This is a genomic window from Glutamicibacter sp. BW77 (assembly GCF_002332285.1).
Lineage (GTDB): Bacteria > Actinomycetota > Actinomycetes > Actinomycetales > Micrococcaceae > Glutamicibacter > Glutamicibacter bergerei.
The window spans coordinates 1-40,951 of the sequence record NZ_NRGT01000071.1; the positions used below are offsets into that span (position 1 = coordinate 1).

Below are 40,951 nucleotides of genomic sequence, written 5' to 3' on the forward strand. Positions count from 1 at the left end.
GGTGTCTTGAGACATCACAGGATTAAATGGCTCTGCATCAATGACCTTTTTGACATCTTCGCCGGCCTTGACGAAGCACTGGTCATCAAATTCCAGGTTCTTGACCGAGGCGTTGAGTACCTCTTGGGAGCATTCACGAAGTACCGAGTAGTACCAGTAGTGGGCGGCCGGCCACTTATCTCCCGCACCGACCGATACCGGATCAATTCCCGCTGCTTTCAGCTTTTTGACCGCGTCCATCCATTCATCCATGGTCTGTGGTGGGTTAGAAATTCCCGCTTCTTTGAACAGTGCCTTGTTGTACCAGAATCCGGCCAGGCCCACCGAGTATGGCAGCGCGTAGGTTTTCCCGTCGACCTGCCAGCCGGCAATGTTTCCACCAATCATGGAAATCTCGTCCGTGGCCAGCTCGCTGAGGTCACGGGTTAGGCCTGCTTCAACGTGGCCCGCCAGCTCACCGCCGGCGCGTTCCATGTAGACGTCCGGAGCATCACCACTTTGGAATGCCGCATCGAGCTTGGTGAGCATGTCTTCGTGCTGCATCGCGCTGACCTCGACGGTTACTCCCTCATGGGCGGCTTCGAAATCGTCGGCTACCTTCTCGTAGTAGGCCTTGCCTTCACCATTATTGGAGTTGTGCCACCAGGTGATGGTCTTGTCTTCACCGGCAGCAGCGGCGTCGTTGGTTCCCCCTCCGCCCGAACAACCGCTGGCCAACAGTGCGGTGCTGGCGAGCAACGCAAGAATTCCTAATCCTCTTTTTCCAAGATCCATAGTGGACTCCTCAAGTGTGTTGGGCGACCCGCTCCATGCGGTGCCGGACGGTCTGGCTCACCCAAGAATGTCACCGTGACGCAAGTCATGTCAATCGTTTTCGATAACGTTTTCGAAAACGATGTCGAAATATAAGTTTTTATAACTCCAGACCGAGTTTCCTAGTGGGAATCGCGCCTTAGCGTGAGGTAGCGTAGGCCGAGTGATAACCCCATCGGCTGAAGTCTCCGGCATCCCTGAACAATCGCCTGGCTCTGCCCTGTCTCAAAGTACAACGAACCGCGTGACCATTAATGATGTTGCGCAGGCGGCCGGGGTCTCTGTCTCCACCGTGTCTAAAGTAGTCAACGCACGTTATGGCGTAGCACCGAGCACCATGGAGCGTGTTCTGCAGGTCATTTCCGAGCTGGGCTATGAAACTTCTCTTGTTGCTTCGTCTTTGCGCAGCAGTCGAACTAACATCATCGGGATCTTGGTCGCCGAATTTGAGCCATTCGCATTGGAATTACTCAACGGAATTTCGGCAACACTTCGCGGCACCCAGTACGACCTCATGGCCTACGCTGGCAACCTCGCTCCGGGCGGCCGAGCCGGCTGGGAACACCGCTCACTATCCCGACTCGGCGGGACGCTCATCGACGGCGCCATTATCGTCACGCCCACCGTCGAGATCCCACATAGTTCGGTTCCGGTGATCGCTATTGACCCACACGCCGGCACGAGTGGTCCGGCGGCCATCGATGTAGATAACTTCGGCGGAGCCAAAACTGCGACCGAGCATCTGATCTCCCTTGGACACCGGCGCATTGGTCATATCAAGGGACGTTCAGACCTTAAATCTGCACACTTGCGCGAGTCCGGATACCGCCAAGCACTACAGGATGCGGGAATATCCTATGACCCACAACTGGTCCATGACGGCGACTATCAACGAGATCTGGCGGCAATAGCCGCCACCGATTTATTGACGCTTCCGCAACCGCCCACCGCAATCTTTGCCGCCAATGACCTCTCGGCACTTTCGGCTATTGAAACGGCCAAAAGCCTGGGACTAAATGTTCCCAATGATTTATCGGTCATCGGTTTTGACGACATTCCCGAGGCAGCCCAATCAAAGCCCACACTGAGCACGGTACGTCAGCCTATGCATGAGATGGGAGCCACCGCGGTGACCCTACTGTTGAGCATGTTGGCCGGCGAAGAAGTCACGCAACCAGCGCAGATGCCCGCATCCCTGATCCCACGCGAGTCGACGGCCACTGCGCCACAACCCTAAACTCGATATTAAACGTCTGGCCTCGTCCTAAGCTGGTGAGCTTCGGACGAGGCCAGATGATTAGTAGGCTCTAGAGCCCCAACTCGGTCTTCCCATAGGCGAACAGGTAAGGCACGCCAGCTTCGGCTTCGATACGTTCTTTCGCGCCGGTGTCACGGTCAACGATTACCGCGACGGCAATGACGTTTCCGCCGGCTTTGCGTACACCCTCAACGGCGGTCAATGCGGATCCGCCGGTGGTTGAAGTATCTTCCAGCACGATCACGTCCTGACCATCAACGCTGGGACCTTCAACCTGACGGCCCATGCCGTAGGACTTCTGTGCCTTGCGCACCACGAACGCGTCGAGTTTACGTCCCTGATTGCGTGCGGTATGCATGATGGCGGTTCCTACCGGATCCGCTCCCATGGTCAAGCCACCGACGTTGGTGAATTCAAGCTTTGCCTCGTCGAGCAGGTCTAACATCACCTCGCCAATCAGCCCGGAAGCTTCCTGTTGCAAGGAGACCCGACGCAGATCGATGTAGTAGTCCGCTTCCTTCCCGGAAGACAGAGTCACCTTGCCACGTACGATGGCAAGTTCTTGGATCAGTTCTTTTAGTCGCTCACGGGCGCTGGTTTCGCTCATGGACATAATTCTAGTCGCCTGCGCATGCCGGGCGTCGCAATCGACATCCCATGTGACGCTTCCTCCAGCACACTATCCTCAGCCGTCCCCGCGTGATGGGTCGCCGCGGCATAGCTGAGTCATCTCGGCGCTTTTTCTAACGCCAGACCTAGACACAGGCTGATTTCGGTGAACCGTAATTGAGTTGGCGTAACTGAGTAAAAATAGCCCCTAGCCCCAGCGGGAACTCCCGGATAAGGTGGGATCATGAACGCGACTCGCCCCTTGGGTTTCTGGTTGAAATTGGTAGATTCGCTGATTGACGAGCAGTTTGCAGCGACCTTAGAAGAACACGGCGTCACCCGCCGACAGTGGCAGGTGCTAAACCTGTTGGAGCAAAACCCGGCGTCTGAAGCCAAACTTATTTCTGGCCTTTCTCCGTTTTTTGCCTCGCCGGATGAGCCTCAAAACGTCACCGAGCATTTGGCAGAATTGGTTGAATCCGGCTGGATTTCACACCTAGACGGTGAATACACAATTACCGAACGCGGTCACGTTTCACTGGTGAAGCTCAGCGAACTAGTGGACCGGATCCGCTCACAGTTCGGTGAAGGACTAACCGAAGAGGAATATGCCACGACCGTGAGCTCGCTGGAGCAGATGGCGCGGAACTTTGGCTGGAGCGACGCCGAAACCGATTAATGGTGAATCGCCAAATGTTGAATACAGATTAACTTTCTGTTCCGACTCCGATTAAAAGCCCAAGCTCCTTGTTCTCTTGCCTAGGATGGTAGGCATGCGTGAACTGCAAGCAGAGATCATTGAAGAACTAGGCGTCATGCCTGAAATCATTCCTACACAGGAGATCACCCGCCGTGTGGGATTCCTGAAGGACTATCTAGCCGCGACGCGGGCCAAGGGCTTCGTACTGGGTATTTCTGGGGGAATCGATTCCACCCTGGCTGGTCGCTTGGCGCAATTAGCCGTCCAGGAAATTCGTGAGGCCGGCGGAGAAGCACGCTTTATTGCGGTTCGGTTGCCTCATGGGGTGCAAAGCGATGCCGATGATGCGATGAAAGCTATGGCTTTTGTCGCCGCGGATGAAGAATTTGAAGTCAACATCGAAAAGCCGGTCAGTGCCTTGGATGTGGCATTAGACGATGCCGGGCACCCTCGCCTGACCGATTTCAATCGGGGTAACGCCAAGGCCCGGATGCGCATGATTGTCCAGTATGCCTTAGCCGGCGACCGCCGCTTCTTGGTGCTCGGAACCGACCATGCCGCCGAATCCGTGACCGGATTTTTCACTAAATTTGGTGATGGTGGAGCAGACTTGCTGCCGCTAGCCGGGCTAAACAAACGTCAAAATCAGGCATTGTTGCGTCAGTTGGACGCTCCCGAATTGCTCTGGGCTAAGGAGCCAACGGCTGACCTATTAGGTGGGCAACCTTTACGTAGTGATGAAGACGAGCTCGGGCTGACGTACGCCAATATTGACGACTATCTTGAAGGTCGGGAGGTAGATTCCGCGGTGGCCGAAGTCATCGAGTCCCGTTTCCTGGGTTCGCGCCACAAACGCGCCGTTCCAGCTACCTACCGCGATACCTGGTGGCAGTCTTAGCCGGTTACAGTCCGCTGGTAATAGCTCGCAACGCCTGAATATGCTCGGTGAGGCTGGAACGCCCGTGCGCAGAAAGTTTAACCCAAGTGCGCGGGCGTTTACCGACAAAACCTTTGCGGACTTTGAGGTAACTTTTTTCTTCAAGGCCCGTGATATGCCGGGAAAGGACCGAGTCGGAGACTCCGAGAGTCTCCCGCAGAGTCTTAAAATCGATTTCTTCTACTCCCTGCAGTGCAGCCATCAAGGACAGTCGCACAGGGTTAGTGAAGTCATCGTTCATCTGGGTGCGTGGGTGCTCGCTCATCGTTTCATCATCCAAACACCGCCGAGAAGCAACGGCAGCGCCACCGCCAGTCCGAGCAATACGACCAGAAATGCAGCCATCGGCGTGGTGATCAGGGTAAGCGTCACTGCGTAAATACCGAGGCTGGCAAAGAGGCTTAGCAAGTATGCCTTACTCATTCCGCGAGGAAGCACACTACGGACCTTGAGATAGCCAAAGCTCAAAGCGAAGATTGCCAGTATGGCCGCTCCGACAAGTATAAAAAATGCGGTCAGGCTACGTTCCGGGTGATACACGTGAAGCAACCCGTGCATCACGCCGAGCACTAGCCCGAGGGATACACAAAGCATTCCTAATTGCTTGGCACCTCGTTTGGCCACCGGGGTCATCTCACGTTGCGCATTTTCGAAAGCGGCTAGTTGTTCCGCCGCGCTGAGTTCTGGTTCGCGGTTCATGCCAGAGCCTTACGATTTTGCTTCTGCTGCTGAACGTAGGCGCTAATTGAAGCTCCAATGGCTGCGAACCCTGACATTCCCGCAATAACCAACGCCGGAGCTTCAGTGGCCATTCCGGACACTGCCATGAACAGGCATCCGAGGGTCATGACGGACCATAGTGCGACGAACCAAAATTTCTTTGAAACAAACATTGTCTTCTCCGTTGTTGGTGGGGCTTGTGCTCTAAGACTAACAAGTACTTTCCATATTGGAAAGTACTTTCACGAAAATCTTTCTGAAGCCCCACCAACTAGCCAAGCCAGCACCACATTTATGGGTTAGACGAAGGCGCTCACCCCGGTCAACGCTCGTCCGACAATCAATGAATTGATCTCGTAAGTTCCTTCGTAGGTATGGATAATTTCAACATCGCAGAAGACTTTAGCCATCTCATAGTCGGTCACAACGCCGTTGCCGCCCAGCAATGCCCGTCCCAGGGAAGCCGACCGTCGAGCCAGCCGCGTAGCAGTCGACTTCGCCAACGCGGCATCAACCATTTCTAGCTCACCGCGTTCTTGCTTGCGCGCAACATCCACCATCATCGACAGGCAAGCCGTAGCGTTGCCCGCTATCTCGGCCAAAGGTTCTTGCACCAGTTGAAAAGCAGCAATGGGTTGCCCGAATTGCTGACGTTCCTTCGCGTAGGCGGTACAAATATCCAAAGTTGCTAACATCGCTCCGACCGCTTGCCACCCGACCCATGCACGGGATTGCATTAGCAAGGCGTTAGCCGAGGCGAAGTCGACAGCACCAGGAAGCTTGTTTTCTAAAGGAACCCGTACGTTATCCATGACAATGTCGGCATTCTGCATAATGCGCAGGCCAATCTTGTTCTCAATTTTTGTAGCGCTATAACCGGGACGGTCACTCTCTACGAGAAATGCCCCAACCGCACCACTGTCAGGGCATTTTGCCCAGATTAACGCGAAATCGGCAAGAGTTCCCATGCCGATCCAACGCTTGGCGCCGTTGAGCACATACTCCTCACCTTCACGGGTCACCGTGGTGTGAATGCCACCGGCGATATCCGAGCCATGGTCAGGCTCGGTCAAGGCGAAGGCGCCAAAAGCTTGAAATTTGGTAAGTTTCGGGAGCCAGAGTTCACGTTGTTCGGCAGATCCGAGAGCGTCGATCATACCCACCACCAGCTCGTTGTGAATACCAACAATCGATGACAGTGAAACGTCTGCACGCGCGATTTCCGCATGAAGCAGCCCGCGCAAAAGATGCGAGGAGCCGTCTAGCTGGAGCCCGGCTAGCCCTTGACCAGCTAACCCTTGGACAAGTTCTGCAGGAAATTCCTCGCGATTCCAGAATTCAATCGACTGCCGGCGAATATGTTCCTGTAGGAATTCACGCACCTGATCTAGTCGTTTTTGATCGGCCTCGTGTAGTTGGTGTGCCACACCCAATAGGTCCATCAGTTTTCTCCTTCCAAACCCTTGGAAGTCCAAGTATATTGTTGGACTAAGACTTCTTCAGGGGGTAAATGTTGAATTCTCCGTTGCCACGCGACCCGATTGCCGAGGCCCGAGAACAGTGGGTTTCCCATGGCTGGGCTTCCGAAGCTGATGCCATGGCGGCGATCACCGCGGTAATGCGCACCGCGTCGATCTATTTGCAGCGAGCCGATGCGATCCTCAAACCGCATGGGCTCACCTTTGCGCGCTTTGAGGTTCTTGCCTTACTTGGGTTTTCCAAGCGTGGTTCGCTTCCCATGAGTCGCGCCAGCGAACTACTTCAGGTTCATGCAACTAGCCTGACCAATTCCGTAGATCGCCTTGAAGCCACCGGCTTAGTGCAACGCATTGCACATCCCACCGATGGGCGAACCCGGCTTTTAGAGCTAAACCCTCAAGGCTTAGAAGTGCTCAACGCAGCACGGGAGGACCTTAACAAGATGCTCTTCGCCCAAAGCAACTTGGCCCCTAAAGACGCGACGGAACTTTTCGAAATTCTCTCGCGCTTCCGTCGCGCCTCCTGTGATTTTTTATAATGACCCGTCGCGGATCGCATTGATAACACCCGAGAAATCCGTGCCAGCATTGCCCTCGTCACTGAATTTCCGGTAGAGGGCCGCCGCGAGGCTCCCGAGTTTGGCATCGGTCTGAGTATTATCTAAAGCGCTGGATGCTAACCCAAGATCCTTGGCCATCAAGGCTGCGGCAAACCCTGGCTGATAGTCACGATTAGCCGGCGATGTGGGGACTGGCCCCGGTACCGGGCAGTTGGTAGTTACTGCCCAGCATTGCCCCGAGGCCGAGGAGATCACGTCATACAAGGCTTGATGCTCCAGCCCCAAGCGCTCACCTAGGACAAAGGCCTCCGCGGCGCCGATCATGGAAATCCCTAAGAGCATGTTGTTGCAGACCTTGGCAGCTTGACCTGCTCCATGCCCGCCGCAGTGCACGATTTTTTTGCCCATTACTTCAAGCACCGGGTTAATCTGCGCCAAATCTGACTGATCCGCACCAAGCATGAAAGTCAGACTTCCCGCTTCGGCGCCAACAACTCCCCCGGATACCGGTGCATCCGCACTGCGGTGACCGGCGTCCACCGCGAGCTGCGCCGCTTCCCGGGCTTGGGCTACGTCGATGGTGGAGCATTCCAAGAACAGCGTATTGTCCTTGGCCGTTTCCAGCAGGTACCCCCGGTAAGCATCTAATACATGCTGACCGGTAGGGAACATGGTGAGCACTATATCTACGTCCTGCGCGGCATCGGCGCCAGCCGACACGGTTTCTATGCCAGCAGCTTGGGCTGCCTCAAGCGCGGCCGGGACAACATCAAAAGCTTTTAATCGATAGCCTGCGCGATGCAAATTGATCGCCATAGGTAGGCCCATATGGCCTAGTCCTAGAAATCCAATGACTGGCTTCTCGCTCATTTTCCGCTCTTCTCTCGTATCCCCTGCTCCAACAGTGCAAAATTCAGTTCTGCTCCCGGCAACGGAGCAAAGTGGCGAGCCGTGCGCTGCGCCGAAGTCAGATCTCCCACCTGCTCACGCCACTGTGGGTTGCGGTCCTTATCGATCACCGCCGCGCGGATTCCTTCAGCGAAGTCAGGATCATCTAGGCGGTTGACGGCTGCCCTAAATTCTCGGCGCAGGTCTTCGCGCAGGTCATCTCCGGCACTAGATAACAGCTGATCAACGAGCCGAACCGAGCTCGGACAGGCAGCACGAAGCGCCTTGGCCGCAATTTGGCTCTGCGACTGATCGCTCGCATTTAGCGCCGCGAGAATCCCGGGGATGCTCGGCTCGGCGAAGGCCTCTACCCACTGACCATCGAGCATGCCTGGTTCTGGCTCGGACTTATATCGAGCAATAACTTCCTCGACTTCTGCGGCCTCTAGCTCCGTCAAGAGCTGGGCCAAATTTTCTTGGGGTACATAGGTGTCGGCCAGACCTAGAGCTATCGTATCCGCAGCCTGAAATTTCAATCCCGTCAGCGCTGCAAGACGCCCTGCGGCCTTGTCACCCTGAGCAAGCAGGTGGGTGCCTCCGACATCGGGGAAAAATCCGATTTCCACCTCAGGCATACCGCAACGACTTGTTTCGGTCACGATGCGGTGACTACCGTGAGCCGACACTCCGATGCCCCCACCGAGCACAATCCCGTCCATCAGCGCCACGAATGGCTTGGGATACTCATCTATGAGCACGTTGAGCTGATATTCAATACGCCAGAACTCTTCGGTGGACCCGTCGCGGTTCAAAATATCGCGGTAAATGGCCACGATGTCTCCACCGGCACACAAGCCTCGTTCCCCTGCCCCGGTGATCGCTACATGGTGCACCTGCGGGTCTTCACGCCACGCAAGCAGGGCATGAAGCATCTCCCGGCACATCTGTGTGGTCAGTGCGTTAAGCGCGGCTGGCCGGTTCAGAGTAATGAGTCCCAAATGTCCCCGGCGTTCGGTCAGAATGTCGGTCAAAATACCCACCCCTCGGTGATCGCTGTCACAGTTCAATCTCGAATATACTCGGACTTCCAAGTAAATTGAAGTGGCGCATGACAGCAAACTTGATAGGTTGAACTAGTGAAGATTGCAACCTGGAATGTGAACTCCCTGCGGGCCCGGGCTGACCGCGTCGAAGACTGGCTGCGCCGATCCGACGTTGATGTCCTGGCAATTCAGGAAACGAAATGTAAAGACGATAACTTCCCCTGGGAACTTTTCGAGAATAACGATTACGAGGTGGCGCATTTTGGCGTCAACCAGTGGAATGGCGTAGCCATTGCCTCCCGCGTTGGACTTGACGACGTGCAACGCACCTTTCCCAACCAGCCCGAGTTTGGTAAAGGTGGGAAAGATCCTATCCAGGAGCCGCGAGCCATTGCGGCCACTTGCGGCGGGGTCCGCGTTTGGAGCTTGTACGTACCCAACGGACGCGCTTTAGATGACGAACATATGGGCTATAAGCTCAACTGGCTCGAAGGCCTGAAGGAAAATTCCGCTCAGTGGCTCGACGCCGACCCGAAAGCTCAAATCGCGTTGCTCGGTGACTGGAATATTGCACCTAAGGATGAAGATGTCTGGGACATCCAATTTTTCTTGGACAACCACCTAACCCACGTCTCTGCCCCCGAGCGAGCAGCTTTCACTACTTTTGAAAATGCTGGTTTTTCAGATGTGGTGCGACCGTATACCGAAGGTGAATACACCTACTGGGATTACACGCAGCTGCGCTTCCCGAAGGGTGAGGGCATGCGTATCGACTTCGCACTGACCTCTCCCGCGCTGACTGAGCGCGTAGTGGGCGCAACTATCGACCGCGAAGAACGCAAGGGTAAGGGCGCCAGTGACCACGCACCAGTCATTGTGGAGTTGAACGACTAACAATGACAAAAAAATTGATTGGGCCCCTCGAAGAACTTACAGCCGCCACCGCACATCTGCGCGTCTACGAGCCTTTGGATACCTTCGAAGATTGGGCCCAATCAATTATTCTTCGCAACGGACAACGCAGTGCGAGTCATTGGGATAATTACGAAAATCAGAACCTCTGGGAGCGCACGTTACGAGACGTCTCAGACCCGTTCCCGCATAACGAGATTGAGCATTTCCGTTCGCTAAAGGTTCTTGATTATGAGGGCAACGAGCACACTCGCTACTGCCCTGGACAGCTAAAGGCGCGTAGCCTTTTAGCAGCAAAACAAGCCGAGGAAGCGATCCGGTCCGAAGTCTTCGATCTTCTTGTACCGCCGGCGGCGCGCAGCGCCAATGCCGAGCGAGTGACTCCAGAGCAACTTGCAGCAGACCTGACGCATTTACATACCCGCACTTCAACGTGGGGAATCCCGCTGAGCTGGTTTGCGCTCTTCCGCGAAGATGATGAGTTCGAGCAGATCCATCAAGATGACCGCCTCATGACGGTGCGCCTCATCGTACCTTTTGAGCAGGCTGTAGAACGCCTTGCCTGGGCAGTCCAGACACTAGTGACCTATGCTCCGCAGGCTCCGCTATTTGAAGAGCTAGGGGCTCTAGGAAGCTGGCTAGAATCCTTCGATAGGCGTTCCGTCATCGAGCTAGATTATGGATTACTTGCTGAAATTGTGTGGCCAGACGAGTCGGCCAATGATTTGATGCACGGAATCCAGGCCATCGAGGATGGTGACTTCTCCACTGCGGCAGCCGCTTACCGCCGGCTGACTAATCGCTGGCTAGGCCCTCGTCACTTGGGACGGGCTAACTAAAAGCTCGATACCCAACACCGCAACACCAACCATGGCGGGTAGAGAAGATCTTTAAAGTAAAAAGCTCCGGAAAACCGGAGCTTTTTTTGTTGGCGACCCTGACGGGACTTGAACCCGCGACCTCCGCCGTGACAGGGCGGCGCGCTAACCAACTGCGCTACAGGGCCATGCATTTTGAAAAACTTTCAAATCACATAGTAAAGCCCTCGGTAAACCGAGGGCTACGTGGCTCCGACCGGCGTCGATCCGGTGACCTTTCGATTTTCAGTCGAACGCTCTACCAACTGAGCTACAGAGCCTGGTACCACTAAGTGGACACCAGATTTATTGCCTAAACAATAAACCGAGCGACCCTGACGGGACTTGAACCCGCGACCTCCGCCGTGACAGGGCGGCGCGCTAACCAACTGCGCTACAGGGCCTTGCTTTCGCAAGCCAATGAATTTCTTCATCTGACAACCAACAAGTTGGTTGTTTGTACCCCCAACGGGATTCGAACCCGTGCCGCTGCCGTGAAAGGGCAGTGTCCTAGGCCGCTAGACGATGGGGGCCTATATCTGCTTCGGTTTCTTGCGTCTCCGTAGCGGACTTCAACAACTATACGTGGCCTTTTTACCTTTTGCAAAATCGGCCTTTGCGGCAATTTTTTCAAGCTCAAAGCGACGCTGAACAGTAGGGTTGAAATATGAATTTGGAGATGAGTGACGACGAGTTTGACGACCTAGTCCAGTCGGCTGTCGACAGCATTCCGCAGAGCGCTATCGACATGATGGACAACGTCATTTTCTTTATCGAAGACGAATACGAGCCACTCCCTGGAGAACCAAAAAACACCGAGATTCTGGGCTTATACGAGGGTGTTGCACTCACTGAACGTGATCTCGGTTGGGCATCAGGCGCCCTGCCAGACCGGATTACAATTTTCAAAAACCCGACTCTAAGAGCCTGCGAAACACGAGAAGATGTCATCCGTGAAGTGCGCGTTACAGTCATGCATGAGGTGGCGCACCACTTCGGAATCGACGACGATAAATTGCACGATTTGGGCTGGGGATAGCAAAATTTCGTAAAAACTTATATTGAGATGTGCGTCACGAATTTTGCTCAAAATGGTGCAAAACTTGTCTTGCCAGCGCTTCTCATATTGTTGACCTCGGCGCCGCGGGTGGGAAAACCGACCTCTGTCGGTGTTTCAGGGCCGGCATGCCGATATTTTATTTATCTGCGACTGAAGCGAATCGCACCATGGATGCGCTGCATGCACATGCTTAGTCCGCGACGGGCAAAGCTTCGCCCTGACGAAGCCGACTTCCCGCTCAGTGATCATTACTTTCTGGTTCCATCACCTTTAGCCGTTGGGCGCGCTGAGCATCATGGCCAAACACGCTCAATTGGCACTTTCCTAAGCCAAGAACGTTTTAGCCTGCCTATACCTACATAAGGACGCAATAACAGCGCATTTCAGCCCTCATCTTGCTTAGTCGCGCGACAAAGTAACGAACGTGGACCCAGTTCCAACATTTTTGCGTTGCCGCACAGTCAAGATAACGAATCAAACGTGATCAAGCTTGGCACTTATAGGACTTTTACTTCCCGCCAAAAACCCTAAAACCATACCTTTTAAGCCACCTTCGTCCATATCACTCCGTAATTAGGGGCAGAAATCCCATCGATGTAATTCTTGTGACTGGTGTGACTAGTGTTGCCAAGCACCTCTTTTTTGGCCTAGTGTGCTATTTGGGACCTTGACCAAATTGCAACATTTCGATCTCGAAAAATTACGATTGGTCCTTTTCCCAACTGTCATCACCTGAATCTAGTGAGGAACGATATGGCGAACCGCCACTCGCTCGGCGTTGCCGCGTGCACCCTGGCCCTAGCAGTCTCATGTCTTGCTGGCGCCGTCCCGGCATCTGCCGCACCGTCGGCGAAGTTTCCCACGGCTATTTCGGTCGCCGCTGCACCGTCAAACACCTCTTTGCCCTCAGCGGCAGAGGTAGCGGCTGCCAAGTCGGACAAGAACGCCACTAACAACATGATTGCCCGCCTCGAAGCATCGCTTGCCTCAAGCCGTGCTGATCTACAGCGTGTTGAGACCGCCGCTCTAGAAGCACAGGAATCGTTGCTGACTGCCGGGCAGGAACGCGATTTGCGTTCAGCCGAGGCTGACAAAGCAGTTGAGCAGGTCAAATATGCGAAGCAGTACCTAGCCCAGAGTCGCAATGACCTTGGCGCTATCGCTTCGGATATGTACCGCAACGGTGCCAGCAACTCCAGCATTGGCATCCTGCTACAGGATGATGAATCAAACGACATCTTCTACAAGGCCGCCACCATGAGCGCCTTGAGCGAGAATCGCTCCCAGACGGTCAACACGGCCTCTGAAGCCGAAGCCCTCGTCACTGCTTGGGAAGAGTACGCAGACACCGCTCAGAAGGCCGCTAAGGCTGCTGCAGCGAACTATGACGAGGCTGCGACTACCGCTACCTCCACTCTGAACACCTACGAATCGTCGATCACTCCTCAGAAGGAACTTCGCGACGAACTTATTGGTCATCTTTCGGTCCTCAAGGAAAAAGAAGAAGCAGTAGTTCGTAAGCAGATCGCCGAGCAAGAAGAAAAAGCTCAGGAAGCGGCCCTGAAGGAAGTCATCGAGACTCCGCAGGCCGATGAGCCGGTCTCGAAAGATGACTTGGCCACTGCGCAACCACTTGCTGTAGAAACTCCCCAGGAATTCGAAGCTCTTGATTCCGAAGATGGCGACAACTCAAAGCTAAGAACTTTAACTCCAAAGGTGATCGAGCTCGAGAAGAACGAGCCGAAGGAAACTGAGAAGCCAAAGGAAACCGAGGCTCCAAAGGAAACTGAAAAGCCTAAGGAAACCCAGGCCCCAAAGGAAACCCAGAAGCCAAAGGAAACCGAGAAGCCGAAGGAAACTCAGGCTCCAAAGGAAACCGAAAAGCCAAAGGAAACTCAGAAGCCAAAGGCTAAACCCAAGCCTAAGGAAACCGAGAAGCCAAAGGTCATGCCACAGGCTCCTGAAAAGCCAAAGGTTATCGAAGCTCCGAAGCCAGAACCTAAGAAGGTTCAGCCAAAGGCCCCCGAAAAGCCCAAGGTGACTCCGAAGCCAAAGCCTGAACCTGAGGTGAAGAAAGAAGAGCCTAAGCAGGAGACCAATAACAGCAACTATTCTGCTGCGATCTCTTGGGCCTTGAAAACCGCTGCTGATCCGAGCAAGGGTTACGTCTACGGCGCCAACGGACCAAATGTTTTTGACTGCTCCAGCTTCTCCAAGAAGGCGTTCGCCCAATCTGGCATCAACCTTCCACGTAGTTCCAGCCAGCAGTACGCGAGTGCTCCTCAGTATGTCTCGCTGAACGAGCTACGCCCGGGTGACTTGGTGTTCTCGTCCTCTAATGGTGGCGCTTCGTTCTACCACGTGGCTATCTACATCGGTAACGGCCAAGTAGTTCACGCTCGTAACCCAGGTGCCGGTATCTCGACGACCCCACTGAGCTGGGTCAACAACCTACATTCGAAGGCAGCACGCTACTAAGCCCGCTCACCTCCGAAAAAAATGCTTCCGTAGTCTGCTGACTGCGGAAGCATTTTTCTTGTCCGTTGCTAGTTAACTAGCCAACGAGCTATTGATCCATGGCAAGAAGTTGGCCCGGAAAGATTTCTCTTTCCGGGCCAACAAGGTTTTTATTCGGCGTTAGTGTCGAAATTCTTTCGGTCAGCCAAACGAGGGTCATCACTGTCTGGTACCACCATGACCGGCCCCTTCGAATGGTGCAATACTCCCTGGCTGGTAGAGCCAAGCAACATACCGGCGAAGCCACCTCGACCACGCGAGCCCGTTACGGTAAGTACCGCATGCTCAGATTCGCGGATCAATACCTCCACCGGAGGTCCTGAAATCACATCAGTTTCCACTTCAACATTCGGATAGTGCGACTTAATCCAACGCTCGCCCACGTCCATTTGGTAGCGGACATCTTCAAGTACCGCTTCTTGATCAACGGTGGCTGGCATCCAGGCCAACGCCGCGGAGACCGGAGAAACAGCGCAAACCACACGAAGTTTGAGGTTTCGTGCTTGCGCCGCATCGGCTGCGGCTAGTACGGCAGACCTGGCTCGTTCCGATCCGTCAACACCAACAACAATGGTCTGGCGTTCCGGAGCGTCTTCCTGAGCCTGTTCCTGCTCTTTAGCCATAGACAACGGCACAACAACCGTTGGGCATTTGGCGTGCGCTGGCAATGCGGACGAAACCGACCCCAATAGCCGGCCCACGAAACCGCCACGGCCACGCGTTCCAACTACTACCAGTTCGGCATCTGCACTGAGGTCCAGCAGAACACCGGACGGGTCTCCAGACTCAATGTAGGTGCGGATCGTAGCTTCGCTACCTTCAAGTTCTGCGCGTGCCTGACGCACGATGTCCTCGGCGCCTCCACGGATTAAATCATCATCCAAAGTTGAATAACCTGCGTCCATGGACGAGGCAGCAAAAACTGGAATTGTGTAGGCGGATACGATATTTAACACGCTGCCCCGGCGAACCGCTTCGCGTTCGGCCCACCGCAAAGCGCACTTGCTTTGCTGGGACCCGTCGGCACCGACGACAATACCTTCGATTTTTTCAGTTCCGACTGGTGCTTCGTCACTCATCAGACTCGCTCCTCATTGACCTGTGATGGCATTGGGTATGACCCCTCTTACAACCAATGTACTTCAAATCTTGTCTCACAGTGTGAGTTGGGTCTAATGATTTCACGCTAAGCCTACTCAGCTGTGAGATCAGTATGATTCCATGCCCAAAACGTCATAGAATTTTTACCATGCCCTCCCCCACCAAAACTGTGACCGAGACATCCTTCCCGGCGCGCGTTGATCGATATTTCAAAATTTCGGAACGCCGCTCAACTTTTGCTACCGAAGTTCGAGGCGGCATCGCCACCTTCTTCGCGATGAGCTACATTGTTGTACTCAACCCGCTGGTGCTCTCCGGCGTCGACTCTTCCGGTGGTGAACTCGGGATCCAACGCGTAGCCGCGGTGACCGCCTTCGTTGCTGGCATCCTGACCATCCTGATGGGCATCTGGGCCAGGCACCCATTCGCCATGGCTACCGGACTGGGCGTCAACGCCTTCGTAGCGATCACGGTGACAACAAATCCGGAACTTACCTGGGCAGATGTCATGGGCCTGGTGGTAGTTGCCGGTATCGTCATGTTCTTGCTGGTCCTCACCGGCTTTAGAACGGCAGTATTCCGCGCCGTTCCTGCGGGACTAAAGACCGCCATCGTGGTCGGCATCGGTATGTTTATCGCACTCATCGGTCTGGTCAATGCGGGCTTCGTTCAGCGCATCCCAGATGCCGCAAACACCACCGTACCGGTGGGTCTAGGCTTTGATGGCAAGCTCATGGGCTGGCCAATCGTAGTCTTCGTCGTTGGTTTGCTGTTGACCATGGCGCTGGTAGTTCGCAAGGTTAAAGGTGCCATCCTCATCGGGATTGTTGCCGCCGCAGCACTAGCGAATATTTTCGAAGCGGTCTTCAACGTTGGCGACCAGGAGACGAACAGCTGGTCACTGGTTGTTCCTTCGCTTCCAAGCTGGACCCTGCCAGATCTGAGTCTCATCGGTCAGGTCCATCTCTTTGGTGCCTTCGACAAGTTGGGCGTCACCGCGGCGTCACTACTTGCCTTCGTGATCCTACTATCGATTTTCTTCGACGCCATGGGCACCATGGTGGGTCTAGCTTCCGAGGCCGGCGTAATGGACAAGGACGGCAACATCCCGAACGTCGACAAGGTTCTGCTTGTTGACGCCGCAGGCGCCATCGTCGGTGGTGGTACCTCGAGTTCTTCGGCGCAGATCTTCGTGGAGTCCGGCGCCGGTATCGGCGAAGGCGCACGTACCGGTCTAGCCTCCGTGGTGACCGGTCTGCTACTTATCGTGGCGATGTTCCTGACCCCGTTGATCCACCTTGTTCCTTTTGAAGCGGTCGCACCGGCGCTGGTAGTCGTAGGCTTCATGATGGTTTCGCAGGTCTCCAAGATTGACTGGAGCGACTGGGGTATTGCACTTCCAGCGTTTCTCACCTTCATCCTGATGCCATTCACCTTCTCTATTGCCAACGGCATTGGAGCGGGCTTCATCTCGTACGTCTTCATCCGCACAGCGCAGGGACGTGCGAAGGAGATCCACCCATTGATGTGGGCTGTCGCGGCAGCCTTCGTGCTCTTCTTTGGTATCGGACTGATCGAGAATGCCATCGGCATGTAAGTAAAAGTACGACTCATCGGCTCGGCTCGTTTCCACGAGCCGAGCCGATTTTTCTTTGCCCAAAGCATGTTCTTCGCTTACCGACCGAACCGCAAAGACTCAGCCTTCTCCCCATATTTCGAAGCCATTACCGTGAGTTGAAATTCAGCCATTTCTACGCCCGGTGAATCACACTGGGTAGCATGAGAAATATCCAGATGATCTGAACGTTGAAGGAAGAACATGTCTCAACACAACAAGTGGGTCGAAATCGCTGCGGGATTAAAGAACCAGAATATGCGCAAGGCACTGGGTTTGGTCCTAGCCGGAGAGGGAGCCAGACTCGGCAGCTCTACCCAGAGCCTCAAAGACCTACGTCGTTGGGCCAAGATTGGCTTGTTAGTTGATACAGACCAGGGTTGGACGCTCAATGAAGAGCTTTTGAATGACACCCTGGCGACTGCCTCAGCAACCAATACCCAGCGCACCGGAATACTGCGCTTTTTTACTGGCACCCGGCTAAACGCTTTACCTGCACGTCCTACAGCCCGCCATGAAGTAATGGTCCATATTCGAGACCAGGTTCTGACCGCCCAAGAATCCTTACGGGAAAATCAGCTCAATGAGCGCTTAGCGGTCATCCATGAGGATGTGGCCTTACTGCGTCGTTACATGGTGGACCATAATTTGGTTCAGCGCGACACGGACGGCACCGCTTACCGAATGCCAGTTAGTTAATTGGCGTGGCTCCCGCAGCAAATTTGGTAACCCCAGAACCGGCAACCAGTTGCGCTGGCAGCGGGGCAATTCGCAGGTTTCGTTCAAAGCTCGCGCCGAGTGTTAACGGCTCGTCGCTAGCTAGGAATACAATATTTCCGTAACGGCGGCCCTTGAGCATTGGCGCATCAGCAATCATGGCCACGTGGGAAAATACGGAAAGTAGCGTAGCAGCTTCTGCTCGCGCGCCGGCAAGGTCCGCAGAGTCACCGCAGTTCAATAAGTAAACTCCGCCTTGATCCAGTACCCGCTGAGCTTCCTGGGCGTACCCCACGGTAGTGAGCTCGCGCGGAGTAATGCTGCCTGCGAATACATCTCGGATAATGATGTCCCGACTGTCGTCACTGAGCGTGGGGAGCACCTGCCCGGCGTCACCCACACGTAGCCGGACCAAGGGTGCACGCGGGACGTCGAAACGAGTACGCACTAATTCGGCGAGTTTTGCATCTAGTTCAACAACAACCTGGCGCGCGTTCTCATAGGTCGCTGCAACCCAACGAGCCATTGAGCAGCCGCCGCCACCTAGGTGTAACACGCGAAGTTTACGCGTGCGGCCATCAAATTCTTCGGTGGGAAAACCAATGGTGAATACAGGTTCCATCCAACGCATGTATTCAAAATCCAGGTAGCCGGGGTCATCAAGATCAATATGCGAAGAAGGCACACCATTGACCTTCAGAATGTAACGGTTAGCGCCGTAAGGGTCAGGTTCAATTTCAGCAAGCCCGGTGGCGATCTCGTAGCTTCCGACCATAACATTACTTTCGGTCTTAGCCATGTTTACGTACCATCCGTTGCTCACGAAGACCTGCCCAAGATCCGACCAGCTCTTCGCTAGTGCCATCCGGAACAAAACCATGTTTGGTATAGAAGTTTATTGCTCGCGCATTTCCTTCCAGCACCCAGAGCAACGCGTCACGCCGTGACAGCACGGTGTCCATCAAATGGGCTGCCAGCCCGGTGCCGTAATACTCTTTGAGCACATAAAGTACGCCGAGTTCGATATCGACGCCGGTATCTTGGTCTTCTTCAATGGTGGGGGTTCCGCCGGCTAAGCCGACAATTTTTCCGTCCCCGGTTTCGGCAATCCAGAACTGCGCTCCCCCAGCCAAGCCACGTTCCCACCATGCAAGCTGCTGGTCCAGTTGACTTTCATGGTGAGCAAAAAATCCTTCGTCACGGAAGGACGAGTAGGCTTCACGCCAAGCTTGCAACTTCATTTCAAGAGCTGCCCGGAGATCTTGTTCCTGGGCCAGACGGATTCGATATTCGTTCAAAAGTGACACACTCCTACATTACGTCAGCATCAGGTTCTGCGTCGCGAGGCACCACTGCCCTCCTACTTAAGGACTATTGCTACGGCGGATGGAATTTGGAAAACTAAGTAGATAGTTATTTAAACGTCCGAACCGAAGGGAAGGTCACGGGTGGATCGTAACGAGAAGTTCGCGACCTTCAGCGGCAGCGTCGTGACAGGTCTAACGCTGGTCTTCTGTTTATCCCCGACTTTCTGGATCATCTGTTTCGGTTCATTGCTACTAATCGTTAGTTTTAGCCTCTTAGCAAAATTTGAAGGGCTCTGGGGGCCAACCACTGCCAAACATTGGTTCTATATTCTGCCCATGGTGCTCGCCCCAACTCTGGGAGGGCTACTTCGCGAAACGAATTATGCACTGTGGCTCGGAGCTCTCGTGGCATTAGCCGGTGGTTTTGCAACGAATTTCCTCGTGCGCCGTTACCCTCCGTTTATGTCTCCACCTCAGGAGACGGAGACAGCAGAGACCGCAAACTCTATTTCGCGTTAGAACACTTAGCCGAGCTCAAATCCATCCCAATCACTTGGAACCATTGGTTTGTGACCCCGCGAAGAATCACGATATCCAAGATAATCACCGTTTGCTGCGCGCTCCCGACCGGCAGAATGATGAATCATGCCGTTTAGTCTTCAGAATCTTCAATTGCGCGCTCTAGACGCTGAATTTTTCCGTCAAGTTCACCGGTATATCCCGGGCGAATATCGGCCTTGAGCACCAGTGAAACCCGTGAACCATAGTTACTCACAGCCATTGTGGCAGCCTTAACGACAGCCATGACTTCATCCCATTCGCCTTCAAGCTCGGTAAACATTGAACTTGTACGGTTCGGCAACCCGGAGGCTCGAACGATTCGTACCGCTTCTGCTACGGCCTCATGAACCGAGGCATCGGGGTTGTCGGTGCTTGGGGCAACTGAAAAAGCTACAATCATGATTCCACTGTGCCACCGACGCCCACGCTTGTCAGCCTTTATGTTCTGTATGCGCAATATATTGTGGCTTAACTACAATGAGTTGCATGACCTATAGCGCACTGACTAGATACTTATCGTTGGGTGCGACTGCTAACCCAACACCGCCCGCAATCCGGGCAGAGGAACAAAACAGCGACTACGAATCAGCCATAGTTCAGGTAGAGAACCAATATTGGAGAATTCGTACCGCACGCATCACCCCGACCAAACCCGGAGCGTTCCTCGCCTGTTGGACACGCGACGTTGACGGTCGAACCGTACCGTTTAGTGCGGGCGAGAAAATTGCAGGACTGTTGGTTTTTGTACAAGATGGGGAACGTTTCGGAGTCTTCAGGTTCACCCAAGAACATTTACGAGAGCTTGGAATCACTACCAGTGATTCCAGTCCCGGAAAACGTGGATTCCGGGTTTACCCAAGTTGGTGCACACAACTCAATCCGCAAGCACAACGCACTCAACGCGCCCAAAGTTCGGCCTTCAGCTCTTTAATTTAAGCGCCTCGGCGCGCCCAGCGGCGTCTACGCCGCTAATCCAGTGGCGCGTAGCGCTACCGCAGCCAGCGCTCCGACCAGCACCACGACTAAGTAGGGAGCTTTGAAGATCAAAGCAATCGTTGCTGCCGCCAACGCTCCGATCCGCGCGTCGATGATAAGTTCTTGTCCACTAGTTACCGCATTCATGGTGACCAGTGAAGCCAGCAACGCGACGGTGAGGGTTGCTGCCACATGGCTCATCAACGGGGAATCGAGTACCCGACGAGGCACAAAGTAGCCACTAATTTTCAGTGCAAAGGCCGCCGCGCAAGCGCCCAGAAGCCACCAGCTCAATTCGCTCATGTCTTCTCCTGATCTACCTGTTGCAGCTGCCCGTGTTCGGTAGCCGGCTTGGTGTGACGCCCGGTGAGCACCGCAAAAAGCACTGCGCAGCCAGCGGTGATCAGAATAGGTACGCCAGGAACCGTCAAGGGCACAGCGAACGCGGTGACAGTCGCCGCAGCACAAGCGACGACGATCGGTTGCGCGGATTTTAATCGTGGCCACAACAGTCCAAGGAACGCAGCTACCGCAGCCCCATCCAACCCCCAGGCCGCAGGATCTCCCATCCGTTCGCCAAGTAGCGCGCCCATGAGGGTAAAGAGGTTCCAGAGAACATAAACGCCAAGGCCCGCGGTCCAAAATCCACGATGGCGCTCACTGAGACTGGCTTGGCCTAAGCTCGTTGCGGTGGACTCGTCGATGGTCACCTGTGCCATGAAGGGAACCACCCGAGGGCTAGGGCGAAGCGACTGCTTAATCTGCATTCCATAGACGGCGTTGCGCACCCCAAGCAGGGTTGCCGCGGAAAAGGCAGCCGAGGCTGCGCCGCCTCCGGAGAGCACCCCGATAAAAGCGAACTGCGAACCACCAGTGAACATTAACGCGCTCAAGGCCACCGTTTGCCACAAGTTAAGACCCGCGGCTATAGACAAAGCACCGAAGGAGATCCCGTAGAGTCCAGTCGCAAGCGCGATGGACAGACCCATTTTGGTAGCCGGCGTCAACCAATTACTCTTTGTGCTGGGCATCGTACCGCACCTTGTAAACACCACGTTTGACTCGTGCCTGGCCGATTTTTACTGCGTCTAACTGGTTCACGTGATTCACATGAGTGCCACCGCAGGCCTCGGAATTGATCCCCTCGATGGTGACCGTGCGGTGGCCATGCTCATCTATTTGAGTGCTGATTGACCCGCCGTGTGAGATCAGCTCGTCAACGCGTTGCTGTAACCAAGCTTCAGCTGCTGCCTTTTCGGTTTCATCATTAAGCGGCAAGTCGATACTGGCTGGATCAAAATCTAGGCGTGCTTGCCCGGGGAAGTGTGAGTGGCCACGGTGTTCCCATCCGCGATTTTCGCCGGCAAAGCCGATGATATGCCCGGCGGTATGTAAGGCGGCGTTGCTACGTCGCTGCGCTTCGTCGATAGCTGCGGTGACGACCTGCCCGTCGGTGAAGGTGGAAGTGGTGTAAAGAACAACCAGCCCGTCATCGGTGCGTCCAACGCTCACCGGCTGCTCATTGACCGTTCCGTGGTCTTCTTGCTGGCCTCCGCCCCGTGGATGGAAGATATTCGGGCTCAGCGCAATCCAGTAACCGGCTTCATCGTTACCTGAAGTGATGATGGTAGCTTGCGTGCTGAAGACATAGCTATCGCGCAGGTAGAGATTATCTTGGGTCGCGGTGTTCTTGGTGCTCATTCTTGGTCCAATTCTTGACGCAGTGCTGCCGGGCGGTTGCTGGTAATTTGGGTGACTCCCAAGTCGATCAGATATTGTGCGTCAGCGGGGCGGTCTACGGTCCAGATTCGTGCGGTGAGTCCCTGTTCTAGCCATTGACGCACTAAGTGTTCGTTGGCGCGGACCCAGGCCACACCTGGGCCAATAATGCCGGCACCTCCGGCATTGATTAGCTCCCGTCCTTCCGCCACTGAACGGCGCATCACTTCATATACTCCGGCGCGTATAGTTTCACCGTCGTTGAGAAAGTCCGCTACCCGCCGCGGATCGATCTCGGTCATCAGCTGGCAAAGCAGTGCCCGACTCACGGTCTGCGCGAGGAATCGAATTGAGTCAGGTTCAAAGCTCATCAACGTCACCTGAATCTGGCTTCGGCGACCTGCCAGTCCCGTCTGTGGATCAAAATTAAATCCAGCTAAGACCTTCAGAGTTTCTTCTTCGAGCAGGTGACCGTACGGGCTGGGGTGCTTGATTTCTATCGCCAAACCAATGTTGGTGCCACGCTCATCGATCAATTCAAGCAGTTCCACTAGGCTAAGTAGCTGGTCGCTGGCGCTTCCGTATTCTTCCGGGACGGCCACCGGCATATAAGAGGAGAAATCCATCTTTTTGAGCTCATCGAGCGTAAATCCAGCGACTTCGCCGGTGGTGTCGCTGGTACGGTCAACGGTTGGATCATGATGGCAGATCACTACACCGTCCCTGCTCAGGTGCACATCACATTCAATTCCATCGGCGCCCTCATCGATGGCTTGCAGATAGGCTGCGCGAGTATTTTCGGCGAATTTTTGCGAACTACCGCGATGTGCGTAAAAGAGCGTGTCCATGTCACCAACGCTACTTGTTTATGCGCGGTGCGCGCGTCATTAATGGCGTGCCATCACAAGTAAAGTGGTGCGCATGCCAGAACTTCTTGATCAGCGCGCCGAAGGCCTTCGCAGTATGAAGCGGGTGGCTACCCTGCTGTTCTTACTAATGTGCGCGCTATTTGTCTTCAGCGTGCTGTTCCAAGAGCGAATTCCTGCTTTGAGTTATCTGAAGTCAGCCGCTGAGGGCGGGATGGTCGGCGCGGTGGCCGACTGGTTTGCGGTGACTGCGCTATTTCGACATCCTCTGGGCCTGAAAATCCCTCACACGAATTTGATTCAGCGTAAAAAAGATGAACTTGGCGCCTCTTTAGGTGATTTTGTACAGCAGAATTTCCTCACCCCTCAAGTCATCACCACAAAGCTTCGTCAAGCACAATTGGGGCTTCGTGCCGGTAGCTATCTTGCTAGCGAGAAGGGTTCTGCTGCAGCGGCCACCCAGATTTCGACTCTGGCCGTAGGCGCATTAAATTCCCTGGATGATGAGCAGGTACTCACCGTCTTGCAGGTGTTAGCCAATGATTACGTGGTCGCCCCAGAATGGTCCACAACTCTCGGAACACTAGGCCAGAAACTCATCGACGATAGCCATCACGAAGCCGCCGTAGAACTGATCGCGCAGCGGGCCGGAACCTGGGTGTCCGAGCATCCTGAGGTGTTCTTAGATGTGGTTTCTGGCCGCTCCCCCTCATGGGTCCCACAGATGGTCGATCAGCTGCTGGCGCAGAAAGTGCATCAAGAATTACGCGGATTGCTCTTCGCAGTGGCAAATAATGTTCAGCATCCATTGCGCCTGGCGCTGACCGATTGGCTGGCGGATTTCACTGTGGCCATGCAGCACGACCCGGAAACCATCAACAAGGTCGAGGCGTTTAAGCACTCACTGCTAGGCGATCAGCAGCTACGTGAGCTAGCTGTTCGTGGCTGGGATTCTTTGAAGACGGGGTTGATTCAGTCCTTGCAGGATGCCGGATCTCCACTCAATATTGCGCTTCGTTCAGCTTTGGGTACTTTTGGCGAACGTCTGCAAAATGACCATCAGCTCCGTGAGAATTTGGAGGAGCGCTTAGTTTCCGGCGTTGCTTCACTGACCGAACAACATGGAGCGGCTTTGGCCGGATTGGTCAGCGATACTGTTCAGGCCTGGAATCCAGCGGAAACCAGTGAAAAGCTTGAGCTTCAGGTGGGCCGTGATCTGCAGTTCATTCGGATCAATGGCACCGTGATCGGAGCGCTAGCCGGCGTAGTAATTTTCTCCGTGGGCGAGCTCATCATGGCCATTTCTGGCTGACCTGCCAGACTACGTTTCGAGGACGCGTAGCAGCGCCTCTTCCCTACAGGCCATCGAGAGATTAGTATTTATTCAGTCTCAATAACTGTCGAATAAGTATTTCTCACTATCGAACCGGCTGACTAGAGTTGCCATGAACGTCGCTACAGCTTTAAGCGCGGGTCGACGATCGGAGCATCCATGGAAACTAGACTTTTACGTTATTTCGTCGCGGTAGCCGAAGAACGGCATTTCGGCCGCGCTGCCGAACGCCTGCATATGGCTCAGCCACCGCTCTCTCAGCAGATCAAGCAGCTCGAAGAACAGCTCGGTACGAAGCTTTTCATCCGCACTACCCGCAAAGTGGATCTCACCCCTGCCGGCGAATTGCTGTTGACACGAGCCCGCGCGCTCCTCGAAGAACACACCCAACTTGCACGCGATGTACGCACCGTCGGGGACGGTGCCAGTGGAGTGCTCCGCTTGGGTTCCACTGGCAGTGCCACCTACCGCATCATGCCCAAGGTGATCGCCGCGACCACCGAGCATATGCCGGGACTTCAACTCAACGTCCAAGGCGAAATGCTTACTCCGGAAATGGAAGAAGCGCTGGCTGAAGGCCGTCTTGATATCGCGATCTTGCGCCCGCCAGTACACAATGACGAGGTCGAATATTCGTTATTGGAGAAAGACTTGCTCGCTGTCGCGTTACCCGCCGGGCATCGTCTGGCTTCACACGAAGTTGTCGACATCCACGAGTTGCGTACCGAAAATTTCATTTGTTACCCCGCAACCTCTGCGGTAAACACGATCTTCGTTGAAACCTGTCGCAGCGCCGGATTCATTCCGCACACCGCGCAGATCGCCCGCGAAACCTCTACCTTGCTGACCTTTGTGGCCGCCGGCTTAGGTATCGGGATGGTTCCTACTTCCAATTACCTGCCACACAGTGAGCGGATCATTTTCCGTCCACTGCGCAACGCACCGTCGGTCGACCTTGCGGTCGCATGGAAGCTGGGCAATCAGTCACCGCTCGTACAAAACTTTCTAAAACTCTGCACCAACTTGGCTCCTGAGGAAGGACACTCTGAATGAAAATTGCTCGCATTGAAGCGATCCCTTACGCCATCCCGTACACGCACCCATTGCGTTTTGCCAGTGGCGAAGTGCACACGGCAGACCACGTACTGATCCGTGTACACACCGACGACGGAATCATCGGCACCGCCGACGCCCCACCACGTCCGTACACCTATGGTGAAACCCAGACCTCCATCCGCACCATAGTGCAGGACATCTTTGGTCCACAGGTGATTGGATTAGATATCTTTGACCGCGAAAAGGTTCGTCAGGTCATGGACCGCACGATTCACAACCAAGTCGCCAAGGGCGCCCTGGACATCGCCATCTGGGATGCTATCGGCCAGGCGGTGAAGACCCCGGTACACAAGCTTCTCGGCGGATTCACCGATTCCATGCGAGTTTCACACATGCTTGGCTTCCGTCCGGCCGAAGAACTTCTCGAAGAAGCACTGCGCTTTGGCGAGCAGTACGGCATCACCACCTTCAAGTTGAAGGTGGGCCGCCGACCTCTAGCGCTGGATATCGAGGCATGCCGAGTGTTGCGCGAGGGCCTAGGTGAAAACGTCGAGATTTACCTAGACGCGAACCGTGGTTGGACCGCCAACGAAGCCATGGAAGTTCTACGTCAGACCGAGGACCTTGGCCTCACGATGCTCGAAGAGCCGTGTGATGCCAAGGAAACTCTGAGCCGTAAGCGACTCGTTGAACGCTCACCAATTCCAATTGTTGCCGACGAGTCCGTCCCAACTGCTGGCGATGTCTCACGCGAACTGCTTTCCGGTGGCGCCAACGCCATCTGCATCAAGACCGCGCGTTCGGGGTTCACCGAAGCCACCGAAATTCTGGGCTTGTGCACCGGGCTGGGAGTAGACGTCACCATGGGCAACCAGATAGATACGCAGATCGGCTCGCTAGCCACCGTCACCTTCGGCGCAGCCCATCAGGCCACCACCCGAAAGGCCGGAGAACTGTCCAACTTCCTCGATATGACCGATGACCTGCTGGCGGATCCATTGGTGATCAAGGACGGGCGCATCTTCGTGCGCAACGTTCCGGGCGTTGGCGCTGGAATTGATGAAACAAAACTGGCGCATTACCGCCAGGACTAGCATTATCCCCACTTACCCTAGGAGAACCCATGTTGTTCCTTGCACGTATGGACGTATCGTTCCCAGCCCACCTCACTGCAGAGCAGGTTGCAGATTTTCAGGTCCGCGAGAAGGCCTACTCGGCTCAGCTGCAGGAAAGCGGCAAAATGCAGGGCATCTGGCGCATTGTCGGAGAGTACGCGAATCACTCGATTTATGATGTTGAATCAAATGATGAACTGCACGAAATCCTCAGTGGCTTTCCGATGTACGCGCACATGAAGATCAAGGTGACCCCGCTCGCTAAGCACCCGAATTCGATACGCTAAAAAGATCTTTAGCATCCCATCGCCAACTGTGCGCCAACCCACATGGATTGATACTCAAATCATCTCATTGGACGGTAAATAAGTATTTTACTCGTCATAGACACTGCACTACATTGAATATCAATCGCACGAGATGATGGGGATCACAATATAGATCCGCGTCAGTCACACCACACATGATTAGGGGAGTCATTATGACCATCGAAACTCCACAGGATGCAACCGCAGCAAAGTCGGGCAACGCCGCCACCGACCGTTTCCGCAGCTCCGGAAAACTTGGCTCAATTGAAACCTCAGTCGAGCGCGTGAACCTGCTAGCCAGCAAGCTGGTCAAGGCCGCAAATGACATCATCCTCGAAGAGCGCGTGAGCTATGACGAGTTCAACGCGCTGAAGGCGTGGCTGATCAAGGTTGGCGAAGATGGCGAATGGCCACTGTTCCTCGACGTCTGGCTGGAGCACTCCGTGGAAGAGGTCGCTACCGACCACCGCGAAGGCAACAAGGGCTCGATCGAGGGCCCTTACTACGTGCCAGAAGCACCTACCCAGGACTCCCCTGCCACCATCTCGATGCGCGAAGACGAGAAGGGCACCAACCTGCTCTTCCAAGGTCAGGTCCGCTCCACCGATGGCTCGGCACTGAAGAACGCCAAGATTGAGCTATGGCACGCAGATGAAGAAGGTTTCTACTCGCAGTTCGCCCCTGGCATCCCGGAGTGGAACCTGCGCGGCACCTTCATCGCTGATGAAGAAGGCAACTTCGCGATCAACACCATGCAGCCAGCTCCGTACCAGATCCCTACCGACGGCGCCTGCGGTCAGCTGATCGCCGCTGCCGGGTGGCACGCATGGCGTCCGGCCCACCTGCACCTGAAGGTCTCAGCCGAGGGCCACGAGCTGCTCACCGCGCAGCTGTACTTCCCGGGAGATGCACACAATGACGATGATATCGCCACTGCGGTAAAGCCCGAACTGCTGCTGGACATCCAGCCAGCAGAATCCGGTAACGGCAAGCAGGTCACCTACGACTTCGTACTTGACCCAGTAAAGTAAAGCAGAACTTAGAAGCACCGTCTGACGCTGTATGGGAGCGTTAGGCGGTGCTTTTTTGTCTCCAGCTCCGGGGTTTCAAACCTGTTCGGCCCGATGGTCAAAGGCCAATGGCAAGAGGTCCTGGCAAGCACCGGGCCCGCCGGTGAAATGCTGGATGCCTACCCCCGCAAATACCCTGCCGTCCGCGGCCCGCACCGCGGCGCCCAGCGTATGAATACCGTCTTGGCCCACACCTGCATTGGTGGTCGAATCAATCGTTACGCGTGCAAAATTGATGAGCTCAAGGTCACTGACTGTCAACGGAAGCGCGGAGGCAGGAATGCTCAACGGCAAACTTCAGCGTAGGCGCTTGCCCCTTCCTTAGCTTCGGATACCTTCGTAGACTCAACCTTGAATTAGCAAACGTTTCCCCCCACCGGAGGTTTGACCTATGCCGCGTATTTTGAGGTTTGATCATGTTGGTATCACCGTTCAAAATCTTGAGAAAGCCACGGAGTTTTTTGTGCGTCTCGGTCTTGAAATCGAAGGGAGCACCTTCGTTGAAGGCGATTTCATTAACACCGTCACTGCGCTGCCCAACGCGCGTTCCGAAATTGTGATGTTGCGTATCCCGGGTGGTGATACCGCGGTAGAGCTTTCCAGCTTCATTCGTCCCGCGCACCTGAGCGGATCTCCGCAGAACATGGCCAACGAGCTGGGTATTCGAAGCCTGTCTTTTGAAGTTGATGATCTGCAAGGCCAGGTCGAGCGCCTAAAAGCCCAAGGTTATGGACTAGTGGGTGGCATTGGCACATATGAGGGTTCTTGGAAAATGGCTTATATCCGCGGCCCCGAGGGAATTCTTGTGGCCCTGGCGCAGCGTCTGGGCTAAAAAACTTCCCATGAATTGCTTCAGTTGCTAGGATTCGAGAAAGGCAGCAAAACACCTTGTGAGAAGTTCTTTACACAACCTTTGCCACCATCTAATTTCTAGTAAAGGCATCTACAACATGGCAGCAGATGGGTCATTTCAAAAGCGTTTGCAATCGCACAAGGCCACTCTCACCTCAGGTGCCGGGATACTTGGGCTTGCGCTCTGCGCGGGGCTTATCTCGGGCTGTACGGCCATTGACAACTATTCAGGCGACACCTGCGATGGAGAAAAACCTGTGGCCTCCCTCGAAGAAGCTGGCCGAGCATTGGTCACCGCCGTCTACGCCGGCGATCTCGACGGCGTATGTCGTGTCACTGCCGCGCCTGCCGACGGTCATCCGCCCAGCGATCAAATGGTCGCGGCAACAAAAGTCATCTTGCAGGAACAAGGGATCACCCCGGACGATCTGAAGATTACCGTGGACGAACAACTCGGCAGTGGCATCTTGGTAATGCTCAGCGATGGGTCAGCTGATCCTGCACAATCCATAGAACTATTTGGCACGGCCGTGCGTGCCGAAGGGTTTACTATCGGCCTCCCACCGCAGGTATATCCCACGGAACCTTCCCATCCAGCTTCTCAATCGGCAAGCGTAACGGACTAGGTTTGGTGCCGTGAACGCAGCCGATGAATCGCGAATAATCTTCGAGAAAAACAACCAACGATAAGAAATAGCGGCTAGACTCAGGCAGACATCGTTGCCCCTTAGGAGGCCACATCATGTCAAAGGTCTATTACAGCGCCCCGCTCATCTTGCTGATTGCAGTCTTGATAATTTTCGCTTTCACCCAGTGGTTACCATTGCTCTTAGTGATCCCTGGCACAGCTGCGGCGATGCTCGTCGGCAGGCAACATTTCACGACCGGCCCGACGCAGAACTCCTTGAAAACAGACCGGGAATAGTCCACTTCTCGTGCGTTAGTAGTGCGCACTGTTACTCAGCGAACCCCTCACGGGTCAGTGCAGCAAGTTCGGTACGAGTTGAAACGGCCAGCTTCGCGTAGATTTTTGTCAGGTGGTACTGCACGGTTTTGGTGCTGATAAATAGTTCTTCGGCTACGCGGCGGTTGCTGGCGCCGTCACACACAAGTTTGGCAACGGTCTGTTCTTGCGCCGTGAGGGTGGACCAGTCGGTCACATTTCGGCGCGACATGCCGGTACCACTAGCTTGCAGCTCGCGGGTGCAACGCTCAATGTAGGCGGTCGCATCAAGATGCGTGAAAGTGGCCAACGCCCGAGTTAACGGGGCAACGCATTCGGCGCGTTTTCCGGCTCGGCGTAAGCACTGCCCATATGAGAGATCAATTCGCGCTCGATAATACGCGGCGCCGATGCCCTCCAAATGCCTTAAAGCCTCTTCAAAGATCTCCCGCGCACCATCGATGTCTCCGCGAGCCGCTGACAGCATTGCTTTCACACTCAGATACCGTGCGCTACTGCTGTGATGACCGGTTGCTAGGGAAACATCTAACAGCGGTCGGATAAACTCTTCGGCCTCAGCTAGCCTTTCGGCTCGAATCAAGGCACCCGCATAGGTGTCCTGCCATGTCCAGAAACCTGGCTCATCAATACCCTGGGTACGATCAAGTTTGAGTAATGGTTCCAAGGCCAAGAGGACGTCTTCATGATTTGCTTGCGCTCTGGCGACCTCCGCACGGGCAATTCGGTAAGGCAATTCCATCACCGGATAGCTACCAATTTTGGCCCATGATTTGGCTAGGTGGACCTCGACTAGTTCCCAATTTCCGCGCAACGCGTGGATCATTACCGCGGTGGCTTGGATCAGCGGTCGAAGTACCTGAATTTCAGAGCGTTCCTGAAGCGCCTGCGCCGCCCGCACGGTCTCTAGCGCTTGGTCCCAATCTCCCATTAAGAACTCCGCACGCGCTAACCACGCCTTAGCCCACAGGGCAATACGCAGTGACCCCTCGCTGAAATCGGTGGAGCTGGCAGCAGTCAGCTCATGACGAGCAAGTTCCACCCGGTCAGAGGCTAAGTACACCCACCCCAAAGACATTTCTGCGCGTTGGCGTTGAGCCCCGGTAGGCAGCTTTGCGAGCAAACCAAGAAGTACCTGTTCACCTTCGTCGCGGCGTCCCATCATTGCCAGCCCCAGGCCCTGAATAGCTGCGCTTTCAATAGCCAGTGGACTATCAACCTCCGCTAAATCCAGAGACTGCTCGGCCCAATCTAGAAGTTTTTGACCTTCCAATTGGCAGAGGGAATGTAATACCCGGCGCTGCGAGATGACAGCCATGGCATCACTAGCCTGAGCTTGAACAGCATTCTGCCAAGCGCTGGTGAGCCACCGATTAGCGGTATTCGCGCGCCCCTGCAAAATGGCGATATAGCCGGAGAGCACATCTCGTTCAGGACTGCTCGCTAAACTTGCAAGCTGGTGTGAAAAAGTTTGGGCTCGACGTAACTCACCGGCAGCAACGATGGCATCTACCGCTTTAAGTAGCAGGGAGTCACGTTCCTGCGGGTTGGGAGTTAAGTGGGTGGCGCGAAAAAAGGCAGTTGCCGCCGAAGACCATTCACCACGTTGCCCTTGGGCCACCGCATATGTGGCTAACGCACGGGAGAGACCAACGTCAGGCAAGAGGCTGGCATCAGCCCGGTGGCCGAGCATGGCACCGTGGCCTTCCACAATTTTCGCCGCGGCGGTGTGCAACCGAATCCGCGTACTCAAAGGAATCTGATGGTAGACCGCCATCCGAGTCAGCTGGCTTTCAAATCCTAGCCGCACCATGCCGCTGTGCCCGTGGGTTTGCACCAGCGAGACATCGACTAACTGTTGCAGCGGGCTTAATGGCTCGGTGACCTGCGCAAGTCTGACAATAAGATCGAGTCTGGCTTGTACGCCTAAAATCGTGGCCGCTTCCAGAATGGCACGGGCCTGTGGCTCAATTTCTTCGAGTAAGCGTTTGATATGTAACGACAGGGCCCGTGGTGCTGGTGGCCACCGATTCCATTGTTCCCAGCTTTGTTCCGGGTTCTCCTGCACTATATCAAGGATCGTCTGAAGATTGCCTTGCGTGTACTCCACCAGCTGCTCGGCAGCCATCGCCGGCAGCTCAATACCCAAGCGGGTAAAAACAATCTCACCGATTTGTGCCGACGTTGGCAAGGCCAGTCGTATCCGCGTCAATTCACTGTCATCAAGAAATTCCCGGGCTTCGGGCGGCAACGTGGCTAGGTCATTATCTCGAATTGCCAAGACGATGAGCACTCGTTCGGTGCGCAATCGCCGCCAGGCGTAGCGCACCGCCGCGAGGCTCTGAGCATCGACCCACTGCACGTTTTCAATCACCAATACCCGGGCGCGCTCTGGTTCCGCACGAAGGTAATGCAACAAGGCGGGGCCCAGATCCGCTGGTGCTCCAATACCGATAGGTTCCAGCAATGGCCCAAGTGCAGCCGCTGGTTCGTCCGCCTCCCAGCGAGAAGCGGTCACCATGCTGACGGTCGCTGCACGAGATCGAGTGTGCATCCGTCGGATGACGGTACTCTTACCGCTACCTTGTGGCCCTTGCAGCACGGCGAGGGCACTGCGTCCTTGTTCCGCGTCGCGCAAAAGGGTGGCGAGTGTATCTTGAGCTTCCTGCTGGCTCAATTTCACACCCACCACCCCTTTGTTAATATTTTTCACCGAATCGATGTTCAACTACTTTTCTGTGCCGGTCACCAAGAGCTCACGCGCCGGCTGCAGCGCATTGGATCGAGACATGGGTACAAAGGTGGTGACCAATGTTCCAACGATAGCAACACCAGCAAAAACGTAGAACGCAGTCCCTGGGGTCGCTCCCGCGCTCAGTAGCAGTCCACCGGCCAGCGGGCCGAAAATACCGCCGAGGCGGCCGAATCCAGCGCACCAGGCAACGCCTGCTCCGCGAGCGGCACTATGGTAATAATTTGAGACAAATCCGTAGATCAGCACCTGGGTTCCGATAGTTCCCACACCAGCCACCGCCACTAGTGCCAAGAGCAGCAGCAGTGGCAACTTCAGTGTCATCAGCACCATTGCAAGCGCAGCTAGGAAGAAGGTCACCGCGATGACCTGTTTGGGGCCGGTACGGTCTGCTGCGACCGAGGCAAGCAGTCCGCCAAACACCGCGGCAAGGTTGAGTACCAGGAGGAATAACAGTGAGTGGGATTTGCCGTAGCCCGCTTGCAACATGATTTCCGGCATCCAGGTGTTCAAGCCATAAGTAAGCAATAATCCTGCGAAGCTCATCATGCCCAGCAGTGCTGTTGGCAAGGCGTAGCGTTTGGTAGCCAGGGCCGCGAAGCCCACTGCTTCTGCTTTCACGTTCTCGGTTTTAGCATCAATTGGCAGTTCCAGAACAATCCCGGTGCGCGCCGACATTTCTTGTGCTTCGGCTACCCGACCACGTGACAACAGCCATTGTGGGGATTCCGGAAGTTTGAACCATGCCATTGGCAGGAGGAAGAGTAATGGCAAAGCACCGATCATGAATAATCCACGCCAGCCGATGAGGTCGGTGAGCACCAGCGCCAAGAGCGAGGCGAGCACACCACCCATTGGCACGCCGGAATAAACGATGGCGTTGTAGTAGTTACGACGGTTTTTCGGTGCAAATTCAGCCACAATGGCACCAGCGGTGGCCACCAATGCACCCACTCCCATGCCCGTGAGGAAGCGCAAGATCCCGAACCAGAACGAGTCTGGAGCAAAAGCGGTGAGCGCCATGCCAATGGAGAACCAAATGATGCCGGTGAGCATCACCTTGCGGCGGCCTAGATAATCACCGATGGCACCCGTAGTCAGCGCACCAACCATCACGCCTAGCAAGGCGTAGCTTCCCAGAAGTCCTGCGGCAGCGGCATCAAGCTGTCCCAGCTGGCTGGGATCTGCGAGCAGGGTGGAAACGATAGTTCCGAAAACTACCAGGTCATAACCGTCAAAGATCAGTGCGATGGCGGCGATAGTGACCACCCAACGTACCGTGTTCACTTGCTTGGAACTGTTTATTGTAGGGCTGGTCATCACGTGATTTCCGTTCATTTGCTGTATCTGGGGGCACCTCGTTGTGCCCCAGAAAATACGTGCCCGGCGGGTACAGCTACTGCACCGGGATCAAGATGATTAACGAAACGGCCCGTCGCAACGGGCCGCTTCATTCGATAATCAGTCGAACTATCCGAGGTCTCCGCCGGCCACCGCGAGGGTTGCGCCGGTAATATAAGAGGCTTCATCTGAGGCTAGGAACACGATCGGAGCGGACTGCTCGTCCAGGGTTCCATACCGTTTGAGCAAAGTTGAGTCCACGGTCTGGTCAACAATTGCCTGGTACCAGGCCTGCTCCTGCTCGCCTTGTGGGGCGGGGCCGCGCTTGACCTGACGTTCTGGCGCTTCGGTACCACCTGGTGCGGTAGCCACCACACGAATTCCGTGCGGTGCACCTTCCATGGCCAATGCCGAGGTAATTGCCTTCACTCCACCCTTCGCTGCTGCGTAGGGCACCCGGTTCATGCCACGAGTGGCCACCGAGGAAACGTTGACAATGGTGCCGCCACCGGCGGCAACCATCACCTCGAAGGTTGCACGGCACATCCACAGGGTGGGGAACAGCGAACGCTGAATCTCCTTTTGGATTTCCTGTGGCGTGTAATGCTCATAGGGTTTAGCCCAAATGGTTCCGCCCACGTTATTGATCAGCACATCAATCCGGCCGAATTCATCCATGGCCGCGGTAACCGCTGCCATGGCGCCCTCGTAGGTTTCCAGATCCGCGGTAGCACTCAGCGCATGCGCCGAGTGAGCTCGCAAACCCTCTGCCACTTCATGGATCAATGGGGCTCGGTCAACCAGCACCAGGTCTCCGCCCTCGGCAGCAATACGCCGAGCTACTGACCAGCCGATTCCCTGTGCGGCACCGGTGACCATCACTACCTTGCCGGCAAAACGTCCGGCATGGAATGACTCGGGCAAGCCTGCAGCTTTGGTCAGATTGCTCGTGGTGTCGGCGCCGCTCACTTGTTCAGTTCCTTGGATGCGGCAGCCATGGTGGCCTTGGCATGCTCGTTGTGCGCGATGATCGCGGTACGTGCCGCGGTGATGTCCTGCTGTTCAAAAGCTGCCACGATGTCCAGATGGTCTTTATCCACCGCTCCATCGATCCAATGTTCTTGTCGCAAGACCTTGGCCATAATTGCCGGTACTTCGAGTCGGGTATAAGCCTGCAGCAGGTGTTCGTTGCCCACACAGGTGAACAAGAACTCGTGGAATGCGTCGTTGGTGACGGTAAATTCGTCGGCATTGACGAACTTTTCTCCATCGAGTGTCTTTCCTGCGATTTCTGCCAGGATCTTAAACTCTCCCAGCTGCTGCTCGGTCAACCTGCCCATGGTCAGTTCCACAATCGCCAGTTCCAGCGCCATCCGAGCATCAAACTGCGCCTGGAAAGTTGCGTGTTCCTCACCGATTTCATATTCGGTGACTGCCCTCGCAACCACTGCCTCGGCTTGCTCCACAGGGGCTGCAACCTCGGTAGCCGGCGCCGCATCTGGCAGTACCGCGAGCGCGAATTTCTCGAAGTAGAAGTTCTGTGGCTTGATGCCTTCGCCTTCGAGGTGGCGGCGGACGCCTTCGACCATTGGAGGTGGACCGCAGAGGTAGATATCCACGTCGCCCTCGGCCAGATGCTGTGGTTCGAAGTGGTTGGTGACGTAACCCTTCTTTGCCGCGGCACTATTTGGGTCGCCCACCACGGTGTCAAAGCTGAAGCCTTCGATACGCGCGGTGTAGTTTTCAAGCACGTCCAGCTCAACCAGGTCGGTGTCGGTGTTCACGCCATAGATCAGGTGGACCGGGTGTGCGTTGTCCATGCCGACAAGCTTTTCCAAGATGGACAGCAGTGGGGCCAGACCGGTGCCGCCGGCAAGCAGCAGCGACTGGCGCTTTGGTTCGCGCAAGAAGAAGCTGCCCATTGGGCCGGTGAAGTTTAGTCGGTCCCCGACCTGTGCCACGTCACGCATGTAGGTGGACATTAGTCCCCCATCGGTGATGCGGATCAGGAAGGACACCGTGCTCACCTCGGGGCCCGAGCTGAAGGAGTAGGAGCGCGTCTGTCCCTCGGAGCCGGGAACTTCGATGTTCACGTACTGGCCGGGCAGGAAGTTCAGCTCTTCGCGGTTGTCCACTTCGAGGCTGAAGGCGTAGGTCGTTTCGGAAATGCGGCGGATCTCGGTCAGCGTTGACTCGTAGACGCTCGCCGCGGTTTTAGCCACATCCGAGGTGGTGGGGATCTGCAGGACCAGGTCCGATTCCGGAACCATCTGGCAGGGAAGGCAGAAGCCGGCCTCGGCTTCGTCATCGGTCAGCGCCTCTTCGATGTAATCGCCACCGTCAAACTTGCCCGATTCACAGAACGACTTGCAGGTGCCGCAGGCGCCGTCACGGCAGTCCAGCGGGATGTTGATCCTTGCCTTGTAGGAGGCGTCGGCGACGGTTTCGCGGGGGCCAACTTTGATGAAGCGGGTGATCCCGTCCTCGAAGGCTAGGGCGACCTGATAAGTCATAATGGGGCTCTTTTCAAAATGATGCTGACAGCGCAGCAGGAAGTTCTTGGCCGTGATGCGCCGAGCTAAAGGCTCGACGCATCACGGGCTGACCGGGGTGTTCTCGGCCGAATTAGATGTGGTAGATATCCACTACGTGGTGGATATAGTCGTTCTTCAGCACTACCTTCTTTGCGGTGATCACAGGCTGAGTGCCGGAGTAATCAATCGTGTAGAACGAGGTTCCAAAGTAGGTGTCCACGTTCTGGTAGCGGTAGTACAGGGTGAACCAGTTGAAGCGCACCTCAACCTTGTCCCCGTCAACTGAAACGATCTCAATGTTGTTGATGTTGTGTCCGGTGCGTGGTTCAGGCAACGAGGTGGCCGAGGAACGGTCGGTCTTGATACGAAAAACACGGTCTTCCAGACCGCCACGGTTTGCGTAGTAGATCAACGAGATCTCGCGCTGCGGGTCTTCGGTGAGCTTGTCGTCATCGGCCCATGCTGGCATCCAGAAGGTGGCTTCCGGGTGGTAGCAATCAATCCAGCGATCGAAGTCACGGTCATCGAGGAAGCGGGCTTCCTGGTAGAGGAACTGTGCGACATCGGCGGTGGTGATGGTGCCGTTGGACGTCGCTGCCTCGGTTAATGCAATGGTGCTCATGTGAATTTTCCCTTCGGCCTTAGTTCTGTGCTTCGCGTTCGGCTGCCAGCGCGTTGCGCATAGCCGAAAGCCAGTAGCCGTGCTGGATGGGGTACAGTCCCTCGTCTTCGGTGCGTGCACCGGAGGCGATTGGTTCTAGGCCAATGGCCTTGGCACGTTCGTCGGCACCGGTGATCTGGTGTGCCGCGCCACGGCTCATGTCATTCCACTTCGCCGCGGTAGCCATGTAGGTCTTCTGGCAGGAGCGGAACTCCTCCAGGTCATCCGGGGTAGCCATACCCGAGGCGTTGAAGAAGTCCTCATACTGGCGGATGCGGTTGGCACGGGCAGAGTCTGATTCGCCCTTGGGAGCGATGCAATAGATGGTGACCTCGGTCTTATCTACGGCGACCGGGCGGAACACGCGGATCTGCGAAGAGAATTGGTCCATCAGGTACACGTTCGGGTACAGGCACAGGTTGCGCGAGACACCGATCATCCAGTCGGCCTTAGCTTCGCCGTACTTGGCAACCAGCGCGTCGCGCTGTTCGGCCAAGGGACGGTTTGCGGCGTCCAGCCATTCGGTCCAGAGCAGCAGGTGGCCGTTGTCGAAGGAGTAGAAGCCGCCTTCCTGCTTGTCCCAGCCGCCGGCATCCATGGTCTTGGTGTCGTTGCTCGACTCACCGGAGGCACGGCGTGCCTGAGTGGCCGCGTAGTTCCAGTGGGTTGCCGACACGTGGTAACCATCGGCGCCGTTTTCGGCCTGCAGCTTCCAGTTACCGTCATAGGTGTACGTTGAGGAACCGCGCAGGACCTCTAGTCCTTCTTCGGACTGATCAACGATCATGTCGATGATCTTTGCCGCTTCGCCCAGGTGCTCTTCGAGCGATGGGACGTCTGGGTTCAGTGAGCCGAAGAGGAAGCCGCGGTAGTTCTCGAAGCGGGCAACCTTGGTCAGGTCGTGCGAACCGTCCTTTTTGAACTGCTCCGGGTAACCGGCTCCGCGCGAATCCTTAACCTTGAGCAGCTTGCCCGAGTTGTTAAAGGTCCACCCGTGGAACGGGCAGGTGAACGTGGTGCGGTTATCCGTCTTGCGGCGGCACAGCATCGCACCGCGGTGGCTGCACGCGTTGATGATGGCGTTCAGTTCATCCTGCTTATTGCGCGAGATGATGATCGGCTGACGACCGATGTTGGTGGTGAAGTAGTCACCGATGTTGGGGATCTGGGATTCGTGGGCCAGGTAAACCCAGTTGCCCTCCCAGATGTGCTTCATCTCCAGCTCAAAAACTTCTTCATCGGTGAAAATGTTTCGGCTGGTGCGGTATTCACCGGTCTCGGGGCTGTCAACAAGCGCTTTGTCGAGCACCTCGGATACGGCGTTTAAAGTCTCAGTCATGATGTGGTTTGCTCCATCCTTCATCTGGGGCCCGGCAGGGCTCAACCGCTGCTGGCGGCCTTCGATGGAGTTAACCCTGACAGGTTGTGCGCCTCATCACACTAGGCATCTACCTAGGCTTGGCCTAGGCATTCGCACTAGGAGTTTACGCATATCAAAGGCTGTTTTTTAAGTATTTGTTGTTTGCTAGACACCTGCGTAACCTTGACGGACGATTCACTGATCAGTGAACGGGCGCACCCTGATACCCGACGAATAAAAGGCCAAAATCCGTGGCCTGCGCTGGCTCGGACGAGATATTTTCCTCTCGGAAATTTGCACTGGATTTACCACCATGGCGAAGCTCCATGCCGGTTCACTGCTGGTAATTTTGCATCCAGCCCAGCATGCCGAGCCAGCTGCGCAGTCCCTAGTTCTCGATGGCATCTGCGAGTAGCGATTTTCGTGACCAGAGAGTTCCAGAACCCACTAGCGGTCACGACTCTCGGATGATTGTTGCTAAAGTAAAGTGACACTTTAGTTTTGAGGATTGCCGTGAATCAGGAAATTTGGCCGGTTAGCACCCGCCCACGCAGTGTGGCGACTCATCAAAAAGTCTTGAAGTCGACGGCGCAGCTGCTACGCGAGGTCGGGTTCCGGGGAATTTCAGTTGAACGCATCTCTGAACATTCGGGAGTCAGCTCGGCGACCTTATATAAGCATTGGCCCACTAAAAATGCGATAGTTGCCGAAGCTTTTGGACGTGTCACAAGCGAGGCACTGCAATTCCCCGTGGATGGTGACCCACTGACAGATCTCGTTAATTGCACGGTCGAATCGCTTACTTTTCACAGCGTGCAGAGCGGTCGAGTATTTTTCCAGCTTTTGGCCGCTTGTTCCGTAGAACCGCAAAGCGCAGCGTACATCGATCAGTTCTATATGTCACCCCGGAGAGAAGCCCTCAAACCACTTTTCGCGCGAGCCCTAGCCTCGGGTCAATTGGCCCCCGGGCTGAATATAGAGATGGCCATCGACGTGGTTTATGGGGCGGCGGTCTTCCGGCTGATGCGCGATGCCGACAATGTAGCTGTCGTAGACATCGAAGAAACTGTGCGTTGGTCCGTCCGCGGCCTCTTGGCTGAACAACCCTAGGCATTTGCCTCCCAGTCCCCCATCACTTCAACATAGAACGAGATCTCGTGGCACACGCCAATAACTTCGTCACCGATAAATTCGGCTTCACCACCGCACTGATCGGCCTTTGCCTCATCGCGGCACACTCCGGCACTCCCTCGCCACTCTTTCCGCTCTACTCCGAGCAATGGGGATTATCCCCGCTAGAAGTCAGTAGCGTTTTCGCCGTATACATCCTCGGCCTGCTGGTCACCTTACTGACCTGTGGCGCACTGTCGGATCATATTGGTCGGCGCCCCGTAGCTTTTTGCGCATTGCTGATCGCTGCCGCATCGATGCTGGTCATGGCGTTCGCCGATTCGCTTAACGCCCTCTTGATTGCTCGAGTTCTGCAAGGTATCGCCTCGGGTCTTGGATTTGGCACCTTGGGTGCCGCGCTTTTGGATTACTCTCCCGCATCACGCCACGGCACAGTCGCAATGCTCAACGGCGCGGTGCCACCGGCGGCTATTGGGTTCGGCGCATTACTTAGTGGAATTCTTGTCCAGTTCGCACCACACCCATTTCAGGTTCCTTACCTAGTGGTGGCCTCGCTTCTGATCCTTGCCCTCGTCCCTGCGTGCTTACTTAAGGAACGCCACCCTCGCCGTCCAGGCGTACTTCGTTCGTTGGTCCCCTCGGTGCTGATCCCCAAAGAAGTACGCCGCGAATTCTTCGTTGCTGTGGGCGCACTGCTTGCCAGTTGGGCACTGGTCGGAATGAATTTGGGGCTCGGCGCGAGCATCAGCAAAACCTTGCTGAATATTCAGTCGCCCACACTTGGCGCTTTAGCCATAATGGCGGTGACCGGTACCAGTTCAATACTCGGTGTACTCACCTTCCGGTTCAATGCACTCAAGGTCATGGTCCTTGGCTGTGCGGCCTTGATCGTAGGTTCTGCTTGCCTCGTGCTCGCGGTTTATACGGAAAGTGTCGCTGTATATTTCATCGCAAGCATTATTGGTGGCATCGGCTTGGGTGGTGCCTTCCAGGGTGGCTTACGCACCATTGTGGAGCGCGTTCCAGCACTACAACGCGGAGGTACGCTTTCTTCGGTATATCTGGTTAGCTATCTAGCATTTGGGCTACCAACGCTCATCGCCGGGCTGCTGATCCCGAGCTTCGGATTGAAGAATGTCACTTACGGTTATGCCGGTTTTGTCATGCTCTTATCTCTGATTGCCTTGGCGTTAATCGCAGGGACTTCGAGGCAGAACCGTCGCACTTCAAAGGGCTAGTAGCGCAAAAACAAGCGTAAGTGTTT

At 55.4% G+C, this 40,951-nt stretch carries 45 protein-coding genes and 4 tRNA genes; 22 read left to right on the forward strand and 27 right to left on the reverse strand.

From position 1 onward, the window contains the following. Positions 1 to 774: extracellular solute-binding protein (locus tag CIK74_RS12050; RefSeq protein WP_141392943.1), on the reverse strand; the 774-nt coding region annotated here is incomplete at its 3' end. A gap of 283 nt (positions 775 to 1,057) precedes the next feature. Between CIK74_RS12050 and CIK74_RS12055 the strand changes: the two genes are divergently transcribed. Beyond that, complete coding sequence (locus CIK74_RS12055) at positions 1,058 to 2,050, forward strand: LacI family DNA-binding transcriptional regulator (RefSeq protein ID WP_096256465.1); 993 nt, start codon at positions 1,058 to 1,060, stop codon at positions 2,048 to 2,050. Positions 2,051 to 2,120: 70 nt separating this feature from the next. On the opposite strand, the gene pyrE is transcribed toward CIK74_RS12055, so the two are convergent. Further along, entirely contained in the window at positions 2,121 to 2,678 is a 558-nt protein-coding gene (gene pyrE / locus CIK74_RS12060; RefSeq protein WP_170947861.1) for an orotate phosphoribosyltransferase, read from the reverse strand. A 246-nt stretch (positions 2,679 to 2,924) separates the two neighbouring features. Here pyrE and CIK74_RS12065 point away from each other — a divergent pair, with 246 nt between their 5' ends. Further along, a complete protein-coding gene (locus CIK74_RS12065) occupies positions 2,925 to 3,359 on the forward strand; it encodes a transcriptional regulator (RefSeq protein ID WP_096256467.1) in 435 nt (144 codons plus the stop codon). A 94-nt stretch (positions 3,360 to 3,453) separates the two neighbouring features. Continuing rightward, positions 3,454 to 4,278: an ammonia-dependent NAD(+) synthetase gene (nadE, locus tag CIK74_RS12070; protein WP_096256468.1), complete on the forward strand. Its 825-nt coding sequence runs from the start codon at positions 3,454 to 3,456 to the stop codon at positions 4,276 to 4,278. A 4-nt stretch (positions 4,279 to 4,282) separates the two neighbouring features. Here nadE and CIK74_RS12075 read toward each other — a convergent pair whose 3' ends face one another. From CIK74_RS12075 to CIK74_RS12090, 4 genes are all read right to left on the reverse strand, one after another. Further along, a complete protein-coding gene (locus CIK74_RS12075; RefSeq protein WP_096256469.1) occupies positions 4,283 to 4,582 on the reverse strand; it encodes a transcriptional regulator in 300 nt (99 codons plus the stop codon). Next, a complete protein-coding gene (locus tag CIK74_RS12080) occupies positions 4,579 to 5,016 on the reverse strand; it encodes a hypothetical protein (protein ID WP_096256470.1) in 438 nt (145 codons plus the stop codon). The genes CIK74_RS12075 and CIK74_RS12080 overlap by 4 nt, the downstream gene beginning before the upstream one ends. Beyond that, complete coding sequence (locus CIK74_RS12085; protein WP_096256471.1) at positions 5,013 to 5,210, reverse strand: hypothetical protein; 198 nt, start codon at positions 5,208 to 5,210, stop codon at positions 5,013 to 5,015. The genes CIK74_RS12080 and CIK74_RS12085 overlap by 4 nt, the downstream gene beginning before the upstream one ends. A 126-nt stretch (positions 5,211 to 5,336) precedes the next feature. Further along, a complete protein-coding gene (locus tag CIK74_RS12090) occupies positions 5,337 to 6,479 on the reverse strand; it encodes an acyl-CoA dehydrogenase family protein (RefSeq protein ID WP_096256472.1) in 1,143 nt (380 codons plus the stop codon). Positions 6,480 to 6,550: 71 nt separating this feature from the next. Here CIK74_RS12090 and CIK74_RS12095 point away from each other — a divergent pair, with 71 nt between their 5' ends. Beyond that, positions 6,551 to 7,054 carry a MarR family transcriptional regulator gene (locus tag CIK74_RS12095; protein ID WP_096256510.1) on the forward strand — a complete coding sequence of 168 codons (504 nt, stop codon included), beginning with the start codon at positions 6,551 to 6,553 and terminating at the stop codon, positions 7,052 to 7,054. Here CIK74_RS12095 and mmsB read toward each other — a convergent pair. Next, complete coding sequence (gene mmsB, locus CIK74_RS12100) at positions 7,049 to 7,945, reverse strand: 3-hydroxyisobutyrate dehydrogenase (RefSeq protein WP_096256473.1); 897 nt, start codon at positions 7,943 to 7,945, stop codon at positions 7,049 to 7,051. The two genes, CIK74_RS12095 and mmsB, sit on opposite strands and share 6 nt — an antisense overlap. After that, the gene (locus CIK74_RS12105) at positions 7,942 to 8,994 is read right to left on the reverse strand and encodes a 3-hydroxyisobutyryl-CoA hydrolase (protein WP_096256511.1); all 1,053 of its coding nucleotides are present in this window, start codon (positions 8,992 to 8,994) and stop codon (positions 7,942 to 7,944) included. The genes mmsB and CIK74_RS12105 overlap by 4 nt, the downstream gene beginning before the upstream one ends. 105 nt (positions 8,995 to 9,099) lie before the next feature. Here CIK74_RS12105 and CIK74_RS12110 point away from each other — a divergent pair, with 105 nt between their 5' ends. Continuing rightward, positions 9,100 to 9,900, forward strand: coding sequence for an exodeoxyribonuclease III (locus CIK74_RS12110; RefSeq protein ID WP_096256474.1), 801 nt, complete (start codon positions 9,100 to 9,102; stop codon positions 9,898 to 9,900). A 2-nt stretch (positions 9,901 to 9,902) separates the two neighbouring features. Further along, positions 9,903 to 10,757 carry a hypothetical protein gene (locus CIK74_RS12115; protein ID WP_096256475.1) on the forward strand — a complete coding sequence of 285 codons (855 nt, stop codon included), beginning with the start codon at positions 9,903 to 9,905 and terminating at the stop codon, positions 10,755 to 10,757. Between the two features lie 90 nt (positions 10,758 to 10,847). Here the strand turns inward: CIK74_RS12115 and CIK74_RS12120 are convergent. The 4 genes from CIK74_RS12120 to CIK74_RS12135 form a co-directional block, all read right to left on the reverse strand. Further along, positions 10,848 to 10,924 (reverse strand) — tRNA-Asp (locus tag CIK74_RS12120). 59 nt (positions 10,925 to 10,983) lie between these two features. Beyond that, positions 10,984 to 11,056: transfer RNA gene (locus CIK74_RS12125), tRNA-Phe, on the reverse strand. Between the two features lie 49 nt (positions 11,057 to 11,105). Further along, a tRNA-Asp gene (locus CIK74_RS12130) sits at positions 11,106 to 11,179 on the reverse strand. Positions 11,180 to 11,235: 56 nt separating this feature from the next. Beyond that, positions 11,236 to 11,308 (reverse strand) — tRNA-Glu (locus CIK74_RS12135). 134 nt (positions 11,309 to 11,442) lie between these two features. Here CIK74_RS12135 and CIK74_RS12140 point away from each other — a divergent pair. Then, complete coding sequence (locus tag CIK74_RS12140) at positions 11,443 to 11,814, forward strand: metallopeptidase family protein (protein WP_096256476.1); 372 nt, start codon at positions 11,443 to 11,445, stop codon at positions 11,812 to 11,814. Between the two features lie 774 nt (positions 11,815 to 12,588). Next, positions 12,589 to 14,313 carry a C40 family peptidase gene (locus tag CIK74_RS12145; RefSeq protein ID WP_096256477.1) on the forward strand — a complete coding sequence of 575 codons (1,725 nt, stop codon included), beginning with the start codon at positions 12,589 to 12,591 and terminating at the stop codon, positions 14,311 to 14,313. A gap of 149 nt (positions 14,314 to 14,462) precedes the next feature. Here the strand turns inward: CIK74_RS12145 and CIK74_RS12150 are convergent, their stop codons facing one another. After that, positions 14,463 to 15,431, reverse strand: coding sequence for a universal stress protein (locus tag CIK74_RS12150; protein WP_096256478.1), 969 nt, complete (start codon positions 15,429 to 15,431; stop codon positions 14,463 to 14,465). Between the two features lie 170 nt (positions 15,432 to 15,601). On the opposite strand from CIK74_RS12150, the gene CIK74_RS12155 reads away from it, so the two are divergent. Beyond that, entirely contained in the window at positions 15,602 to 17,050 is a 1,449-nt protein-coding gene (locus tag CIK74_RS12155; RefSeq protein WP_096256479.1) for an NCS2 family permease, read from the forward strand. A gap of 222 nt (positions 17,051 to 17,272) precedes the next feature. Beyond that, positions 17,273 to 17,767, forward strand: coding sequence for a DUF2087 domain-containing protein (locus tag CIK74_RS12160; protein ID WP_096256480.1), 495 nt, complete (start codon positions 17,273 to 17,275; stop codon positions 17,765 to 17,767). On the opposite strand, the gene CIK74_RS12165 is transcribed toward CIK74_RS12160, so the two are convergent. Beyond that, on the reverse strand, positions 17,760 to 18,584 hold the full coding sequence (locus tag CIK74_RS12165) for a fused MFS/spermidine synthase (protein ID WP_229677150.1): 825 nt from the start codon (positions 18,582 to 18,584) through the stop codon (positions 17,760 to 17,762). The genes CIK74_RS12160 and CIK74_RS12165 overlap by 8 nt on opposite strands. After that, entirely contained in the window at positions 18,577 to 19,092 is a 516-nt protein-coding gene (locus tag CIK74_RS12170; protein ID WP_096256481.1) for a GNAT family N-acetyltransferase, read from the reverse strand. The genes CIK74_RS12165 and CIK74_RS12170 overlap by 8 nt, the downstream gene beginning before the upstream one ends. A 141-nt stretch (positions 19,093 to 19,233) precedes the next feature. On the opposite strand from CIK74_RS12170, the gene CIK74_RS12175 reads away from it, so the two are divergent. Further along, on the forward strand, positions 19,234 to 19,611 hold the full coding sequence (locus CIK74_RS12175) for a hypothetical protein (RefSeq protein WP_096256482.1): 378 nt from the start codon (positions 19,234 to 19,236) through the stop codon (positions 19,609 to 19,611). 133 nt (positions 19,612 to 19,744) lie between these two features. On the opposite strand, the gene CIK74_RS12180 is transcribed toward CIK74_RS12175, so the two are convergent. Next, positions 19,745 to 20,053, reverse strand: coding sequence for a thiamine-binding protein (locus CIK74_RS12180; RefSeq protein ID WP_096256483.1), 309 nt, complete (start codon positions 20,051 to 20,053; stop codon positions 19,745 to 19,747). Positions 20,054 to 20,139: 86 nt separating this feature from the next. Here CIK74_RS12180 and CIK74_RS12185 point away from each other — a divergent pair, with 86 nt between their 5' ends. After that, entirely contained in the window at positions 20,140 to 20,589 is a 450-nt protein-coding gene (locus CIK74_RS12185; RefSeq protein WP_096256484.1) for a MepB family protein, read from the forward strand. Between the two features lie 24 nt (positions 20,590 to 20,613). Here the strand turns inward: CIK74_RS12185 and CIK74_RS12190 are convergent, their stop codons facing one another. The 4 genes from CIK74_RS12190 to CIK74_RS12205 are packed head-to-tail and all read right to left on the reverse strand — an operon-like array spanning position 20,614 to position 23,195. Then, a complete protein-coding gene (locus CIK74_RS12190; protein ID WP_096256485.1) occupies positions 20,614 to 20,931 on the reverse strand; it encodes an AzlD domain-containing protein in 318 nt (105 codons plus the stop codon). Beyond that, a complete protein-coding gene (locus CIK74_RS12195) occupies positions 20,928 to 21,659 on the reverse strand; it encodes an AzlC family ABC transporter permease (RefSeq protein ID WP_240520535.1) in 732 nt (243 codons plus the stop codon). The genes CIK74_RS12190 and CIK74_RS12195 overlap by 4 nt, the downstream gene beginning before the upstream one ends. After that, entirely contained in the window at positions 21,640 to 22,329 is a 690-nt protein-coding gene (locus tag CIK74_RS12200; RefSeq protein WP_096256487.1) for a hypothetical protein, read from the reverse strand. The genes CIK74_RS12195 and CIK74_RS12200 overlap by 20 nt, the downstream gene beginning before the upstream one ends. Next, a complete protein-coding gene (locus CIK74_RS12205) occupies positions 22,326 to 23,195 on the reverse strand; it encodes a glycerophosphodiester phosphodiesterase family protein (protein ID WP_096256488.1) in 870 nt (289 codons plus the stop codon). The genes CIK74_RS12200 and CIK74_RS12205 overlap by 4 nt, the downstream gene beginning before the upstream one ends. A gap of 73 nt (positions 23,196 to 23,268) precedes the next feature. Here CIK74_RS12205 and CIK74_RS12210 point away from each other — a divergent pair, with 73 nt between their 5' ends. The 5 genes from CIK74_RS12210 (at position 23,269) to catA (ending at position 28,056) form a co-directional block, all read left to right on the forward strand. After that, positions 23,269 to 24,525, forward strand: coding sequence for a DUF445 domain-containing protein (locus CIK74_RS12210; RefSeq protein ID WP_096256489.1), 1,257 nt, complete (start codon positions 23,269 to 23,271; stop codon positions 24,523 to 24,525). A gap of 180 nt (positions 24,526 to 24,705) precedes the next feature. Next, positions 24,706 to 25,599, forward strand: a complete 894-nt coding sequence (locus CIK74_RS12215; RefSeq protein ID WP_096256490.1) for a LysR substrate-binding domain-containing protein — start codon at positions 24,706 to 24,708, stop codon at positions 25,597 to 25,599. Continuing rightward, the gene (locus tag CIK74_RS12220) at positions 25,596 to 26,696 is read left to right on the forward strand and encodes an enolase C-terminal domain-like protein (protein ID WP_096256491.1); all 1,101 of its coding nucleotides are present in this window, start codon (positions 25,596 to 25,598) and stop codon (positions 26,694 to 26,696) included. Before CIK74_RS12215 ends, CIK74_RS12220 begins: the two co-directional genes overlap by 4 nt. Positions 26,697 to 26,725: 29 nt before the next feature. Beyond that, positions 26,726 to 27,004 (forward strand): muconolactone Delta-isomerase, encoded by a 279-nt coding sequence (gene catC, locus CIK74_RS12225; protein WP_096256492.1) that lies wholly within the window; start codon positions 26,726 to 26,728, stop codon positions 27,002 to 27,004. Between the two features lie 194 nt (positions 27,005 to 27,198). After that, complete coding sequence (catA, locus tag CIK74_RS12230) at positions 27,199 to 28,056, forward strand: catechol 1,2-dioxygenase (RefSeq protein ID WP_096256493.1); 858 nt, start codon at positions 27,199 to 27,201, stop codon at positions 28,054 to 28,056. A 75-nt stretch (positions 28,057 to 28,131) separates the two neighbouring features. Here catA and CIK74_RS12235 read toward each other — a convergent pair whose 3' ends face one another. Further along, positions 28,132 to 28,383: a hypothetical protein gene (locus tag CIK74_RS12235; RefSeq protein WP_141392944.1), complete on the reverse strand. Its 252-nt coding sequence runs from the start codon at positions 28,381 to 28,383 to the stop codon at positions 28,132 to 28,134. 103 nt (positions 28,384 to 28,486) lie between these two features. On the opposite strand from CIK74_RS12235, the gene CIK74_RS12240 reads away from it, so the two are divergent. The 3 genes from CIK74_RS12240 to CIK74_RS12250 all read left to right on the forward strand — a co-directional run bounded on the left by CIK74_RS12240 (position 28,487) and on the right by CIK74_RS12250 (position 29,872). Continuing rightward, positions 28,487 to 28,927 (forward strand): VOC family protein, encoded by a 441-nt coding sequence (locus CIK74_RS12240; RefSeq protein ID WP_096256495.1) that lies wholly within the window; start codon positions 28,487 to 28,489, stop codon positions 28,925 to 28,927. 118 nt (positions 28,928 to 29,045) lie between these two features. Further along, entirely contained in the window at positions 29,046 to 29,573 is a 528-nt protein-coding gene (locus CIK74_RS12245; protein ID WP_096256496.1) for a hypothetical protein, read from the forward strand. Positions 29,574 to 29,689: 116 nt separating this feature from the next. Then, a complete protein-coding gene (locus tag CIK74_RS12250) occupies positions 29,690 to 29,872 on the forward strand; it encodes a hypothetical protein (RefSeq protein ID WP_096256497.1) in 183 nt (60 codons plus the stop codon). Positions 29,873 to 29,903: 31 nt separating this feature from the next. On the opposite strand, the gene CIK74_RS12255 is transcribed toward CIK74_RS12250, so the two are convergent. The 6 genes from CIK74_RS12255 to benA all read right to left on the reverse strand — a co-directional run bounded on the left by CIK74_RS12255 (position 29,904) and on the right by benA (position 38,535). Continuing rightward, a complete protein-coding gene (locus CIK74_RS12255) occupies positions 29,904 to 32,591 on the reverse strand; it encodes a LuxR family transcriptional regulator (RefSeq protein WP_170947862.1) in 2,688 nt (895 codons plus the stop codon). 45 nt (positions 32,592 to 32,636) lie between these two features. Next, entirely contained in the window at positions 32,637 to 33,980 is a 1,344-nt protein-coding gene (locus CIK74_RS12260) for an aromatic acid/H+ symport family MFS transporter (protein WP_096256499.1), read from the reverse strand. Positions 33,981 to 34,130: 150 nt separating this feature from the next. Continuing rightward, positions 34,131 to 34,970 carry a 1,6-dihydroxycyclohexa-2,4-diene-1-carboxylate dehydrogenase gene (locus tag CIK74_RS12265; RefSeq protein ID WP_275542573.1) on the reverse strand — a complete coding sequence of 280 codons (840 nt, stop codon included), beginning with the start codon at positions 34,968 to 34,970 and terminating at the stop codon, positions 34,131 to 34,133. Then, entirely contained in the window at positions 34,967 to 36,514 is a 1,548-nt protein-coding gene (gene benC / locus CIK74_RS12270; RefSeq protein WP_096256500.1) for a benzoate 1,2-dioxygenase electron transfer component BenC, read from the reverse strand. Before benC ends, CIK74_RS12265 begins: the two co-directional genes overlap by 4 nt. A 112-nt stretch (positions 36,515 to 36,626) precedes the next feature. Continuing rightward, positions 36,627 to 37,157 carry a benzoate 1,2-dioxygenase small subunit gene (benB, locus tag CIK74_RS12275; protein ID WP_096256501.1) on the reverse strand — a complete coding sequence of 177 codons (531 nt, stop codon included), beginning with the start codon at positions 37,155 to 37,157 and terminating at the stop codon, positions 36,627 to 36,629. Between the two features lie 19 nt (positions 37,158 to 37,176). After that, a complete protein-coding gene (gene benA, locus CIK74_RS12280) occupies positions 37,177 to 38,535 on the reverse strand; it encodes a benzoate 1,2-dioxygenase large subunit (protein ID WP_096256502.1) in 1,359 nt (452 codons plus the stop codon). 534 nt (positions 38,536 to 39,069) lie between these two features. On the opposite strand from benA, the gene CIK74_RS12285 reads away from it, so the two are divergent. Then, the gene (locus CIK74_RS12285) at positions 39,070 to 39,666 is read left to right on the forward strand and encodes a TetR/AcrR family transcriptional regulator (protein WP_170947863.1); all 597 of its coding nucleotides are present in this window, start codon (positions 39,070 to 39,072) and stop codon (positions 39,664 to 39,666) included. 47 nt (positions 39,667 to 39,713) lie between these two features. Further along, entirely contained in the window at positions 39,714 to 40,925 is a 1,212-nt protein-coding gene (locus CIK74_RS12290) for an MFS transporter (protein WP_170947864.1), read from the forward strand. Positions 40,926 to 40,951: the final 26 nt, after the last annotated feature.

Bases quoted from the DNA above. Each gene is read 5' to 3' on its own strand.
- CIK74_RS12165 (WP_229677150.1), bottom strand. From the start codon at position 18,584: ATGGCTAAGACCGAAAGTAATGTTATGGTCGGAAGCTACGAGATCGCC.
- benB (WP_096256501.1), bottom strand. From the start codon at position 37,157: ATGAGCACCATTGCATTAACCGAGGCAGCGACGTCCAACGGCACCATC.
- CIK74_RS12140 (WP_096256476.1), top strand. From the start codon at position 11,443: ATGAATTTGGAGATGAGTGACGACGAGTTTGACGACCTAGTCCAGTCG.
- CIK74_RS12240 (WP_096256495.1), top strand. From the start codon at position 28,487: ATGCCGCGTATTTTGAGGTTTGATCATGTTGGTATCACCGTTCAAAAT.
- CIK74_RS12195 (WP_240520535.1), bottom strand. From the start codon at position 21,659: ATGCCCAGCACAAAGAGTAATTGGTTGACGCCGGCTACCAAAATGGGT.
- CIK74_RS12115 (WP_096256475.1), top strand. From the start codon at position 9,903: ATGACAAAAAAATTGATTGGGCCCCTCGAAGAACTTACAGCCGCCACC.
- CIK74_RS12210 (WP_096256489.1), top strand. From the start codon at position 23,269: ATGCCAGAACTTCTTGATCAGCGCGCCGAAGGCCTTCGCAGTATGAAG.
- CIK74_RS12205 (WP_096256488.1), bottom strand. From the start codon at position 23,195: ATGGACACGCTCTTTTACGCACATCGCGGTAGTTCGCAAAAATTCGCC.
- benC (WP_096256500.1), bottom strand. From the start codon at position 36,514: ATGACTTATCAGGTCGCCCTAGCCTTCGAGGACGGGATCACCCGCTTC.
- CIK74_RS12160 (WP_096256480.1), top strand. From the start codon at position 17,273: ATGTCTCAACACAACAAGTGGGTCGAAATCGCTGCGGGATTAAAGAAC.
- CIK74_RS12090 (WP_096256472.1), bottom strand. From the start codon at position 6,479: ATGGACCTATTGGGTGTGGCACACCAACTACACGAGGCCGATCAAAAA.
- CIK74_RS12185 (WP_096256484.1), top strand. From the start codon at position 20,140: ATGACCTATAGCGCACTGACTAGATACTTATCGTTGGGTGCGACTGCT.
- CIK74_RS12190 (WP_096256485.1), bottom strand. From the start codon at position 20,931: ATGAGCGAATTGAGCTGGTGGCTTCTGGGCGCTTGCGCGGCGGCCTTT.
- catA (WP_096256493.1), top strand. From the start codon at position 27,199: ATGACCATCGAAACTCCACAGGATGCAACCGCAGCAAAGTCGGGCAAC.
- pyrE (WP_170947861.1), bottom strand. From the start codon at position 2,678: ATGAGCGAAACCAGCGCCCGTGAGCGACTAAAAGAACTGATCCAAGAA.
- CIK74_RS12145 (WP_096256477.1), top strand. From the start codon at position 12,589: ATGGCGAACCGCCACTCGCTCGGCGTTGCCGCGTGCACCCTGGCCCTA.
- CIK74_RS12215 (WP_096256490.1), top strand. From the start codon at position 24,706: ATGGAAACTAGACTTTTACGTTATTTCGTCGCGGTAGCCGAAGAACGG.
- benA (WP_096256502.1), bottom strand. From the start codon at position 38,535: ATGACTGAGACTTTAAACGCCGTATCCGAGGTGCTCGACAAAGCGCTT.
- CIK74_RS12085 (WP_096256471.1), bottom strand. From the start codon at position 5,210: ATGTTTGTTTCAAAGAAATTTTGGTTCGTCGCACTATGGTCCGTCATG.
- nadE (WP_096256468.1), top strand. From the start codon at position 3,454: ATGCGTGAACTGCAAGCAGAGATCATTGAAGAACTAGGCGTCATGCCT.
- catC (WP_096256492.1), top strand. From the start codon at position 26,726: ATGTTGTTCCTTGCACGTATGGACGTATCGTTCCCAGCCCACCTCACT.
- CIK74_RS12245 (WP_096256496.1), top strand. From the start codon at position 29,046: ATGGCAGCAGATGGGTCATTTCAAAAGCGTTTGCAATCGCACAAGGCC.
- CIK74_RS12220 (WP_096256491.1), top strand. From the start codon at position 25,596: ATGAAAATTGCTCGCATTGAAGCGATCCCTTACGCCATCCCGTACACG.
- CIK74_RS12080 (WP_096256470.1), bottom strand. From the start codon at position 5,016: ATGAACCGCGAACCAGAACTCAGCGCGGCGGAACAACTAGCCGCTTTC.
- CIK74_RS12200 (WP_096256487.1), bottom strand. From the start codon at position 22,329: ATGAGCACCAAGAACACCGCGACCCAAGATAATCTCTACCTGCGCGAT.
- CIK74_RS12075 (WP_096256469.1), bottom strand. From the start codon at position 4,582: ATGAGCGAGCACCCACGCACCCAGATGAACGATGACTTCACTAACCCT.
- CIK74_RS12250 (WP_096256497.1), top strand. From the start codon at position 29,690: ATGTCAAAGGTCTATTACAGCGCCCCGCTCATCTTGCTGATTGCAGTC.
- CIK74_RS12150 (WP_096256478.1), bottom strand. From the start codon at position 15,431: ATGAGTGACGAAGCACCAGTCGGAACTGAAAAAATCGAAGGTATTGTC.
- CIK74_RS12260 (WP_096256499.1), bottom strand. From the start codon at position 33,980: ATGACCAGCCCTACAATAAACAGTTCCAAGCAAGTGAACACGGTACGT.
- CIK74_RS12155 (WP_096256479.1), top strand. From the start codon at position 15,602: ATGCCCTCCCCCACCAAAACTGTGACCGAGACATCCTTCCCGGCGCGC.
- mmsB (WP_096256473.1), bottom strand. From the start codon at position 7,945: ATGAGCGAGAAGCCAGTCATTGGATTTCTAGGACTAGGCCATATGGGC.
- CIK74_RS12065 (WP_096256467.1), top strand. From the start codon at position 2,925: ATGAACGCGACTCGCCCCTTGGGTTTCTGGTTGAAATTGGTAGATTCG.
- CIK74_RS12180 (WP_096256483.1), bottom strand. From the start codon at position 20,053: ATGATTGTAGCTTTTTCAGTTGCCCCAAGCACCGACAACCCCGATGCC.